The organism is Flavobacterium sp. (assembly GCF_044373165.1).
GTDB lineage: Bacteria > Bacteroidota > Bacteroidia > Flavobacteriales > Flavobacteriaceae > Flavobacterium.
The window spans coordinates 1-57671 of sequence record NZ_JBILQL010000004.1; the positions used below are offsets into that span (position 1 = coordinate 1).

The window sequence follows — 57671 nt, forward strand, 5'->3', positions numbered from 1 at the left end:
AGCAACTCCGGTTGAAGAGCATTTAAACGAATGTGCCTTTTACGCCTCGTCGAATTCGGTTTCACATTTGCATTTTACGGTTACAGAGCATCACGAAAATCTGTTCAAAGCCATTATTGACAAGGTTAAAGAGAAAGTCGAAAGCAAGTCGAATACCAAAGTACACATTACCTATTCTTATCAAGATCAAAGCACTGATACTATTGCAGTGGATATGAATAACCAACCTTTTCGCAATGAAAACAACGAGTTAGTTTTTCGTCCCGGTGGTCATGGTGCATTGATTAATAATCTAAACGAACTCGATGCAGATGTTATTTTCATCAAAAACATCGATAATGTAATTCAAAATCATATCAACGAAATTACGCTTTACAAAAAAGGGTTGGCCGGAATTTTATTGGAATTGCAAGAAAAAACATTCCAAATCTTGACGGCAATCGACCAAAATAACCTCAGTGCTGAAGACATACCTGTTGTCATCGATTTCATGCAACAGCAGCTCAATATTGATGTGTTAAAGGATTTCCAAAAATATACTTTGGAGCATAAAATTGATTTTATCAAAAACAAATTAAACCGACCGATACGCGTTTGCGGTATGGTAAAAAATGAAGGCGAACCCGGTGGCGGACCGTTTTGGGTGAGAAGTTCCAAAGGAAATGTTTCCCTCCAAATTGTAGAGAGCTCTCAAGTTGAAACCAATAATTTAGAGCAAGCGACTGTTTTAGCCAAAGCGACCCATTTCAATCCTGTTGACTTAGTTTGTGCCACTAAAAATTACCAAGGGCAAAAGTTCAATTTAACCCAATTTGTTGACCACAGCACAGGTTTTATAGTGCATAAAAACAATAAAGGGAAAGAACTCAAAGGCTACGAGTTACCCGGACTTTGGAACGGAGCTATGGCCAAATGGATTACGGTTTTTGTAGAAGTGCCGTTAGTGACATTTAATCCGGTAAAAACGGTAAACGACTTACTCAAACCGGCTCATCAACCGCAATATGAAAACTGAAATAATGTTAACCGAACTGCAGTTTAAAGCAGTTCGAAGCTCAGGTGCAGGCGGGCAAAATGTCAACAAAGTTTCTTCAAAAGTTATGCTCTCTTTTGATGTCAACAATTCTCACGCGTTAACCGATGAGGAAAAGGACTTGCTGACTTCTAAACTAGCGTCCAAACTAACTTCGGAACAGATACTTATCCTTAGTTGCGACGAAGACCGAAGCCAACTCAAGAACAAAACTATAGTTACCAAACGGTTTTTGGAACTTATTAAATCTTCTTTAATAGTTCCGAAAAAAAGAAAACCCACCAAGATTCCGCGCTCCGTTATCGAAAAACGAATCAAAACCAAACGCAATCTTTCGGAAATCAAACAAAACAGAAGAAAGCCGAAATTCTAAAATTCATAATTTGTAATTCATAATTTGTAATTATCTTTGCTCCGTCTCAAAGGGGTGCTCTAAATAACGAGCTGAGATCATACCCAACGAACTTAGAACAGGTAATGCTGTTTAAGGATTTGACGAAAAACTAAAGTGCACGTTAGTCGTACGTCAGGAGTATCAATTGAATATTAACCAAGAATAATTGCCCCTTTTATTCGTAAAAATTTACGAATGAAAACTTTATTCACCACAAAGAGTACGAAGTACAAAGTACGAAGTACAAAGGCAGTATTAATCACTGCATTATGTTGTTTGCCTTCTTTGGTCATTTCTCAGCAAACGGCTAAAGACACCACCAAAGTCAATGCACTCGACGAAGTTACAGTCTCCGCGGTACGAGCCAAAGGCAAAAATCCGGTCACGTTTACCAATCTTTCCAAAAAGGAAATCGCTCCCAGAAACCTCGGACAAGACATCCCGATTTTACTCAATTACCTGCCGTCGGTAGTTACTACCACCGATGCCGGCAATGGTGTTGGCTACACTTATATGCGGGTTCGCGGTGCCGATGGTTCCAGAATCAACGTTACCCTTAATGGGATTCCGTTTAACGACAGTGAAAGTCAGGGTACCTTTTTTGTCAATTTACCCGATTTTGCCTCTTCTTTGGAAAGCGTGCAGTTGCAACGCGGTGTCGGATTGTCTACCAACGGAGCAGGCGCTTTTGGAGCCAGTTTGAACATGCAAACCAAATCCTATCAGGAAAAGGCGTATGCCGAGATTGCCAATTCCGGTGGAAGTTTCGGAACACGCAAACACACTTTAGCGTTTGGAACCGGTTTGCACAACAACTTTGAACTCAACGCGCGGCTCTCCAATATTGCTTCTGATGGTTTTATTGACAGGGCTTCGTCTAATTTGTTCGGTTATTTTTTTAATGCCAATTATGTCACCGAAACGACTTTAATTAAAGCGATGGCATTCGGCGGAAAAGAAAAAACCTATCAGGCTTGGTACGGTATAGAAGATCCTGAGCAATTGGCCAACGACCGAACCTTTAATCCGGCAGGAATGTATTTTGATGAAAATGGAAATAGGCAATTCTACGATGATGAAACCGACAACTATGCTCAAAATCACTTCCAGTTGCATTGGTCGGAAAAATGGTCGGAAAAATGGATTTCCAACACGGCCTTGCATTATACTATCGGGAAAGGCTATTTTGAACAATACCGTGAAGACGAAACTTTAGCCGATTACAACTTGCCCAATTTTCAAGGCAATACCGTATCCGATTTGGTGCGAAAAAGATGGTTGGACAATGATTTCTTCGGGGCTGTTTTTTCATTAAACTACAAAACGCCTAAAACTGATGTAATGTTCGGCGGTGCAGCCAATCGCTATTTGGGAGATCATTTCGGGGAAGTGGTTTGGACGCAATATTACACCCCAAATGCCAATCGCTACTACAACAATATCGGAAATAAAGACGACGTTAATGTGTATGCCAAAGCATCGCAACAATTCGGTAAGTTCAATGTTTTTGCTGATTTGCAATACCGCATGGTGTTTTACGAAGCGACCAGTTTTCGTTTTAACGAGGTGAACGATACGTTCCGATTTTTCAATCCGAAATTAGGGTTGAATTTCGATTTTAATGAGAAAAATTCCTTTTACGGTTATTTCGGAGTAGCGAATAAAGAACCGCGTCGCGACGATTACGAAAACGGCAGTACCCAACCCGAGCGCTTGTTCGACTACGAATTGGGTTGGAAATACCAATCGAAAAAAGTAAATGTTTCGGCGAATGCCTTTTATATGAATTACCAAAATCAATTGGTGTTAACCGGTGCCTTAAACGACGTGGGTTCACCAATTTTCACGAATAGCGGGAAAAGCTATCGTGTAGGATTAGAAGTAGAATCGGTTATCGCTTTAACCGACAAATGGATCGTTAATCCGAATATGACTTTCAGTCAAAACAAAAATCGCGATTTTGTATTCCGAAGAGATGGCGTTTTGCAAAATTTAGGCAATACCAATATCGCTTTTTCCCCTGATTGGGTAATTGGCAATAGAATTACCTATTTGCCGGTTAAAGATTTTCAGATTTCACTACTTTCTAAATTCGTAAGCGACCAGTACATGGGCAACATCGATTCTGAGCAATCTAAACTCGACGCTTATTTTGTAAACGATTTGAATGTTTCTTATGAATGGAAAATCAACAAAGCAGTGAAGTCAATCGTATTTTCGGCTTTAGTCAATAACTTGTTTAATTTAGAGTACGAATCCAACGGGTATTTTTACACCTTTGATGACGATTGGAGCACACCCGGAAGTGTTACTACTATAGAAGGTGCAGGGTTTTATCCACAAGCGGGAATCAATTTCCTCGCAGGAGCAACCCTAAAATTATAAAACAAAAAGCCGAACATTTCGTTCGGCTTTTTTTAATTGGTTATGATTAATGTATTTCCGTTGATGCTTACCCGATAAGGTTTCATTGGATATTGTTGTCCTGATCCAATACCGGTATACAAACTGTAAAAACTGTCATCACAATTGCATTCGGCATTGGTATTCCCGGGCGAAACAGTCATTGGTTCAGTACAAATAGTAAAAGCCTGATTCGGACAGGCCAAATCAAAAGCATTGTACCCACTTCCGGTATTGAAAACGACTATACCTCTTGCACCTTGGCTGTAATCAAGTACTCGATTGCCGGGGAATTGTAAGTTGGTATAACCCGGTAAATTCATATTGATTTGTAAATTAACCTGATAATTCGGGATGTTAGGATTGTTATAATTCACTGAGCCACTGTCACAACTCAATATTAAGCCAATTAAAAACAACAGGAGTATCTTTTTCATATAAATTTTAGGTTTACTATAGCGAAACAAATTTAATTTAATTAACTTTGACAAACGTTATCCAACGTAAACAAATTTGAAATAAGTATCAAAATACTATCTTTGCAAAAAGAAATCCCGTTCCGATGGGATTTTTTCTATTTATATAAATGATGAAATTATGAGTACAGTATCGTATTACACCGCTGAAGGATTAAAAAAATTAAAAGACGAATTAGACCAACTTAAAAGTATAGAAAGACCGAAAGCTTCTCAAGCCATTGCCGAAGCCAGAGATAAAGGTGATTTATCTGAAAATGCAGAATATGACGCCGCCAAGGAAGCACAAGGCCTTTTGGAAATGCGCATAGCCAAAATGGAAGAACTTTATGCCAATGCTCGTTTAATCGATGAATCGCAATTGGATTTGTCAAAAGCCTTGGTTTTATCGAAAGTAAAAATTAAAAACCAAGCCAACGGCATGGAAATGAAGTACACTTTAGTAGCCGAAAGCGAAGCTGATTTGAAGTCGGGTAAAATATCTGTAACTTCTCCGATCGGTAAAGGTTTATTGGGAAAAAAAGTGGGTGAGGTTGCCGAAATCAGTGTGCCAAACGGAAAACTGAACTTCGAAATTTTAGAAATCAGCAGAGATTAAAATGAGTTCTATCTTCACTAAAATCGTTAACGGAGAAATTCCGGCCTACAAAATTGCCGAAGACGAACAATTTTTGGCTTTTTTAGATGTTAATCCTAATGCCAAAGGACACACGCTATGCATTCCGAAACAAGAAATCAATAAGATTTTTGACATGGAAGAAGACCATTATTTGGGCTTAATGCAGTTTGCCCGAAAAGTAGCCAAAGCCATTGAAAAAGCCGTTCCTTGTAAACGAATCGGTGTAGCTGTGGTTGGTTTAGAAGTGCCGCACGTTCACGTTCATCTGATTCCGTTACACGATATGGATGATATGCGATTTCAACGAAAAGAAACCTTAACCAAAGAAGAGTTTGAAGCTTTAGCAAATCAAATTCAACAACATTTGTAAGCAATTTTTAGGATAATATTACAACCCTGCAATTCAAATTTGGCAGGGTTTTTTATAGGTTTTTGCTATGAAGAATTCACTATTAATCATTTTGCTTTTTGGGATCCAATTGGGTTTGGGTCAAACGCCGAATGTTTATTCGGAAATTGATGCCAAAATGAACCAAATTCCAATCGATTTAACCGGAAGTACAGTTGGTATTGCTCGGTATATCGATACTAATTTCAAAACACCTTCGGATCGAATCAGAGCACTTTATTATTGGACAGCTTCTAACATCATTTACGATGTTCCGAATATGTTTGAACCCAACCAACTAGATTCTCCGGAAGAGAAGGCAGACAAGGCATTAAGAACTCGAAAAGGGGTTTGTATTCATTACGCGGAAGTTTTTAAAGCAGTAGCCAACTTACTCGATATTCCTACTGTAATAATTTCCGGGTATACCAAACAGGCCGGAAAAGTGGCGCCGATTTCTCATGCTTGGTGTGCCGCTAAAATTGAAGGGAAATGGTATCTCTTTGATCCAACATGGGGTGCGGGCTATATTGAAAAACAGCAGTTTGTCAAAAAGTTGAACAATGCATATTTCAAAGTGTCGCCACAAACGATGATTAAAACCCATATGCCGTTTGATTATTTGTGGCAGTTTTTGAATTCCCCATGGAATAATGAGGAGTTTTATGAAGGAAAAGAACAATCGAATAAACCCAAAATGAACTTTGATTTTGTAACCGAAATCGAACGTTATGAAAAGTTATCCGAAAATGAAAAGGCCTTTGAAGAAGCAGCAAGAGTGGAAGAAAGCGGTTTTAAAAATCCTTTAATTGTGGAGTATCACAAACTGTTGAAAGGTAATTTTACAGCACTGACAGCCAACAAAAACATCAATCGATTAAACGAATTGGTTAACAAGTACAACGAAGCCATCGGTTATTTTAACGACTATGTGATTTACCGACAACGACAGTTTAAACCGGCTATCCCTGATGAGGAATTAAAGGCCATGTTACAATCCGTAAAAGATAAATTTGTGTATTGTAATGATGAGGTTTACAAGATTGGCTCAGTTGGGAGTCAAAACAGTACAATGTTTTCAGAATTGAAAAGAAATATCAGTAACAATCTGAAAGAAGTTGGAAAGCACGAGAAGTTTTTAAACGAGTATTTGAACAAAACCAAAATAGGAAGAAAGTTGATGTTGTCCGGCAGAGGATAAATCTATCCAGTTGTTTTTCTAAACGAAACCAGCATCGTTGTTCCTTTCCCTACTTCGGAGTGCAACACCCTGATTTTTCCCTTGTGGTATTCTTCTACAATTCGTTTGGTTAGTGATAAACCCAATCCCCAACCTCTTTTTTTGGTGGTAAAACCCGGTTCAAATATACTTTTAAATTGGTTTTTGGGAATGCCTTTTCCGGTATCAGATACCATAATTTTTACCATTTGGTCATCGTTTTCTATCACGACCGAAAGTTTACCACGTCCTTTCATGGCGTCGATGGCGTTTTTGACCAAATTCTCAATCGTCCAACTGTGAAGAGCCGGATTCAATGAGACTACAATAGGTTTTTTTGGGGCTTTAAAACTAAATTCAACCTGACTCGAGAATCTCGATTTCAGGTAGTCGAAAGTTTGCTCGGTTTCGGCTATAATGTTGCGCTCTTCCAGTATTGGTTCGGAACCGATTTTAGAAAAACGATCAGTGATAGTTTGCAAACGGGTGATGTCTTTTTCAATTTCAGTCACCATAACCGGATCTATGTTATTGGCTTTCATAATTTCGAGCCAACCGATTAACGAAGATAAAGGCGTGCCGATTTGATGTGCTGTTTCTTTAGCCATTCCAGCCCAAAGCTTGTTTTGCGTGGCCATTTTGGTGCTGCGGTAAAAGTTGTACACCACAGCGGCAAAGAGAAAAATAATGAGCAATAAAGCAATTGGATAGTACTTGAGCTTGTTTAGCAACGATGAATTGCCGTAGTACAATTTCCAAAATTTACCCGGATTGTATTCGATCACAATAGGATTGTTTTCTTTTTTGAGTTTTTCGAGATAGTCTTTGAGTTTGACTTTATCACCGGCAATATCTTCTTCAATATTAACGTGATTGATGATCTGATTTTCTTCGGTCAAGATGAGCGGAATGGTTTTGTTATTGCTCATGATTAAACTGGGCAGTTCGATGTCGCCGGTTTCAGGGTCGGCATTGTTGAAGGCTTTTAAACTTTGTGCCCAAAGCTCCATTTTGATGCGCTCTTCATTTTTAAAGATTTGGAAGAAGGTGTAAGTATTCCACAGAATTAAGGTCACGATGATAAAAGACGTCACGATAATTATCCAACGGGTGATGTTTCTTCTTTCGGAAAACTGCATGCTAAATTTTTTATAAATATAGGCAAAAGCGCCAAAAGTGCAAGACGATTTTGGTTTAGCCCTGATTGCCGTGGAAATCCTTTTGGATTATCCTGAAGCGAAGCGGAAGGAAAATACAATAAGATTGCAACAGAAAGCAGGAATATGGACCGCAAGAATGCCCTCTCGTCCCAAAAGACGAGATCGCTCCTCAAATCAATTAAAATTGTATTTTTGGGAAAAATAAACATTATGCTCAGTTTTGAACCTCATACACTTTCTCCCGCTCAGTTACAGGGCTATTTGCAAAGTGCTGTGGCGCCTCGACCAATCGCTTTTGCCAGCACGGTTGATGCCAACGGGAAACCTAATTTATCGCCATTCAGTTTTTTTAATGTGTTTAGTTCGAATCCGCCAATTTTGGTTTTTTCGCCGGCGCGTCGGGTGAGAAATAATACGACCAAACACACCTTAGAGAATTGTGAAGCCACTAAGGAAGTAGTGATTAACGTGGTGAATTACGACATAGTGCAACAAATGTCATTGTCGAGTACGGAATATCCCGATGGCGTGAACGAGTTTATCAAATCGGGTTTGACGATGCTGCCTTCGGATATGGTGAAACCTTATCGGGTGGCCGAAAGTCCGGTGCAAATGGAGTGTAAAGTCAACGAAATTATCGCTTTAGGTAATCAAGGCGGTGCCGGGAATTTAATTATTTGTGAAGTGGTGAAGATCCACATCAACGAAAGTGTTTTAGACGATAAAGGCGCAATAGATCAAAGTAAAATTGACTTGGTTTCGAGACTGGGCGGCAATTGGTATTCGCGATCCAATCAAGGGTTGTTTGAAGTCGAGAAACCCTTGGTAACCCTGGGAATAGGCGTGGATGCGATACCCGATTTTATTAAAAAAAGCCCTGTTTTTAACGGGAATGATTTGGGGAAATTAGGAAATGTTGAAGCCTTGCCAACAGAAGAAGAAATTACTATATTTGTACAACAGAATTTTGCCGTTAAAGGCGTTTTAAGTTCAGACGACGAACAAAAAATCCACCAAAAAGCAAAAGAATATTTGAATAATAATGAAGTACTCTCCGCCTGGAAAGTGCTTTTAGCAAAACAATAATTATGGAAGTTACCGGAAAAATTAGAGTGATTAATCCTGAGCAACAAGTGAGTGCCAGTTTTAGAAAAAGAGAATTAGTTGTGGCTACAGAAGAGCAATATCCGCAATTTATCAGTATCAATTTTGTGCAAGATAAGTGCGATTTGTTGAACAACTATAATGTAGGAGAAGCGGTAAAAGTTTCCATCAACTTAAGAGGAAGAGAATGGGTAAATCCGCAAGGAGAAACCAAATATTTCAACGATATTCAAGGTTGGAGAATTGAAAAAATGCAAGCTGAAGCTCCCGCTGCATCCGGAATGGCACCAATGCCACCGGCGGAAGCGTTTGCACCGGCTACGAACTTCAACGAAGAAGAGCACGACGATTTACCATTCTAGAAAATAGAGCAAAGAGTAAAGAACAAAGACCATTCTAACAGTTTAAATGTGCGAATGGTTTTTTCGTTTTTACTTTTTCATGGCTTTTGCTTCTTTTCTCTATTTTTCTAAAGTTATGCATTTCCTTACCAAAGATTTATACTTTCCGCCGGTCGAAGAAGCTTCGTATGAAGGTATTTTGGCCGTAGGCGGCGATTTGTCGACGGAGCGATTATTATTGGCGTATCGCAATGGCATTTTTCCTTGGTTTAATGAAGACGAGCCAATACTTTGGTGGTCACCACCTGATCGTATGGTTGTGGTGCCTCAGTTGTACAAAGTCTCAAAAAGCATTCGGAATTTATTGAATCGAAAACAGTTTAAAGTTACCTTTAACCAAGATTTTGCGACGGTGATAAGGCATTGCCAACAGATAAAGCGCAAAGGGCAAGAAGGCACTTGGATCACTGAAGATATTATTGAATCCTATATCAAATTGCATGCAATGGGTTTTGCCCAATCGGTGGAAGTTTGGCAAAATGATGAGTTGGTTGGTGGCTTGTATGGCGTGGATTTAGGCCATGTATTTTGCGGCGAAAGCATGTTTTCTAAAGTGTCGAATGCGAGTAAGATTGCCTTTGTGACTTTAGTACAATACTTGAAAGAACAAAACTATAAATTACTCGATTGCCAAATACACAATGATTATTTAGAGCAATTGGGCGCATTCGAGATTTCGCGTGATACTTTTATTAAAGTTTTGAAGACTGCCAACTGACCACTATTTCCTCTTCCAGCATTCGGCTACGTGATCATTCACCATTCCTGTGGCTTGCATGTGAGCGTAAACGGTGGTGGAACCAATAAACTTAAAACCTCTTTTCTTTAAATCTTTACTAATAGTATCCGAAAGTGGCGAGGTTGCAGGAACATCAGCCAGAGTTTTAGGTTGGTTGTCGATGGGTTTTCCGTTAGTGAAATTCCAAATGTAGTTGGAGAAACTGCCAAACTCTTCCTGTACTTTCATAAAAGCAATCGCATTGGATATTGTGCCTTGAATTTTAAGACGATTGCGAATGATACCGGCATCTTTCATTAATTTTTCAACTTCGTAGTCATCAAAGACCGCTACAATCCTGTAATCAAAATCGGCGAAGGCTTTTTTGAAGTTATCCCTTTTCTTTAAAATCGTGTACCAACTCAAACCGGCTTGGAAAGTTTCCAAAACCAAGAACTCGAATAATTTATCATCTTCGTAAATTGGATTTCCCCATTCGTTGTCGTGGTAATCGCGGTATAAATCGTCTTTTTCGCACCAAGCGCAGCGTGTTTTAGTTTCCATCTTTGGCGAGGTATTTTTGGATTAAGTAATGGCCTAAATAGATAAAAGGAGTCATGCCTACCGCAATAATCAATTTAACGGTATAACCGGTTAAACCCGAAATAATATAGGTTTTGGTGTCCATAATACCCGGAAGCCAAAAGGCAATTCCTAACACGATAAAACTATCGAAAAATTGAGAGATAATAGTGGAACCTGTGCTTCGGAGCCAAATCATTTTGTTGCCGGTTCTTCTTTTGACGAAATGGAAAATCGTAACGTCAATTAATTGCGAGGCTAAGAAAGCGATGATACTGCCTACAATAATTAACTGGCTTTGCCCAAAAACCGCATTGAACTGTTCCGAAGAAACCGAACTGATTCCCGTAGCCGGAATTTTCATGGCGAAATACAATATAAAAAAGGTGTAAGCGATTAATCCGGCGGTGATGAAGGATAATTTTCTAACGCCTTTTTCTCCGAAATATTCATTGATTAAGTCGGTGGTCACAAATACGATTGGCCAGGGTAAAATACCGATGCTCATTACGGCTGATCCTACATCGATTAGTTTGCCACCTATGAGTTCGGCTACTATAGCATTGGTGATGAATATGCCGGCGAGTATGACATAGACGGTGTCTTTTTTGGATTGGAACATGAGTTTTGATTTACATACCTATGAACCAAATGTACAGTTTTTTGATAAAAAAAACCCCGATTCCTGAAGAACCGAGGTTTTAATATGGTGAATTAATAATTTTAATTCTAAGATTATCCCAAAGTTACTCTTTTGAAACCTGTAATTTCAACGTTGAAACCTTTAACATAATCACCTACTTTTTTACTGTCATCTTTGATGAAGTTTTGATCCAATAAAGCTTTTTCTTGGTCTAAAGTAGTATTGTCAGAGATGAAACGTTGCACTTTTCCAGGAACAATTTTATCCCAAATTTGCTCCGGTTTGCCTTCTGCTTTTAATTCCGCTTTGGCATCTTCTTCCGCTTGTTTTAAAACTTCTGGAGTTAATTGAGAGAAAGAGATGTATTTAGGAACATTTTTCAAAGTTTTTCCTAAACGTTTTGCTTCTTCATTTTCTTTTTCGATTACAGCAATACGCGCAGCCAATTCAGAAGCAACGAAAGCAGGATCAAAATCTTTGTAAGATAAGGTGTCAGCACCCATAGAAGCTACTTGCATAGAGATGTCTTTGGTTAAAACGTCAGCGTTAGCAATTGGTGCAGAAATAGCAGTTAAGGCTGCAATTTTGTTTACGTGAACATAAGAGCCAACGAAAGCGCCTTCTAAAATTTCAAAACCACCGATTTCGATTTTTTCACCGATCACACCGGTTTGCTCGATTAATTTTTCGGCAACTGTAATTCCGTTGAAATCAGAAGCTAAGAAATCTTCTTTAGAGGAGAAGTTAATCGCTCTTTCCACTAAATCTTTTGCTAAAGCTACGAAAGCCTCATTTTTACCCACGAAATCTGTTTCGCAGTTTAAAGTGATGATTGCTCCTTTAGTGTTGTCGGCATTAATAAAAGAAACAGCAGCTCCTTCAGAAGACTCACGGTCAGAACGGTTAGCAGCCACTTTTTGTCCTTTTTCTCTAAGGATTTGTATAGCTTTATCGAAATCTCCTTCCGCTTCAACTAGAGCTTTTTTACAGTCCATCATTCCGGCACCTGTAGTTTGTCTTAATTTATTTACGTCTGCAGCAGTAATTGTGATTGTTGACATAATATTTTTAATTTAAAAGTTTTTTAAAAGTAAATTACGAATTACGAATTTCAAATTACGAGTCAAAATAATCCGTAATTCTTAATTCCTAATTCGTAATTATTTTTTGTTTTATTCTTCAGTTTTAGTTTCTGTAGCTTCTACTTCAGGAGCTGCTTCAACAGCCGGTGCTTCAGCAACAGCTACTTCTACAGTTTCTTCAGCGTCAGTTTCAGGAGCAGCGTCAGCAGTTCTGTTGGCTAATCCGTCTTTTACAGCGTCAGTTACTAAAGATAAAATTTTATCAATTGATTTTGAAGCATCATCATTGGCCGGGATAACGTAATCTACTTCACGTGGATCAGAGTTAGTATCAACCATGGCGAAAACTGGAATGTTTAATTTTTGTGCTTCTTTTATTGCGATATGTTCAGCTTTGATATCTACTACGAACAAGGCAGCAGGTAATCTAGACATGTCAGCGATAGAACCTAAGTTCTTCTCTAACTTAGCACGTAAACGATCAACTTGTAATCTTTCTTTTTTAGACAAAGTCATGAAAGTACCGTCTTTTTTCATTTTATCAATAGAAGCCATTTTTTTAACGGCTTTACGGATAGTAACGAAATTGGTTAACATACCACCTGGCCATCTTTCAGTGATGTAAGGCATGTTGCAAGCTAGTGCTTTTTCAGATACGATATCTTTTGCTTGTTTTTTGGTAGCTACGAAAAGTATTTTTCTACCGGAAGCAGCGATTTTTTTCAAAGCTTCGTTAGCTTCTTCAATTTTTGCTGCAGTTTTATATAGGTTAATGATGTGAATACCATTACGCTCCATATAAATGTAAGGAGCCATGTTTGGATCCCATTTACGAGTCATGTGTCCAAAGTGAACACCGGCTTCTAGTAATTCTTTAACTTCAATTTTGTTTGCCATTGTGTAATAGTTTACGTTCCGTTGGTTAGCAATTTTCAAGTAGCTCTTTCGACGGTCTTGAAAATTTAGATGCTAAACTAATTCCTTTTTCAACAAAAAGAATATCGGCAACTTGTTTTTTAATTTCAATACTAAATGAACGAATAAAAGTTCTAATCGATTAACGTTTAGAGAACTGGAATCTCTTACGTGCTTTTTTCTGACCGAATTTTTTACGCTCAACCATTCTTGGATCTCTTGTTAGTAATCCTTCAGGTTTTAGGATAGCTCTGTTTTCAGCTTCTACTTCGCACATAGCGCGAGCAATTGCCATTCTAACAGCTTCAGCTTGTCCTGTTGAACCACCACCATATACATTTACTTTTACGTCAAAGTTGTCAGCGTTGTTTGTCATAGACATTGGCTGTAATACTTTGTACTGTAAAGTAGCTGTTGGGAAGTAGTTGTTGAATTCTCTTTTGTTAACGGTAATTTTTCCTGTTCCTTCTGAAACATACACACGTGCCACAGCACATTTTCTTCTACCGATTTTGTGAATAACTCCCATTACTTTAAGTCGTTAAGGTTTACGGTTTTCGGTTGTTGAGCAGCGTGTTTGTGCTCTGGACCAACATTTACATTTAAATTGCGGAATAATTCTGCTCCTAATTTGTTTTTAGGTAACATTCCTTTTACAGCTTTTTCCACCAATAATGCAGGGTTTTTTTGTTGCATTACTTTAGCAGTCAAGCTTCTTTGTCCTCCTGGATAACCTGTGTGTCTGATGTACGTTTTGTCATCTAACTTGTTACCAGTCAAGTTGATTTTTTCGGCGTTGATAACAATTACGTTATCTCCACAATCAACGTGCGGCGTATAACTTGGTTTGTATTTACCTCTCAAAAGCATCGCTACTTTTGAAGCTAAACGACCTAAGTTATGACCTTCAGCATCTACAACAATCCATTGCTTGTCGGCATTGGCCTTGTTTACTGAAACTGTCTTGTAGCTTAATGTGTTCACAATAATTTATTTTAATTAAACATTCCATCCCCAATAAAGGGGTTGCAAAAGTACAATTAAATATGATAAAAGCAAACACCCTTTTTTAAATATTTTGCTAATCTACTGCTTTTTACCTAAAAACATAGAGTTGAATGGACTTAACGACTGATGGTTTGAGCTTGAACTACTCTCAAACAGTTGAAATTTTGTATTCTTTTCAAGGAAGTTTCATCACTCAGTTGAGGGTTGCTGCCTAAATTTTACTATTTTTACACTTTAACCAGATAAAAATGAAGTCGAAAGCCACCTTAAAACAAATTGCCAAAGAATTAGGCGTTTCTGTTTCTACCGTTTCTAAAGCACTTAACGGAAGTCCTGAAATCAGTGAGCCTACTAAACAACGTGTTCAGGAATATGCCAAGTTAAAAAATTACAAGCCCAATGTGATTGGTTTAAATCTTAAAAACCGTCGTACTAAAACCATTGGTGTAATTATTCCCAATATTTTGAATTCTTTTTTTGCCAAAGTCTTTAGCGGTATTGAAAAAGTGGCTGACGAAAAAGGATACAAAGTGATTACTTGTATTTCTAATGAATCCTTGGAGAAAGAAATCAATGCGCTCGAAATGTTGAGCAACGGTACCATCGACGGTTTTATTCTTTCCATAGCGGAGGAATCACAAAAATTGCAACAATTTGGTCATTTTACGTCCATTATAAATGAAGGAACACCAATTGTAATGTTTGACCGTATAGTTGATGAAGTGAATTGCGACAAAGTAATTGTAGACGATTTTGAATCGGCGGTGAATGCTACAGAACATTTAATTAAAACCGGCTGTAAAAAAATCGCCTTGCTATCTGCTATTGACAATTTAAGCGTTGGGAAACTCAGAGCCAAAGGCTTCTATAAAGCCATGGAAAATAATGGCATGAAGGTCGATGAAAATATGGTTATCTTGACTAATAATAACGAGGAGTTCAATGCTAAAATTGGAGGCTTTTTTATCAAAAACAAACCCGATGGTGTTTTTGCTTTAGACGAACATGCCTCGGTTACTGCTATGAAACTCGGAATCCAAAACGGATATAAAATACCTCAAGATTTATCGATTATTGGTTTTGCCGATGGTGTTTGGTCGCGCCGAATGACACCGAGTTTGTCAACAGTCAGTCAGCACGGACCGGAAATTGGAGAAGTGGCTGCCCAATTATTAATTGACAAGTTAGAGAGCGAAGACGAAACCTATACTTATACTACTACCACTATTAAAACCGAGTTGCGCCAAAGAGATTCTACCAAGAAAGTTTAACAATTTTGATAGGTTTTGAAGAAGATTTCCGTAAATATTTTTTTGAAGTCGGCATGACTGAATTTTTTTTGTGATGCTAACTTCGTTTTAAGTCCATGCTCAAAACCTACGGCTAACCATGGTTTGATAAAATCAGTTTCTTTGCAGATAATGTGAATTGGCGTTTTGTAACTGTTTTTGGGATCCGTTATTAAGGGCGGTTGATGATCACCAAATACTATATAAATAGTGTCTGAAGAATTGTCATTCTTGATAAAATTTTCGAGATTATTAAGTTGATACGCTATGGCTTCGAAATAATTTTCCACCGGTTTTTCGGATAAATTTTCTAAGGGTTTATACTCATGTCGGTTTGCCGTTTGACAATCCGTCCATTGGGGAAGGACTCTTGTAGGAGAATCAAAATTGTAATGTGAATTGATGGTTTCCACAAAAAAGGCAAAAGGGTTATTCTTGCTTTTGGTTTTCATCAAATCCCTTGCTTTGTTGAGTAAAAATTGGTCGGGTGCCGATGGGCCAAAGTTGAACGTCTCGCCTTTGTATTCTAAATCACTGTATTTGATGGTATTCTTAGTTCCCAAGAACGACATGATTTTTTCCCATTCAATCGACAGGGTTTCGAAGCCGCCGATTCCTGCCACGAGATAAGTGTCGTAGTTTAATTTGTTTAAAATATCCAGAACAGATTGGGTTTTATGCTCTTTTTGATGATTGAGTAAGAACCGATAGATAAAGTCGTTTTTAATTTTTACCCCTTTTAGGAAAGAGCTGTAAGAAACCCATGAAGTTCCACCGGTTACAGTAGTTTCCGAGAGAATGCTGGCCGATTTACAATTTTCATTTTGCAGTTTTCTTTCCCAATTTTCCAATAGAGTTTGATATCGCTCACGGTAGACCTCATTTTCATTTAAGATGGCGCCATAAGATTCAATAGCAATAAAGCAAAGGTTAGGTTTTGATTTTAAAGACAAATCGTTAGGAATTTTTACCACACTTTGGGCTATCAGTTCCGGAATTTGCGCCAAATCTTCCTTAGTTTTTCGGGTAAAGAAAAGATTGGAAAGCAACAAACTCAAACTCCATTGTATAGTGGCAAAGTGATGAATTTCAAATCTTTCTTCCTTTGTAAATTGCAACGGATTGACTTTCTTATAACACCAATAAGCAATACCGATAAAAGTTATTACAGAACAGTAGAACAGAAGAATATTAGCAGCAAAGAGCATTTCTACTAAATAACAATTAGCCCAAAACACCAATCCACTCAAACCTAAAAACAAAAGAAAGCCAGTGAAAAGCGCTGTTTTGTATCCACTGAAACCAATTTGTATGCCTTGCCGTATTAATGCTATATCCGATTTAAAACTCGGATATGATTTGTAAATCCCATAAATGCTATGGTGGTAAAGAAAGAAAATCAAAGTTAACCAATAAAATACCGCTAAAATTACCTTAGCATAAACCATCGGAATTTCATTTTGTAACATCGATAAAACCACTACAAGAAGAGCATATTCCCAATTGAGCCGAAAAACATCTTCATTGAAACGGGTAAAAAAAGGCTGTATTCTGAAACGCCCTTTAGGAAAAAATTCTTTTAACGGAAAAAAAGCAGCAGTTTTGCTATTGAAAGCATAGCGTGGTGCAAACAATAAAAAGCTAAGCAACAAAAAAACTACTAGTCCGATCATGCGCTTAATTTAAGATTCAAATCCAGCCCAAGCATTTGGGTTTTCTTTAATAGAAACGCCAATCTTTCCTTTAAAAAAGGAAGCTGTTTTTGAAGTTACCTCGTCAAAAATAAACTTGGCTATAAATTCTGTTGTGGTTAAGTGTCCTTCAAATATTGTCAGGTCGTCTAAATTTTGATAGTCTAACGGTTTTAATACGTCTTTTACTATTTGATGCGCCAAGCCAATATCTATAACTACATTGTGTTCGTCAACAGCCTCCGATTTAAAAGTAACATCCACTACATAAGTAGCGCCGTGTACCTTTTGAGCAGGTCCGAAGAACGGATGCTTGAGTGAATGGGCAATCATGATACTTTCTCTAATTTTTACAAAATACATAAGGTGTGTTGTTAATATTTTACAATTGTAATAAAATCGTTATTAGGCTTGTCTTTTCTGATTTCCTCAAAGAAGCTCGGCAGTTCGGCAAAAGGAATAATTCGAGTAATGAATTTGGTATAATCTATTTCTAACATCAGCTTCTCTGCCAATTGTTTTCGAGACCGATAGGTTTGCTCTTCACGATAAGCCATCGGGATTTCAGCCACTTGAACGCTGATGATTTGTAAGCGCTTGTAGTGAAAATGAGCACCGAGTTTTAGTGACACAGCTTGATTTCCGTACCAACTGAGTTCCATTATTTTTCCTTCGGCAACGGTGTGTTCAATACAATATTGTAATCCGTCAGCATGCGCCGAAACGTTAAAGCAAATAGTGTATTCTTTTTGACCGTTGCAGGATTCAAATCCCCAGTTTTGCAAAGCTGCTTTTTTTGTCGGATTGGTTTCCAAAACACAAACTTTGGCTCCGACATACTCTTTGAGTGTTTGGGCTAAAAGAATACCAATACTGCCCAACCCACAAACTAAAACCGAATCTTCAGCAGTTACTTTAGACATCCATAACGCATTAATCACTGTTTCTAAATTTGAAAGTTGTGTGGCAACCATCGGATTGACTGTTTCTGAAAAAAAATAGGCATCAGCTGCCGAAATCGAAAAACAATCTTGATGCGGATGCATCGCATGAAGCCATTCGTTTTCTTTGGTTTTACCAACTATTGAGTAACCGTATTTTACCGGAAAAGCAAAATTTCCTGATTGATAAGGGACTCTCATAATTTGATGCATTTCGGTGGGAACTTTTCCGGTGGCGACCAATTTTTCGGTACCTAAACTGATAGCAGAATAAGCGCTTACAACTTCCAAACAGTACGGCGCAAGTCTAAAGGTTTCTGACAGAATTTCGGACTGTCTTTCATCGGTATGCCAGAGGGACTTTGCTTCCATAAATTATAAATTTGAGACCGTCATGATGGCATTGCCAAACTTATAATATTGCGGATTTTTAAGATAAAAAGCTTCCGATAATTCATTAATTTCTTCCAGCTCAATTCCGTTTTTCCCGGAACCAAAAAGCATTGGCGCGGTGTGAAATTCTATTCTGGAAAGCGTGCCTTCTTCAATAAATTTTCTAAGCGTTTTACAGCCGCCTTCGATTAAAATAGAGTGAATTCCTCGGTCTTTTAAAGCTTTCAACAAATCTTTGGAATGAATAAAGCCATTAGTAGACTGTAAGTTGATGACTTCCGTTTTCTCTGGCAAATGATCATACTCGAGTTCGTTTGTGCTACACAAATAGGTTTTGCCTTCGGATAGGTTTTGAAGTTCTAAAACAGAATTGGCTAAAATTATTTTAACAGGATTCTCGCCTTTTACCAATCGAACATCCAATCGTGGTTTGTCTATTCTGAAAGTATTACCACCAACCAAAATCGCATCTACCAAAGCCCTTACCCGATGAGCATGAATCAGGTTTTCCTCGTTGCCAATCCATTTTGATTTACCGCTGTTAGTAGCAATTTTACCATCGATGGTTTGGGCTAAATGGGCACAGGCAAAAGGCAATTCCGAGTCATGGTTCACCAAAATGTAATCCAAATACAAGGCTAATATTTTTTTGAGTTTTTTGGGCAATAAATCCGAGTAAATAATGTAGTAAAAAGGATAGGTAGTATCATGGTTCGGGTGAAAAAAGAGGAGCGCCAAACCATTTTCCGGCAGCTTAACATCTTGACTCTTTTCAACTTGGTAGTCAGTCGTGATGAGCAATTGCGCTGTTTTTGGGTCAAGGACTTTGTAGCTGTTTTTAATAGCCAACAACAATTCCCAATATTTTGTTTTTATCTTCATGACTCCGGAATGTTTTTTAAGTGGTTTCGGTAATAATTAATAAAGAGCCCACTCATCAGCAAAAACTGAAATACCGTTACCAAAGATAAAAAGTTTGTCTTCTCTATCAATACTATTACTGTATTTAAACCAATAAAAAGCAGTATAAAGCGTTTGATTTTTTGGGAAGGCAGTACTTTAAGGGGTGTTAATTTGAAGAACACCAAAGCATTTAAAATGTTCGAAATCCCAATGGTTATCAGAGCACCGTATATTTTGTAAATTGGAATCAGGACTAAAAACAGGAGGAATAAAAAGATAATTTTACCCAAAAGAAACCGGTTAATTTGTCCCACTTTTTTGTCGAATACCAATTGTAATGCCCAAAAGCGAATCCCGATAACGGGAAGAAAAGCCAACGTTATCCATGGGAAATATTCCGCTATTCCGTTGTATTTTTCGTGGTTTAAAAACCAATGAATGTGAGAGCCGAAAGCGAGTAAAAAGCTAAAAGCCATTAAACCAAACATCAAGTACAAATTGAGTTTTTCTCTTACAGAAGTTATCAAGGAAGGCTTTTTAGCCGACAAATCGTGATACAATTCAGGCCGAATGGCGTTGTCTATACTGTTGAAGAACGTCAGTATGGCCGCAGTTATACCCATTAAAACTGCATAGCCGGCCAATTCGTCTATACTTAAATACCGTTCCATAAAAAAACGATCCAGTTGGCTTTCTACATTGTATAAAATCAAGAATGGAATAAAAGGCAATGAAAACTTAACAGCTTCAATGAATAAAGGTTTGGAGAAGGCAAACAAAAACAGCGACCGATTTTGACTGTACATTACCAAAAAAGCACAACAATTAACCAATAATGCCGTTAATAAAAACCAGAAAAAGTCAAGTTGGAAGATGAAAATAACCAATAATTGAAAAATGTGCATAGCCATAGTCGGTACAATGATGTATAGGCTATAGGTTTTGACTTTTCCTGTATTTTGTAGATGAATGTAGAAAAGATTGCAGAGGTTATTAACTAAAAATGTAGCCAATATAATCCAAGCATTTGGAAAGAATGAAAAGTTATTTTCGAACAATAAGCTAAAAATCCAATCACCGGTAAGGTAAAAAACCAACAGCCAAATGAACAAACCTATGCAGTGAAATCCGAATAAGGTTTGGAACAGTTCTTTTTGTTTGGTCGTGTTCTCTGTATCGTGAAAGTAAAGTGTTCGGTAGGCCTGATCGGTTTTCAGATTAAAAAAAATGGAAAAAACAGCAATAAATGAGTTGGTCAAAGCCAAAACCACATAATCCGAGGTACTCAAATAATGCAAGTAAACCGGCAACAACATGAGCGTCATAGCCGGAGGAATAATGCCGGTAACAGTGTACAACAGCGTTTTTTTCATTTACCTTTTTTTTATTTGAACCATCAGATACTTCATTTGTTTTTGAGCGTAAAGTTTGTCTAACAATAAACCGCCTCGAAACAGTTTAGTGAAATTCGAATTCCTTTTAAAAATTTTAAAAAGCAACAATTTAAAGTTGATTTTCCACAACGATTTTGGATACATCCATTTGTTCAAATCGGTTATGGTCAGTTCAAATTTTTCTGTTCCCATTTTTAAATCCGAAAGTGAAATCAAATAATTCAAATGCCAATCTTTTTGAAAAGCCATACTAGTTTTGTTATGGTTTTCATCAAAAAAATCATCTACTATGCACAAAATCCCGTTAGGCTTTAATCCGGCTAAAAGTTGGTTAAAAGATTGTTCAATGTTCAAAGTATGTTTCAACGATTCTATGCAAATGATGAGATCGTATTGATTAGGTTGCGTGTCATCAAAAGTTGCCACTTCAAACGAAACATTATTGGTTTGAGATTGTTTACTCACTTCACTGGCTCGTTGGATTTCTTTGCTGCTGATACTGATGCCTTTAACGTGTTCGGCACCGCTCTTGGCCAATAAAAAACTCCCGAAGCCTACACCGCAACCGGCGTCTAAAATAGTTTTGTTTTGAACGTTAATCTTGGATAATAAAAAATCGTAAATGTCGTGATAAGCAGTGCCAAAGTTCATTCGCTTATGAATAGGATAGGAAGCATCTTTTTTGAATTGGGATTCCATTTCAAAAAGCGAATCGTATAAATCCACTATGTCATGATGCTTGGGCATAGGAGTCAGTTTTTTTGGAGAATGAAGATGAACTCGTTGGCAAACTTTAAAGGTGTGGCACTTTTTTGTTTGGTTTTAAACCCATTGAAACGACCTAAACTCAACAGTTTTAATCCTTTCATGATAGGCCATTGGTCGGGAATGCATTGCATAACTTTTAAGCCGTTTTGTTGGAACAGTAGCTCCCATTCTTCATAAGTCTTGGCCTCTTGATGGCCTTTACGGTTGATGGTAAACAGTAGTTTTTTGGTGAAAATCCAGCGCCACGAATTAGCATTTCGCACCATAAAACACAAGGTAGCCTCAGGTTTTGTGACTCTTTTGATTTCTTGCAATACTTTATCTTTGTCAATCATTCGCTCCAACGATCCTAAGCAAGTAACATAATCAAAATGGGTGTCATTAAAGGGAAGTGCTTCAGCATTGGCTTCCAGTAAAACTGCAGTCGGCAATTTTTTTTTGGCTTTGGCAATGGCAATTTCCGATAAATCAATTCCGTAATTGTTCACCCCGTATTCGTTGCTGATTTCCAGCATCCGACCTAAACCACAAGCCACATCTAGAAAGTTTTTTTCTGATTTCAGTTGAAGCAATTCGGCAAAAATATAATAGGCTTCTTTGGGTCGAAGGTAACTTTCGCCACGCTTGGCATAAGTGTTGTCAAACCAATTTTTGATTGTTTGTTGTTCGTTGTTTGTTGTCATTTAAAGAATAAAAATCGGTTGGTTTGTTTTTGGTAGTTTATAAATTCATCTTTGAAAATATCTTGTAGAAAAGCTTCTTCAATGCGCACTCTGAAAACCATATAATAAATATAGAAAATTAATCCAAACCACAGCCATATTGAAGGGAATAGCAATCCCAGTCCGCCGAAAAACAAAAACATACCATCTAAGCCCGGATTTCGGGTGTAGCGAAAAATGCCGCCGGTGTGTAAGGTAAAAGAATTATTGGTTTGCCGATTTTCTTTTCTCAGGTACAGCATCGAGCCAAAAGTTAAAAACCGACCGGAAAGCACACAAAGCAGCCCCAAAAAATCGGTTAAATTACTGGATTTAAAAACCAAGAAAAGTTCAGCATGACTACTTGGAAAAAAATAAAGAAAAGGCAATAAAAAGTAGAGTTGAACCATCGCGGCAGGAATGGCCAATAAAACGATTTTTTTCGGGAAAGACCAGTTTTGGATATTGGTAATAAACTTGTTCTGACCGGTTTTGAAGTTATCGTTTTTGCGGAAGAAGTTTTGGGTATTGGCCACGCTCGGCACATGGAAAAACAACAATTCCACTGCCAATGAGAGATATCCGATTATAAAAGCAACTTCTGTCATAATTTCAATGGTAAGCGTAACGGTTTAAAAGTTTCTTCCCAAGAAGCATATTTAAAATGGACTAAAGCATCAATATGTTCTTGATAATAGGACTCCGAAGAGATTATTTTTTGCAGTTGAGCGCAAGCTTCTTCAGTTTCAAAACCCGTCAAAATTCCTTTCACACCCAAAGCAGTATAGGTTTCAAAGTTTCCGGTTGGGGTAATCAATATAGGTAAACCCGAAGCTAAAGCTTCCATACAACTCATTCCGAAACTTTCGTATTCAGAAAAGTGCAATAGTAAATCGTATTCCAAAAGTAAGGCATTGATTTGTGTGTAATTGACAACACCTTTGTAGTGAATATTGTTGAGTTTGTGTTGTTGCCGAAAACGATTAAAGGCATCCCAATAAGTTTCCGAAAGTATTTCGCCGTAACAGTCAATGGTGATCTTTTCGTTTTTGAGTTTGGCCACTACTTCCAGCAATGTATCGTGTCCTTTGCCTTCAATGAAATTGGACAAATAAAGCATTTTCTCGGGCAGCTTGGGATAAGTTTTTTTTGACAACCAGTTATTCGGAATGCCCGGAGGAAGCAACATAGTGTTTTTTGTGGATTGCCCTAAAGTTTCGGTGAGGTAATCCAAAGAAGATTTACCTGTAACAATAACCTGAAAGTCTTGGCAAATTTCTTTTTCTATGGCTATTAGTGTTTCGCGAGTTGAAGCCGAAAGCGCCGGGTTTTTAGAAGGGCAAAGGTGAATCAGGAAAAAAACTTTTCCGTTTTTCAGCCGTTTTATATCGAATTCAGAGTCTATTAAAATGCCGTCTATGAGATAAGTGGTTTCCTGATGAAAGTCAACTGCATCCAAGGTTGTAGTGATTTCCAATGAGACCAAATAATCGTGCTTTTCCAAAACATCAAGCAATTGCGAATTGTAAATGGTTCCGCCTGAAATTTTTTGGTGTATGTTGGATGTTAACAACTTAATCATGCTTCTTTATACTTTAAAAATTCATAAAAAGAAGCAGTAAAAGACAAAATTACCAATGTTGTTCCTATGGAAAGGCAATACTTTCCGATGCTGTCAATGGTAAAAAAGTAAAGAATGAAAGAGATAAAATAGCAGCCTGCAACAAATCGCGCGTACTTTTTTTTGCGCTCAGTATATCCGTTTTTCGTGATTAAAGTGGTGGTGATTTTATACCAATAACGAAGTAAACCGCCTAGTAAAACCCATTGCAAATCGGGATTTTGTAGGGCTATCGTTAGGGAAAAAAGCAAACAGAAAAAAGCATCGGTTTCCATGTCCAAAATACCACCAAAATCAGTAGCTTGATTTAGTTTTCGTGCTGCAAATCCGTCTAAACCATCCAGGCAAACTACGGTCAAACACAACACCCCCAAGTCAAAGGCATGGTCTAAAAAAGGTACCGCAAACAACAGTGTCAATCGGCTAAGGGTAATTAAATTTGGCCATCCGCCCCAAACATTAATTTCGGTAAAATCTTTCCAATGTTTGTATAGCATTCCCAAAAACAAAAAAAGCCCAAACAATGGGCAGAAAAACAGTTTGGAGGTCATAAAATCCATAGCCGTGCCTATCAGTAAAATGACCGATTGAAAAAACATCCAATCATATTTTGCAGACACCCACATGCTTTTATAAATCTAAAAAGTGTTTGAAAAACGTTTTTTTGGTTTCGAGGTATTTTTTGCTTTCTTGAGAAGCTTTAATTTCAATGGGAATTCTGCCTTTAAGCACTATAGGCGAATTGTCGAAAACCGCTACTTTCTCCGGATTGTTGGTCAGCAAATAAACCGAGCGGACTTGTAAATCCATCAAAATTTCGAGAGCTTCTGCGAAAGAGCGGGAATCAGCCGGCAAGCCTAACTCTAAATTGGCTTCCACTGTATCTTTGCCTTCTTCTTGCAATTTATAGGCTTTGAGTTTATTGATAATACCGATATTTCGCCCTTCTTGACGCAAATAAATTAAGATGCCGCCATTTTCTTCAAAATAAGCCAAAGCGTTATGCAGTTGTTTGCCGCATTCACATTTTTTAGAATGAAAGATGTCACCCGTCAAACATTCAGAGTGAAAGCGAATTGGAATCGTAGTATTGAAATCAGTTTTTTCATGAATCAAAACGATGTGTGGCATCCAATCGTTTTCATCTTCAGAATAAGCGATGATTTTAAAGTTTCCCCAATCGGTGGGTAAAATGGTTTCAACTTGGTTTTTCAACATTGTATTTTCTTTTTCTAGCAAAACAAAAATAACCAAAAAGTTTTAAGGTTGACCGGTTTGCATAGGAAATGAAATCAAAGTGATTGCAATTTGGATGAAATATATAAAAAGCCGAAGTCAATTTTGATTTCGGCTTTTTGTTTTATCGTTTTAGACGTTATTAAATTAATGCGCTTCTAACCAATTTTGACCCACACCCATTTCTACTTCTAACGGAACAGCCATTGTAAAAGCATTTTCCATTTCGTGTTTGATCATGGGTTTGATTTTTTCCAATTCCGAATGGTGAACATCAAATACCAATTCGTCATGAACCTGTAAGAGCATTTTAGATTTCCAATTTTCGGAAGTCAGTTTTCGATGGATATTAATCATAGCCAGTTTGATGATGTCGGCGGCGCTTCCTTGGATAGGTGCATTCACAGCATTGCGTTCGGCAGCTCCGCGAACGATGGCATTGGCAGAATTGATGTCTTTTAGATAGCGACGTCGGCCTAAAACCGTTTGTACATAACCGTTCTGACGGGCAAATTCCACTTGCTCTGACATATAAGATTTTAGTTTTGGATAGGTTTTGTAGTAAGCCTCTATTAAGGCGGCACTTTCACTACGGGAAAGCGAAGTTTGGTTGCTTAATCCAAAAGCCGAAACCCCGTAAATGATACCGAAGTTGACTGTTTTGGCATTGCTTCGTTGTTCTTTGGTCACGTCTTCCAAAGCTACGTTGAATACTTTGGCAGCCGTGCTTCGGTGAATGTCTTCATTGTTTTGAAAAGCTTTAATCATATTTTCTTCTCCCGACAAAGCAGCAATGATGCGCAATTCTATCTGAGAGTAATCCGCCGAAAGCAAACGGTAGTTTTCATCTCGTGCAACAAAAGCTTTTCGAATTAATCTTCCTCTTTCGGTGCGAATCGGAATGTTTTGTAAGTTCGGATTGTTGGAACTCAAACGACCTGTAGCGGCTACGGTTTGCATGTAATCGGTGTGTACGCGCTGGGTTTTCGGGTCAACCTGATTTGGTAATGCTTCAATGTAGGTGCTTTGCAGTTTGACCATTTGTCGCCATTCCAAAATATCTTTTATAATTTGGTGTTCGTTGGCCAAATAACTCAGTACTTCTTCACCGGTGGCATATTGACCGGTTTTGGTTTTCTTTTGTTTGGCGCCGCCGATTTTGAGTTTATCAAATAGTATATCGCCCAATTGTTTAGGGGAAGCCAAATTGAATTTTTCACCGGCAGTTTCGTATATTTTTTGTTCAAAATCGAGGATTTCCTTTTGCATTTCGGTTGCCATTCCCTTTAGGAAGTTTACGTCCAAACGTATGCCTTCGGCTTCCATATCGGCCAAGACAGGAACCAGCGGAATTTCAATGTCATCGAAAAGTTTTTTGGTGCCGACTTTCTCCAAAATCGGTTGGAAATGCTCTTTGAGTTGTAAAGTGATATCGGCGTCTTCTGCGGCGTATTCTTTAATGTCTTCCAAAGGAACATCGCGCATAGACAATTGGTTTTTGCCTTTTTTACCGATAAGTGTTTCTATAGATTTAGGCGAATATTTCAAGTAGGTTTCGCTCAACACATCCATATTGTGGCGCATGTCAGGATTGATGAGGTAATGCGCAATCATGGTGTCGAAAAGTGGTCCTTTAATTTGAATGTTGTATTTGGCCAAAACTTTAAGGTCGTATTTCATGTTTTGCCCTATTTTTTCGATGGTTTCACTTTCGAAAAACGGCTTGAATTTGTGGGCTAAGATTTGTGCTTCTTCTTGATTTTCGGGAAAAGGAATGTAAAATGCTTCACCTTTGGACCAGGAAAAAGACATGCCGACCAATTCGGCATTCAACGCGTCAATTCCGGTAGTTTCGGTGTCAAAACACACCGAAGATTGGTTCATTACATTTTGCAAAAACAATTTCACGCCTAACTCACCTTGGATGATTATGTAATTGTGTTTGGTGTTTTCTAAAGTAGCATAATAGGAATGATGATTTGCCTCGCCATCTTCATCAGAAAAGCCAAACAAGTCAAATTGATCTTCATTGGATTTTTTGGCTGCGGGTTTTTTAACCGCTTTTGGTTCGTTGTCATTGTCATTCCCATTGGCTTCAATTTCGTCGTATTCTTTTCCGGTGCCGAAAAGTTTGTCGAATTGCGCTTTCATTTGACGGAACTCGAGTTCTTGGAATAAAGCATCGGTTTTTGCTACATCGGGTTTAGACAATTCGAAATCGGCAGCGTCAAAAGTTACCGGACAATCCAATAGTATTCGGGCTAATTTTTTCGATAGTATACCGAGTTCTTTATTGTTTTCTATTTTGTCTTTTAAAGCACCTTTGAGTTTGTCGGTGTTTTCCAAAAGATTTTCCATGGTGCCGAATTCCTTCAGCAATTTCTTGGCGGTTACTTCACCAACACCCGGGAATCCCGGAATATTATCGGCAGAATCGCCCATCATCCCCAAGAAATCAATCACTTGTTCGGGTCTTTCGATTTCAAATTTTTCCAAAACTTCGGGCACACCCCAAATTTCAATATCGTTGCCCATACGAGCCGGTTTGTACATGAAGATGTTTTCGGAAACCAATTGGGCAAAATCTTTATCGGGAGTAACCATGAACACTTGGTAGCCTTCTTTTTCAGCTTGTTTGGCTAAAGTTCCGATTAAGTCATCGGCTTCGTATCCTGCTTTTTCCATAATTGGAATGTGCATCGCTTTTAACAACTCTTGAATATAGGGAACGGCAATTTTAATCGCTTCCGGTGTTTCTTCGCGATGGGCTTTGTACTCTTGGTACATTTCGTTGCGGTAATCACTGCCGCCTTTGTCGAAAGCTACGGCCAAATGATCGGGTTTTTCGCGCTTGATGACATCCATCAAAGAGTTCATAAAACCCATAATGGCAGAAGTATCCATCCCTTTGGAATTAATTCTGGGGTTTTTGATAAAAGCGTAATATCCGCGGAAAATTAAGGCGTAAGCGTCTAAAAGGAAAAGGCGTTTTTGTGATGACATTGCTGGAAAAAATTATAAAGGGTAAAGGTAACGAAACTTTGAGTTCTGACCGACAGAAATATTTTAAGTTAAAATTAGTTAAATCGGGGATAACAATGCCTGCTTTCTTTGTTAATTTGCTTAAAATTTGTGAAACATGTCGCGTTGGATTTTCTTTTTCATTTTTGTCGCCATAGTAGAAGTTTATGCCTTCCAAGCGCTTAAAACCATCACCAAAACCCGATGGATTTTAGTGACTTACCAAGTGATTTCGTTGCTGGCTATTTTATATATTGTATACCAATTCACGCAGTTTGATCGGAAAGTTGGTCAAAACAGCAAAACGTTGATTACTTTCGGATTATTATTGTTGTTGTTTATTCCGAAGTTGATTTTAACGGCCATTATGTTGTTGGAAGATGTTTTTCGGGTTTTTTCGGGTACGATTACTCATTTTTTAGGAGACAACGACAGTGGTAGTTTTTTGCCCGACAGAAGAAGATTTGTAAGTCAGTTAGCTTTAGTAATGGCAGCGATTCCGTTTTCTTCCCTTTTGTACGGGATGACCAAAGGGAAATACAATTTCAGAGTGATCAAACAAACCCTTTTCTTTCCCGATTTACCGGAAGATTTCGACGGATTTACCATTACACAAATTTCAGATATTCACAGCGGCAGTTTTGACAATGAGGAGAAAATCAATTATGCTATCGATTTAATCAATGAGCAAAATGCCGATATGATTTTGTTTACCGGTGATATTGTCAATACACACGCTACTGAAATGCATCCTTGGATAGACAGTTTCAATCGCATTAAGCCACACGCATTTGGGAAATATTCGGTTTTAGGGAATCACGATTACGGCGAATATATACAATGGCCGAGTGAAGCGGCGAAAGTCCAGAATTTTCAAGACATCAAAGATTTGCATCGTCAAATAGGTTTTAATTTGTTGTTAAACCAGCATGCCAAAATTAAAAAAGGGAATAGCGAGATTGCTTTGGTTGGGGTTGAAAATTGGGGTAAGAATTTCAAGCAGGCCGGCGATTTGAATAAAGCTTCGGAAGGACTGACCCAAGAAGATTTTAAAATTTTGATGAGCCATGACCCGAGTCATTGGGAATATGAAGTGAAGCACGACGAGAAGCATTATCACTTAACGCTTTCAGGACATACGCATGGATTACAGTTTGGCATTGAAATTCCGGGCATCATCCAATGGAGTCCGGTGCAATACGTATACAAACAATGGGCGGGATTGTATGAAAATTTAGGACGGTATGTATATGTGAATCGTGGTTTTGGGTTTCATGCTTATCCCGGGCGAGTTGGAATTTGGCCGGAAATCACGGTTTTCGAACTAAAAAAAGGGGAAAGAGTAGCATAATTGGTTAAAAATGCTACATTTGTGGTTTAATAGTTCTTTTTCAAAGATAAAAGAAATAAAAATATTTTGGTTTTATGTCAAAATTTGGAGAATTAATCAACGCTCAAGTGCCTGTGTTAATTGATTTTTACACAGAGTGGAACGAATCTTCAGTGTCCATGCATCCTGTCATCAGAGATGTAGCCGCAGCGCTTGGTGATAAGGCAAAAGTGATCAAAATTGATGTAGATAAAAATCAGGAATTGGCCGATGCATTGCGTATTAAAGGCTTGCCAACCTTGATGATTTACAAAGAAGGTCAAATGGTTTGGAGACAATCCGGGGAATTAGATGCCAATACTATTATTGCTTTAGTTCAGGAGCAACTTTAATCTATCTTTTCGCAAACAAATTCATTTTTCTTTAGAAATTCTAAAGTTTTAGGCAAGGCGTATTGTAGGTTTTGCCAAGCTTTTATACTGTCGTGAAAAACGATAATGCTTCCGCTTTCTACATTTTTCAGTACATTTTCCAAGCACTTTTCGGGTGATGTGTTTGGGTTGAAGTCCATACTAATCACATCCCACATAATTATTGTATAGCCCGATTGGCGTAATGACTTGGCTTGTGAAGGTTTTATTTTTCCGTAGGGCGGGCGAAAAAGTTTGGGGCTTGGTGTTTGAAATTTAAAGTTGGCTATAGTCTCCGCACATTTATCGGTGTTTTTGATATAATCTTCCAAAGTAGTTTCCCAACCTTTTACGTGGTTGAAGGTATGATTGCCTATGGCGTGTTTTTCTTCGATTATCATTTGAAAAATCTCCGGATGTTTTTGGATGTTATCGCCTATGCAAAAAAAGGTAGCTTTGGCATTGTAGGCTTTCAGCTGTTGTAAAACCCATTCGGTTATTTCGGGAATCGGTCCGTCATCAAAAGTCAGGTATACTTTTTTTTCCGTGTTGGGAATTTCCCAAACATACTTCGGGAAAATAGTTTTGATGAACCGACTTGTTTTAACCCATACACTCATGGCATAAAAGTAAAAAAAAGTGCCGATAGCGAGCAGGTACTATCGGCACTTTTTATAATTTATAAACAGTTTATTCTAAATCTCTACCGAAACGGGTGAAGCGTTGTACGAATGAGTTGAATATTGGTTTGTTTTTATTGTAGTATTCCAAATCATTTCGGTTTTTCATTACCAACAATAAACTTCGGTATCTTTCAATATCGGTTACAATATCGGTTGCAATACCATTTTGTATTGAAGGTTGTATTCCGGCATAATAGGTTAAATTTTGTTTGTATTTAGTCATCAATTTATCAAGTAATTCTCTGGCTTTTGCTTTTTCACCAACTTCGTAATAAGCACCGGCAAAAGGCTCCAACATAGTATAGTAGCTGTAGTAATCCATAGGCATTTTAGTCAAAGCCAAGTTGATTATTTTTTTGGCCTTGTCTGTTTTTCCTTCATTGATAAGTTGCTCTGTCAAACGCGCCATGTTAGTACGATAAGAAATACTGTTTTTTCGTGTTTCAGGATCGTGATAAATGGTTGTTAATTCTCCGTTACCCCAATTCCATTTGGTCACTAAATCGTACATTTTATCGCTGTCAATCTGACCCATATCGTATGGGTTTTCTTTGTCGATTGGGGTTTTAATAGGGACTAATTTATAAACCAAGCCGTCTAGTTGAAGGTAATCTTTCATCCATAAATAATCATCGTCACCAAAACTTCCTCCTGTAAAATACACCGGTCTTTTCCAATTGTTATTGGCCAAAATATCTAACATCATCAAGCGGTTTTTGTACATAGCACTACCTTTAACATCCAAATCAATATAGGGAACGATAGAGTCATTCAAAGCAGGATTGACTATTTTATTTTGGATGATTACATTTTTATCAACCGGAATTCTGATTTTGTTGGTTGGATAGAAATGAATGGTTTGTCCGTTTTGTAAATCAATGGTTGATTGCGGGTTTTTGATGAAGTTGATGAAGTCCTTCACATCCCAACGAGCATCGGTTTTCGGAATGTGTGCAACATAATCTAATTTATCACCTACATACTCATTATGATCAAAAGAAATCGGCAAACCTTCAGCTTCATAGGTTTTGAATTTCATTTGGTCAATGTACCAATCTGTCATGAACAAACTGGTATTAACGATTTTAATATCGGTTCGAATACCTTCGATCTCTTGGGCATACCACAATGGGAAAGTATCATTATCACCAATGGTAAACAATATAGCATTAGGATCACATGATTCTAAATAATTTTTTGCCATGGCAATTGCCGTGTATTTATTTGAGCGATCATGGTCATCCCAGTTTTGACTGGCCATTAATACCGGTGCAGCTAAAAGTGAAGCGGCGATGACAATTGGCCCGGCTAACTTCGATTTGAAGTAATCGGTAACAATTTCATATATGGCATAAACCCCAAAGCCCAGCCAAATAGCAAAAACATAGAATGAGCCTACTAAGGCGTAGTCGCGTTCTCTCGGTTCGAAAGGTCTTTCGTTGAGAAAAATTTTCAAGGCAATGCTGGTGAATAAGAATAAAACCAATAAGACGTAAAAACTCTTCAAATCTCTTTGGGCATGATACATTAGTCCAATGAGCCCTAAAATGAAGGGCAAGAAATAATAAACGTTTCTACCTTTATTATTGGCAACATCATCCGGAAGGTTTTCTTGTGTGCCTTTTCCTAAATGGAGTTCGTCAACAAATTTAATACCGCTAATCCAATTGCCGTCTAAGTTGTCGTATTTGCCTTGGATATCATTTTGTCTTCCGACGAAATTCCACAATAAATAACGACCATACATATAGCCGAATTGGTATTCTCCCATAAACAAGAGATTGTCGGCTGTTGATGGCTTCTCAACAATCAGGTAATCGCTGTATTTTTTAAGGAAATCAACATAATCTTCATTGTCGATTTGTTTTTGGGCATATGCGTTTTTGAAATCGTTGATGTTCTTTTGCATTTCCTCTTTCAACTGTCCTACTGCTTGCATGACTTGGTCTTCACTCAAACTGTCTAAGTTAACCCCATATTGTGCCAAATCTTCCTCATAAGGATAATTGTGGTTCAAGGTAAATTTTGGTGGTCCGGTGAATTCGATATAATTTTCGATATGATCGGTGCTCCACATGCGCGGTAAAATAGCTTTGTGGTTATCGTTGGTGTTTTGTTCAGCGTTTTTATAATTGTTTACAATAACATATTTACCGGTTTTATAGTCTCTTTCGTAGTTAGGCGCTTTGTCCAGATAAGGTTGGTCCTCATCTAAACCGGCAAAAGTATCGGTGTATTGCGGTCCGTAAAATAACGGATTTACACCGTATTGCTCACGATTATAGTAAGCCAAGACTTCGGCTGCATCGGAAGGTTTGTTTTCGTTGATAACTACATTGGCATTGGCACGAATGGGTAACATCATCCATGTGGAAAACCCAATTAAAACAAATAGAATACAAAGTAGAGCGGTGTTGTAAAACGGATGTCCTTTTTCACGCGTATATTTTAAGCCGAAATAGAAGAAGGCAATCACAATTATAGCTGCAATTATAGTTCCCGAGTTAAAAGGCAATCCAATGTTGTTTACCATAAAGATCTCCATTTTACCAAAGAAAGCCAATGTGTAAGGCAGCAATAGCTTAAAGATGAATAGCAATACCGCTACAATAATAATGTTGGCGATGATGAAACTTTTGACGGTAATCTTTTTATAGTTTTTAAAGTAATATAAAAATCCGATAGACGGAATGGTCAACAAGGCCATAAAGTGCACCCCAAAGGAAAGTCCGATTAACAATGATATTAACAATAACCAACGATTGCCTCTTGGATTGTGCATGTCTTCTTCCCATCTCAAGCCTAACCAAAATAGAATGGCAATGAAGAGTGAAGCCATGGCGTATACTTCAGCTTCTACAGCGCTTGCCCAAAAGCTGTCGGAGAACGTAAAAGCCAGAGAACCAACTAATGAACTTCCCAAAACTACGATGGCTTTATTGTTGTCGAATTCGGTGTAGGAAGAAACAATCTTTCTCAACAAAATAGACGAAGACCAGAACATGAATAAAATCGTAAAAGCACTTGAAAACACAGAGGTCATATTAACCATTAAGGCTATATTTTCTTTGCTGAAAGCAAACATAGAGAAAAACGCTCCGATGATTTGAAACAACGGTGCGCCGGGTGGATGCCCAACTTCTAATTTGGCTGCTGTAGAGATGTATTCGCCACAATCCCAAAAGCTCATAGTGGGTTCAACAGTTAATGTGTAAGTGATTAAGGCAATGACAAAAGTTGTCCATCCTAAAATGGTATTCCACTTGTTGAAGTTAAAATTCATCATAGAAATAGGAAATGAGATAAGTTTATTTTTACGCTTACAAAGAAACTGTTTTTTTTAACGTAATTAAACCTGCATTAATAAAAATTTATAAATCAGGTAACGGATTAATTTCAAGTTTATTATAAGTAAGGCAAAGAAAGTAAAAGAAAAGTTGCCTAATTTTTTTAGCGAATTGTTTGTGTAGAATAAAATTTGTTCTAAATTTGCACTCGCAATAAGCTAATTGGTCTATGGTGTAATGGTAACACTACGGTTTTTGGTGCCGTCTTTCTAGGTTCGAGTCCTAGTAGACCAACGATAAATCCCGCACTTAGCGGGATTTTTTGTTTTATATTGATGTACAAAAAAAAGCCGCATAGAATTGCGGCTTTTTGTTTTTAATTAGAAGTGAGTGCTAAATTTTAAATGTTACCACCGGTCTTACGGCGTGGTTTACTAAATCTTCACTTATGCTACCGTTAAAGAAATGAGCAAGACCCTTTCTGCCGTGTGTACTCATTCCGATTAAATCAGCGTCTACACTATTGGTAAAGTTTAACACGCCACTTTCAACATTAACATCGTTGTAAATATGGGTTGAATATTTGTTTATGGTAAAACCCGCAATGAAATTGTCCATAATTTCTTTGGCAATATGAGTAGGCTTAAAGCTACTTGGAGTATTAATCATTACTAAATGCAATTCTGAGCCGAATTTATTTGCAAACTCAACCACTTTCGCAAAAGGTTTTTTGATTTCATCTGAAAAATCAGAAGCAAAAACAAACTTGTTTACTTCAAAATCACCCGCTTCTTTTTTGATAATTAATACAGGGATTTCAGAATTTCTAACTACTTTTTCGGCATTAGATCCGATAAACATTTCTTTGAAACCACTGGCTCCGTGAGAACCCATAACAATCAAATCCACATTATTTTTTTTGCTGATATTCATAATACCGTCGAAGGCCAGTTCAAATTGTATGATTTCAGAAACTTTGAGACCTTCTAAACTAGGGTCGTCCATTAAATCTTCCAAGCGATTGATAGCGGCGTTTTTGAAAAGCATAATTTCAGGTAATTCATGCCCGCTACCAATAGCGTCACCGGCTTCATGTGGTAATTCCAACATGTGAAGCAAAAAGATTTCACCGTCATTTTTTTTGGCAATTTGCGCAGCAACTTTCAAGGCGTATTTGGCGTGTTCAGAGAAGTCAGTTGGGACTAAGATTTTTTTCATAATATAAAAACGTAATTTTTGGATAGGATATTTTAACACAATAAAGGTATTATTTTTTTTTGATTCGGCAATGATTTTTGATTTATAAAAAAATAACTATATTTGCACCGTTATTTACCATACAAATTAAATAATGAGGGAAGCAATGCTTCCCTCTTTTTATACAACAATGACATTTAAAGAAAAAGTTTTTAGTTTAATAACGGAAGAATTACAAAATAATTCCTCTTTGTTTTTGGTAGATTTAAGTATTTCAGAGAGTTATAAAATTACCGTAACTTTGGACGGGGATAACGGCATAACTTTACAGGATTGTATTGATGTTAGTCGTGCCCTTGAAAACAAACTCGACAGAGAAGAGCAGGATTTTTCGTTGGAAGTAGCCTCTGCCGGAGTGTCTTCGCCTTTAAAATTAGTCAGACAGTACAAAAAAAATATTGGCCGTACGCTAAAAGTAAAAACAGCTTCTGAAACCATTGAGGCGAAATTAGAAACGGCTAATGAAGAAAATATAACCCTTGTTTGGACAGCAAGAGAACCAAAAAAAATAGGGAAAGGAAAAGAAACGGTTGAACACAAACGGGACATTCCTTACTCAGAGATAAAAGAAGCAATTGTTACAATAATATTTAATTAAAACAGGCATGGAAAATATTGCATTAATCGAATCATTTTCAGAGTTTAAAGACGATAAACTTATTGATCGAGTAACGCTTATGGCGATTTTGGAAGATGTATTTAGAAACGCATTAAAAAAGAAATACGGTTCTGACGATAATTTTGACATCATCATTAATCCTGACAAAGGAGATATGGAGATTTGGAGAAATCGTATAGTTGTAGCTGATGATGAAGTAGAAGATGAGAACCAAGAAATTGCTTTGTCAGAAGCGCGTAAAATTGAGCCTGATTTTGAAGTTGGTGAGGATGTTTCTGAAGAAGTAAAATTAATTGACTTAGGGAGAAGAGCTATTTTGGCTTTACGTCAAAATCTGATTTCAAAAATTCACGAGCATGACAATACCAATCTTTACAAGCAATTTAAAGATTTGATAGGTGAAATTTATACTGCCGAAGTGCACCATGTTCGCCCAAGAGTTGTAATTTTGGTAGATGACGAAGGAAACGAGATTGTTTTGCCAAAAGAAAAACAAATCCCGTCTGACTTTTTCCGTAAAGGAGATAACGTTCGCGGTATTATTGAAAGCGTTGAATTAAAAGGAAATAAACCACAAATTATCATGTCTAGAACGGCAGATAAGTTTTTGGAAAAATTATTTGAACAAGAAATTCCGGAAGTTTTTGACGGTTTAATCATGATCAAAAAGGTGGTGAGAATTCCGGGAGAAAAAGCAAAAGTTGCCGTAGATTCTTATGACGATAGAATTGATCCAGTAGGGGCTTGTGTGGGAATGAAAGGATCTCGTATTCACGGTATTGTTCGTGAATTAGGTAATGAAAACATTGATGTTATCAATTACACTAGTAACTTACAATTGTACATTACCAGAGCGTTAAGTCCGGCTAAAGTATCTTCTGTAAAAATTGATGAAGAGAAAAAAAGAGCGGAAGTATTCTTGAAATTAGAAGAAGTTTCGAAAGCCATCGGTCGTGGTGGTCATAACATCAAATTAGCAGGATTGTTAACCGGTTATGAGTTAGATGTTATCAGAGAAGGCAGCGCTATCGAAGAAGATGACGTTGAATTAACCGAGTTCTCAGACGAAATCGACGGATGGGTTATTGATGAGTTTGCTAAAATCGGTCTAGACACCGCTCGCAGCATCCTAAACCAAGATGTTGCCGATTTAGTGAGAAGAACCGATTTAGAAGAAGAAACTATTTTAGAAGTAATAAAAATTTTGAAAGAAGAGTTTGAAGACTAAACTTTCACCAACACAACAATAGATAACATTAATTAGATTTTATGTCTGAAGGAAATATTAGAATTAATAAAGTTTTAAGGGAATTAAATATTTCTTTGGAAAGAGCTGTGGATTATCTTAAGGATAAAGGCATTGCTATTGAAGCAAGTCCAAACACAAAAATTTCCGATGATGTATACAATATTCTTTGTGGTCAATTTGCCGGTGACAAAGGCAACAAAGAAGCTTCTAAAGGTGTGAGTGAAGAAATCAGAAAAGAAAAAGAAGCCCTTCGACTGGAAAGAGAAAAAGAAATTGAAGACAAGCGCAAAGCGGATGAAGAGCGCCAACGTTTAGAGTTAATCAAGGCGAAAGCTGTAATTACTGCTCCTAAACAAGTTGGTAAAATTGATTTAGAAATCAAGCCAACTGCACCCGCCGCAACGGAAACTCCTAAAATCACAGCAGAAAAATCAGAAAGTGTTATTCAAAAAAGTGAAGTTACTCCGGTCGCCGAACCTGCGAAAGCAACACCAAAATCAAATGATGCCCCGGCTGACGAAACCATTACCACACAATACCAAAAATTATCCGGCGCTACTTTAACCGGTCAGGTGATTGATTTGTCTCAATTCAACAAACCGAAAAAGAAGAAAGAGGATTTCAAGAAAGACAACAATAAACCTGCAGCTGCTAATGCTCAAAATGCCAATGCTGCTCAAAATGCCAATAAAAATAAACGCAAAAGAATTGCGCCAAAACCAGGAGATAAGCCCGCAATAACCAGCGGTGGCAACGCTCAAGGCGGTGGTAATAAGTTTGGCAATAAACTGGGAGGATTCCAAAAAGGCAATCGTCCTGCTATTGTTCAAAAAGTTGAGCCTACAGAAGAAGAAGTTAAAAACCAAATCAAAGAAACCTTAGAGCGTTTACAAGGTAAAGGAAATAAATCTAAGGCAGCCAAATACAGAAGAGACAAGCGTGATTCTCACCGTCAACGTTCGGAAGATGAAATGCAAGCCATTGAAGAAGGAAGCAAAGTTCTCAAAGTAACCGAGTTTGTTACGGTAGGTGAAATTGCCACCATGATGGATGTGCCGATTACCAAAGTGATCGGAACCTGTATGACCTTAGGTATCATGGTAACCATGAACCAAAGATTGGATGCAGAAACGCTTTCAATTGTTGCCGATGAGTTTGGCTTTCAAGTAGAATTCATCACTACAGATATTGAAGAAAACCTAGAAGTTGTTGAAGACAGTCCGGAAGATTTAGTATTCCGAGCTCCTATTGTTACAGTGATGGGACACGTGGATCACGGTAAAACTTCCTTGTTGGATTACATTCGTAAAACAAATGTAATTGCCGGAGAATCCGGTGGAATCACCCAACATATTGGTGCTTACGGAGTGGAATTAGACAATGGTCAAAAAATTGCCTTTTTAGATACACCGGGTCACGAAGCTTTTACCGCTATGCGTGCTCGTGGTGCTCAAGTAACCGACATCGCCATCATCGTAATTGCTGCGGATGACGATATCATGCCACAAACCAAAGAAGCCATCAGTCATGCTCAAGCAGCTGGTGTTCCTATGATTTTTGCCATCAACAAAGTCGATAAACCGGCAGCTAATCCAGAAAAGATTAAAGAGCAATTGGCCGGAATGAACCTATTGGTAGAAGACTGGGGTGGAAAATACCAATCCCAAGACATCTCTGCCAAAGCCGGAACAGGTGTAAAAGAATTATTGGAAAAAGTATTGCTAGAAGCCGAAATCTTAGAATTAAAAGCTAATCCTAATAAACCAGCTCTTGGAACTGTGGTAGAAGCTTTCTTAGATAAAGGTAGAGGTTATGTGTCTACCGTTTTGGTACAAGCCGGAACTTTACGTGTTGGGGATTATGTTTTGGCCGGGAAAAACCACGGTAAAGTAAAAGCCATGCACGATGAAAGAGGTCATAATATTTTAGTGGCCGGTCCGTCAACACCAATTTCAATTTTAGGATTGGACGGTGCACCAACAGCCGGAGATAAATTCAATGTTTTTGAAGATGAAAGAGAGGCTAAACAAATTGCGGCCAAACGTACCCAATTATTGCGTGAGCAATCGGTTCGTACGCAAAAGCACATCACTTTGGCAGAAATTGGTCGTCGTATTGCTTTAGGACAATTTAAAGAATTAAACATTATCTTGAAAGGAGACGTTGACGGTTCGGTAGAAGCGTTGTCTGATTCCTTCTCGAAATTGTCAACCGAAGAAATTCAAATCCGAATCATTCACAAAGGGGTTGGTGCCATTACCGAATCCGACGTGTTGTTGGCTTCAGCTTCAGATGCGATTATTATCGGATTTAATGTTAGACCTTCCGGTAATGCTAAGCAATTGGCAGACAAAGAAGAAATCGATATCCGAAACTATTCGATCATCTACGATGCTATCGACGACTTGAAAGACGCGATGGAAGGTATGTTGTCACCTGAGATGAAAGAAGAAATTACCGGTACGGCTGAGATTCGTGAAATCTTTAAAGTATCTAAAGTGGGAACCATTGCAGGATGTATGGTTACTGATGGTAAAATCTTCAGAAACTCTAAAATCCGTTTAATTCGTGAAGGAGTAGTTATTTACACAGGAGAGTTGGCCACGTTAAAACGTTTCAAAGACGATGTGAAAGAAGTAGCTAAAGGATACGATTGCGGTATGCAAATTAAGAATTATAACGACATCCATGAATATGATGTAGTCGAAGCTTTCCAAGAAGTGGAAGTGAAGAAAAAGTTGAAATAGTATATAAAAAAGCCCCGAATTTCGGGGCTTTTTTTATTTATTAGGTTTGATTAAAAAGGCAGCGGGATATCTTTTCTTTAATAATTGTAAATTTTTTTCAGCTTCAATCCGGGTCTTGAAATTACCAACCCACACCTTATACATAGGTGTGCTGAACACGATAGTAGCATCTAAAATTTTATATTCTTTTTTAAATTCAATCAAAGTTTTTTTTGAGTTTTCACTATCACCATTAAAAATCTGAATTTTGTACCGATCATTAATAGTAATTGAGCTGTTAATTTTTCTTTTCTCATTTAGCAATTGTTCAAATTTAGGATCTTGATCAACGGTCACTTTTCCATCTTGTGAGTAGGTTTTTTGGTAAATTAAGAAAACTATTGTACTTAAAAATATAGCTTTTGATTTCATGAAAAATTTCATAATGATTTGATTTTTATACAAATGTAAAACTTATTAAATTAAACAAAACACGATTCGTTATTTAGAATTAATATAAATTGGTAATTATGATATATTTAAGGTTTTGAGAATAGTTCATAAGTCGTATTTTTGTGCAAGTTTTTAATAAAGCGTCGATTTTTAGCTGAAAAATCATCAGTAATAATCATGCCAACATTAGTCGATAATCATTTTATTATATGAAAAAAATGGGTAACCATAATTCGATTTCAAGGAAAATAGTCTTCAGTTTAGCTTTGATGCTAACAGTCTCCTTCACTTCATTTTCACAAGAAACTCCGCCAACAACTGATGCTGCAGCTCCTGCAACAACTGCTGCTGCGCCGGCGTCAACTTCTGGAGGTGATCCGGTAGCCGGTAAGGCTTTGTTTAATACCAATTGTGCAGCTTGTCATAACCTTGACAAAAAGATGACGGGTCCTGCTTTGAGAGGTGTTTCTGCAAAGTATGATAAGGAATGGCTTTACAAATGGATAAACAACAGTTCTGCCTTAATTAAATCCGGTGATGCCAAAGCGATTAAGATTTTTGAAGAATACAATAAGTCAGTAATGACAGCGTTTCCTCAATTGTCAACGGCCGACATCGACAACATTATTGCTTACACAGATCAGCCTAAAGCTGAACCAGCTGCTGCGGTAGCTGCGGTTCCTGGTACTGGTGGTGATGCAAACCAAGGCGGAATCTCTAATGATGTGATTCTTGGTGCTTTGGCATTGGTAATGCTAATGTTGGTTGTTATGTTGTTTTTTGTGAACAATGTTTTGACCAAAGTAGCTAAGTCTAATGGTGTGGAATTGCCGGCTAAGCAACAAGGAATGTCGTTGTGGAATGCATTTGCCAAAAATCAATTCTTAGTGTTGGTGGCTTCAATTTTTCTATTGCTTTCAAGTGGTTACTTTGTATATGGTTGGATGATGCAAGTTGGAGTAGATCAGGATTATGCGCCAATTCAACCTATTCATTATTCACACAGAATTCACGCCGGAAGCAACGGTATCGATTGTAAATACTGTCACTCTGCAGCCAGAGTTAGTAAGAACGCCGGTATTCCATCGTTGAATGTTTGTATGAACTGTCACAAAAATATCGCGGAAGTAGCGGATACTACCGCAACAGCAGAATACAGCAAAGCTTTCTATGATGGAGAAATCCAAAAATTATATGATGCTGTAGGTTGGGATAAAGCCACCCAAAAATACACTGGTAAAACCAAGCCTGTAAAATGGGTTCGCATACACAACTTACCTGATTTTGCTTATTTTAACCACTCACAGCACGTAACTGTAGCGGGTATTGAATGTCAAAAGTGTCACGGTCCTGTTCAAGAGTATGAAATCCAAAAACAGTTTGCGCCTTTAACCATGGGTTGGTGTATCAAATGTCACCGTGAAACCGATGTGAAGATGGAAGGCAATGCCTACTATACTAAAATTCACGAAGAACTTTCTAAAAAGTATGGTGTAGACAAGTTGACTGCAGCACAAATGGGAGGTTTAGAATGTGGTAAGTGCCACTATTAATCAAATTATTAAGAAGCTAATATTTATATACGATGTCATCGAACAAAAAATACTGGAAAAGTGTTGAGGAACTAAACGAAAATAGTTCTATTGTTGAGACGCTTAGAAATAATGAATTCTCAGAACCAATCCCAACGGATGAGTTTTTGTCTGATAAAGATTCTTTATCTTCTTCTTCAACAACTCGTCGTGATTTCTTGAAATACGTTGGATTCAGTACAGCAGCTGCTACTTTAGCTGCTTGTGAAGGTCCTGTGCACAAATCAATTCCTTACGTTTTACAGCCGGAGCAAATTATTCCGGGAGTGGCAGATTATTTTGCTACTTCGATGTTTGATGGGTTTGATTTTGCCAATCTATTGGTAAAGTCACGTGAAGGACGTCCGATTAAAATTGAAAACAATACCATAGCCGGTGCTAAGTTCACTGCCAATGCCAGAGTTCACGCTTCGGTATTGTCATTGTACGATAACACCCGTCTTAAAGTAACCAAAATTGGTCAAAAAGACGCTTCTTGGGCAGCCGCTGATATGAAAATCAAAGCCAGCTTAGCTGATGCTAAAGCAAAAGGTGGTCAAGTGGTTTTATTAACCAATACGTTAGCGAGTCCTTCAACAGAAAAGTTGATTGCCGATTTCATAGCTCAAAATCCTACTGCTAAACATGTGGTGTATGATTCGGTTTCTGAATCAGCAGCGCTTGATGCATTCGAAGCGGTTTACGGAGAAAGAGCTTTGGCTGATTTCGATTTTTCCAAAGCCAATACCATTGTTTCTGTTGGAGCTGATTTCTTAGGAGACTGGCAAGGTGGAGGATACGATTCAGGATATGCTCATGGCAGAATTCCGCAAAAAGGCAAAATGTCTAAGCACTACCAGTTTGAAGCCAATATGACCTTATCAGGTGCGGCTGCAGATAAGAGAGTGCCAATGAAAGTGGCCGATCAAAAGTTAGCTTTAGTTAAAATTTACAATATCGTTACCGGTGCTGCTGTTAGTGTTGGTAAAATTGCCAATGAAGAAGTAGTAACTAAAGCTGCTCAACAATTAAAAGCCGCCGGTGCTAAAGGTCTTTTGGTTTCCGGAATTCAAGATAAAAATGCACAGTTATTAGTGTTGGGCATCAACCAAGCTTTAGCTAGTGAAGCTTTATCTACTGTTGGAACTCGTCAGATCAGAAAAGGGTCTGATGCAAAAGTAGCTCAATTATTAGCCGATATCAATGCAGGGAATGTACACACTTTAATTATGAGTGGTGTCAACCCGGTTTATACTTTGGCCAATGGAAAAGCTTTTGCCGAAGGATTGAAAAAAGTAAAACTATCAGTAGCCTTCTCTTTGAAAGAAGATGAAACAGCTTCTGTAACCAATATTGCGGTTCCTGCTCCTCATTACTTAGAGTCTTGGAACGACTTAATGTTGACTAAAGGAACTTATTCCTTAGTACAACCTACCATTCGCCCGTTGTTTAGTTCAAAACAATTCCAAGAAGGATTGTTGTCATGGACTGGTAACAGTGCTTCTTACTATGATTATATCAAAGCCAATTCAGCCGCATACTTAAATGGTTTGACTTGGAATAAAGCTGTACACGATGGTGTAGTAGCGGGTGTAGCTTCGGCTGCATCAGCAGGGTCTGCGGATTATGCTGCAGCTGCTAATGCATTGTCACAATCTAAGTCATTAGCCAATTTCGAGTTAGTATTGTATACGAAAACCGGTATGGGAGATGGTCAACAAGCCAATAACCCATGGTTGCAAGAGTTCCCGGATCCCATCACAAGAGTGTCTTGGGATAACTACTTAACCGTTGCTAAAGCCGATGCCGAGAAACTTGGTTTGACTAACGAAATTGTAGCCAATGGTGGTCTTGACGGAAGTTATGCTACTGTAAAAGTTGGGGCCACGTCGATTACTGCTCCGGTAATTGTTCAGCCGGGTCAAGCGGTAGGTACTATTGGTTTGGCTTTAGGTTATGGAAAAACGGCCGCATTAAAAGAAGAAATGCAAGTAGGTGTTAACGCTTACAGCTTATACAATAATTTTGATAACGTACAATCAGCCACAGTAACTAAAGCTGACGGTACCCATGAGTTTGCTTGTGTTCAATCGCAAAAAACATTAATGGGTAGAGGTGATATTATTAAAGAAACAACCTTAACCGTTTTCACAGCCAAATTTGATGAGCCTGAAGTATGGAACCCAACTCCAATGGTTTCTTTAGATCACAAAGAAGTTCCTGCAACTTCAGTAGATTTATGGGAGTCTTTTGATCGCTCGGTCGGACATCACTTTAACTTGTCAATCGATTTGAATGCTTGTACGGGTTGTGGTGCTTGTGTGATTGCTTGTCATGCAGAAAACAATGTGCCGGTTGTTGGAAAATCTGAAGTTAGAAGAAGTCGTGATATGCACTGGTTGCGTATCGACAGATACTATTCATCTGAAGAAACATTCGAAGGGGATAACAAGAAAAAAGACGAATTCGACGGATTATTTGGAGACAAAGGTTCATTGGGCGGATTCGGTCAAATGGAAAACCCAAGTGATAATCCACAAGTGGTATTCCAACCGGTAATGTGTCAACATTGTAACCATGCACCATGTGAAACAGTTTGCCCTGTAGCGGCTACTTCTCACGGTCGTCAAGGTCAAAACCAAATGGCTTATAACCGTTGTGTAGGTACCCGTTATTGTGCTAATAACTGTCCATACAAAGTACGTCGTTTCAACTGGTTCTTATACAGCAACAACGAAGAATTTGATTTCCACATGAATGATGATTTAGGACGTATGGTGGTGAATCCGGATGTTAACGTACGTTCTCGTGGGGTTATGGAAAAATGTTCAATGTGTATTCAAAAAACGCAATTGACTATACTAACTGCAAAACGTGAAGGCAGAGAAGTGGCTGTGGATGAATTCCAAACAGCTTGTTCATCAGCTTGTACTACCGGTGCAATGGTTTTCGGAGATGTAAACAACAAAGAAAGTAAAGTTGCAAAATTGGCCGAAGATAACAGAATGTACCATTTATTAGAAAGTGTTGGAACAAAACCAAATGTTTTCTACCACGTTAAAGTTAGAAATACCTAGTATCAAAAAGTAATTAATTAAGAAACAATATAAAGGATTATGTCGTCTCATTACGAAGCACCCATTAGAAAACCTTTAGTTATCGGTGATAAATCTTATCACGATGTAACTGTAGATGTAGCCGCTCCGGTGGAAGGAAGAGCCAATAAACAGTGGTGGACTGTATTTTCTATCGCCTTAGCCGCTTTCCTTTGGGGAATAGGTTGTATCGTCTACACCATTTCTACAGGAATTGGAACATGGGGATTAAATAAAACTGTTGGTTGGGCTTGGGATATCACTAACTTCGTTTGGTGGGTAGGTATCGGTCACGCCGGAACACTTATCTCAGCGGTATTATTATTATTCCGTCAAAGATGGAGAATGGCGATTAACCGTTCTGCGGAAGCGATGACCATTTTCTCGGTAATCCAAGCCGGTTTGTTCCCAATCATCCACATGGGTCGTCCTTGGTTAGCTTACTGGGTAGTGCCAATTCCAAACCAATTCGGGTCGTTATGGGTTAACTTTAACTCACCGTTATTGTGGGACGTATTCGCGATTTCAACCTATCTTTCAGTGTCATTAGTATTCTGGTGGACAGGTTTATTACCGGATTTTGCTATGTTAAGAGACAGAGCAGTAACTCCTTTTGCCAAAAAAATCTACTCAATTCTTTCTTTTGGTTGGAGTGGTAGAGCCAAAGATTGGCAACGTTTTGAAGAAGTATCTTTAGTATTAGCCGGTTTGGCTACTCCGTTGGTACTTTCTGTACATACCATTGTATCCTTTGACTTTGCTACTTCCGTTATTCCGGGATGGCATACCACGATTTTCCCTCCTTACTTCGTTGCTGGAGCAGTATTTTCAGGATTCGCGATGGTAAATACTTTGCTTATCATCATGAGAAAAGTATCCAATCTTGAAGCATACATTACGATCCAACACATAGAGTTAATGAATATTGTAATCATGATTACAGGTTCTATTGTAGGTGTTGCTTACATCACTGAGCTGTTCGTTGCTTGGTATTCCGGAGTAGAGTATGAACAATACGCTTTCTTGAACAGAGCTACAGGACCTTACTGGTGGGCTTATTGGTCGATGATGACTTGTAACGTATTCTCTCCACAGTTCATGTGGTTCAAGAAATTAAGAACCAGTATAATGTTCTCTTTTATCATCTCAATTGTGGTAAATATTGGAATGTGGTTTGAGCGTTTCGTAATCATCGTAACTTCATTACACAGAGATTACCTTCCGTCATCATGGACAATGTTCCAACCAACATTTGTGGATATCGGTATTTTCATCGGTACTATTGGTTTCTTCTTTGTGTTATTTTTATTGTATGCGAGAACTTTCCCTGTAATCGCTCAGGCAGAGGTTAAAACAATCTTGAAATCATCGGGAGAGAATTACAAAAGACAAAGAGAATTAGAAGGTCATAATCATTCAGATAAACATTAATAATTGCTATGAGTAGTAATAAAGTTATACACGCAATATACAATGATGATGATGTATTAATGCACGCGGTTCACCAAACCAGAGCAGCTCACCATCATATTGAGGAAGTTTATACTCCTTTTCCGGTACACGGTTTAGACAAAGCTATGGGATTGGCACCAACAAGATTGGCAATCTGTGCTTTTATCTACGGATGTATTGGATTATCGGTAGCCACCACCATGATGAATTACATTATGATTTCTGATTGGCCTCAAGACATCGGAGGAAAACCAAGTTTTAGTTACATCCAAAACATGCCTGCTTTTGTACCGGTAATGTTTGAGATGACAGTTTTCTTCGCGGCGCACTTAATGGTAATTACTTTTTATATGAGAAGTAAGTTATGGCCATTCAAGCAAGCAGAAAATCCGGATGTAAGAACAACCGATGACCACTTTTTAATGGAAGTGGCTGTTCATGATAACGAAGCAGAATTGGTTAAATTCTTTGAAGGCACCGGAGCAGTTGAAGTGAAAGTAATTGATAAGCATTAATAATTACCTATGAAAAGTTTATTTAGAACAGCATTTGTGTTAGGAATCATGGTTTCAGTATCTTCTTGTAAAGACGATTTGAAGCCTAACTATCAATACATGCCCAATATGTACGAATCAGTAGCTTATGAAACCTACTCAGAGTCTGATGCTTTCAATTCTCCAACCGGTGAAAAAGGAAAAGAAGGGCAATTACCTGCTGAAGGTTCAATCAAAAGAGGTTTTGTTCCTTATGAAGTTCCAAACACTCCTGAAGCTTTAGCTATGTTAAAGGCTACTAATCCTAAATCACCACTGGATTCAACACAAGTTGATATGAAAAAAGGTGAAGAACTCTACGGGATTTACTGTGCTATTTGTCACGGAACTGAAGGTAACGGAAAAGGTAAATTGGTAACACAAGAAAAATTCTTAGGTGTTCCTAGTTATGCAGACCGAGTAGTTAACGAGGCCAGCGTTTTTCATGTAGTTACTTATGGATTAAATTCTATGGGTTCACATGCAAATCAGTTGAGCCAAGAAGAGCGTTGGTTGGTTGCCGCTTATGTAATGCAACTTAAAAGCAAATTATAATTGTAGAACAAACAGATTGTTATAGATATGTATACATTTTCAAGTAAATTAAAAACCTTTTCTTTTGTCCTAATGATCGTTGGTGTTCTTGGGATTGGTTATGGTTTTTTAACTGCACCAAAAACTATTCAAGATGTTGAGACTATTTTGGCATCTGATAGTCACGGACATTCTAACGCTCACGACACTGCTGCTACTCATGATGCGCATGGTTCGAAAGCAAGCCACGATGCTAAAGCAGATGCCGAGCATAACGAGCATTTAGAGCATGTTCTACACCAATTACAAAATAAACCTTGGGCAGCCTTGTATGTAGCTTGTCTGTTCTTTATGTTAATCGCATTAGGAGCTCTAGCTTTTTATGCTATTCAGCAAGTAGCTCAAGCAGGTTGGTCTCCGGTGTTATTTCGTGTAATGCAAGGAGTAACAGCTTATTTACTTCCCGGTTCAATTATTTTCTTTGTCCTTTTACTTTTGTCTGGCTTTCATATCAATCATTTATTCATTTGGATGGATGAAGAAGTAAGAGCAACAGATGAATTAATCCAAGGAAAATCAGGATATTTAAATTTCCCATTCTGGATTATCAGAGCAGCAATTTTCATTTTCGGATGGAACCTTTACAGACACTTGTCTAGAAAGAACTGTTTGGCACAAGACGAATCAAATGACAATTCTTATTACAAAAAGAACTTTAAAATGTCAGCTGCCTTTTTAGTGTTCTTTATTGTATCTGAATCTATCATGTCTTGGGATTGGATTATGTCGGTTGATCCACACTGGTTCAGTACATTGTTTGGATGGTATGTTTTTGCCAGCTTCTTTGTAAGTGGTATTACTACCATTTCAATGGTTACCTTATACTTAAAGTCTAAAGGGTATTTAGAGAATGTAAACTCCAGTCATATTCACGATTTGTCTAAATTTATGTTTGGAATCAGTGTGTTTTGGACATACTTATGGTTCTCACAATTCATGTTGATTTGGTATTCAAATATACCGGAAGAGGTTACTTATTTCAAAACCCGTATCGAGCACTTTAACTTACCGTTCTTTGGGGCAGTAGTGATGAATTTTATCTTCCCGTTCTTAGTTTTAATCAACACCGATTTCAAACGCATTACGTGGATAATTGTTATGGCCGGTATTGTAATTTTGTTAGGACACTATGTTGACTTCTTCAATATGATTATGCCATCAACAGTAGGTGATCAATGGTTCATAGGTATACCTGAGATTTCATCAATTCTATTCTTCTTAGGACTTTTCATTTTTGTTGTTTTCAATGCCTTAACAAAAGCTCCATTGACTCCAAAACGCAATCCGTTTATTGAAGAAAGTAAACATTTTCATTATTAATATTTTAAAGTAAATTACAAATGACAACTTTTTTGATACTTACAGTTGTAGTCTTATTGGCGGTTGCCCTATGGCAGTTAACTAAAATATTCGACTTAACTCAAGTTGGTGGTGGAAATGTTAACGACACTCAAATTGCAGATGATAATGACAATAAAGTAAACGGATATTTAATGTTCGCCTTTTTAGGGTTCATTTATATAACCACTATCTTTTGTTTGTTAAACTACAGTGATTTTCCACTTATTGGTGATTCAGCTTCTGAACACGGTCCGCAAATTGATAACCTAATGGTGATTTCATTAGTGCTGATTTTTATTGTACAAACAATAACCCAAGCCTTATTACACTATTTTGCTTTCAAGTACAGAGGTAGACAAGGTCAAAAAGCGCTTTACTTTGCCGATAACAATAAATTAGAGTTCATTTGGAGTATCATTCCTGCTATTGTTTTAGCCGGTTTAATTCTTTACGGTTTGTATGCTTGGACTAATATCATGTTTGTAGATGAAAAAGACGAACAAGATGCAATTGTAATAGAATTATATGCACAACAATTCAAATGGGAAGCACGATATGCCGGTGCAGATAATGTATTGGGTAAAGCTAACGTAAGGTATATTGAAGGAGTAAACAATTTAGGCGTTGATTTGTCTGATCCTAACGCACAAGATGATTTTACTTCTCAAGAATTGCACATCCCTAAAGGAAAAAGAGTAATTTTTAAAATGCGTTCCCAAGATGTATTACACTCAGCCTATATGCCTCATTTCAGAGCTCAAATGAACTGTGTACCGGGTATGGTTACTAATTTCTCATTTATACCGACTTTAACCACTGCCGAAATGAGAGACAAACCGGCTATGATTGAAAAGGTTGCAAACATCAACGCCATTAGAGCAAAGAAAAGTGAAAAGTTAGTGGCCGAAGGACAAACTGCATTAGACCCTTACACTTTCGATTTCTTGTTATTGTGTAACAAAATTTGTGGATCTTCTCACTACAACATGCAAATGAAAATTGTTGTTGATACACCTGAAGAATATGCTGCATGGGTTAAAGAAAATGGAGCCAAAACTATTGTTCAAGCTGTAAAAACAGCAGCAGCCGAGGCTAAAGCTTCAGAATCACCTGCAAACCCTGTTAAAGACACTTCTTCAATTGCAAGCAAAGACACCACTGTAGTTGCTCAAGCAGAACCAAAACATTAATAAAATTTAAAAGTTTATAATATGTCAGCAGAAGCTCACAACCACGATCACGGTCACGACGCACACGAACATCACCATAAAGACACTTTCATTACTAAATACATTTTTAGTATTGATCATAAAATGATATCAAAACAGTATTTGATTACTGGTATCATTATGGGTGTTATTGGTGTTGGTATGTCAATGCTTTTTAGAATGCAATTGGCTTGGCCTGAAGAATCTTTTAAAATTTTTAGCTTTTTCCTGGGTGAACGTATGGCTCCGGGAGGCGTTATGAATAATGAAACTTACTTAGCTTTGGTAACCATACACGGAACCATCATGGTTTTCTTTGTGTTAACTGCCGGATTAAGCGGAACTTTCAGTAACTTATTAATTCCATTGCAAATTGGTGCACGAGATATGGCTTCAGGATTCCTGAATATGATTTCATATTGGTTATTCTTCCTATCCAGTGTAGTTATGGTTATATCTCTATTCGTTGAATCCGGACCGGCTTCTGCGGGATGGACTATCTATCCGCCTTTAAGTGCCTTGCCACAAGCCATGTCAGGTTCCGGAGCAGGTATGACTTTATGGTTGGTTTCAATGGCTATTTTCATTGCATCATCTTTATTAGGATCATTAAATTACATCGTAACCGTAATTAATTTGAGAACTAAAGGAATGTCAATGACAAGACTACCGCTTACTATCTGGGCTTTCTTTATCACTGCTATTATCGGAGTTATCTCATTCCCGGTATTGTTATCAGCTGCTTTGATGCTAATCATGGACAGAAGTTTCGGAACATCATTCTTCTTGTCTGATATTTATATCGCTGGAGAAGTTTTACACTACCAAGGTGGTTCACCGGTATTGTTCGAGCACTTATTCTGGTTCTTAGGTCACCCTGAGGTTTACATCGTATTGTTACCGGCATTAGGAATTACTTCAGAAGTTATAGCCACGAACTCTCGTAAACCAATCTTTGGTTACAGAGCGATGATTATGTCAATTATTGCTATTGCCTTCTTATCAACTATTGTTTGGGGACACCATATGTTTATTTCGGGGATGAATCCTTTCTTGGGTTCAGTATTTACCTTCACCACTTTATTGATTGCTATCCCATCTGCTGTAAAAGCATTTAATTACATTACAACTTTATGGAAAGGTAACTTACAGTTGAATCCTGCCATGCTGTTCTCTATCGGATTGGTTTCAACCTTCATCACCGGAGGTTTAACCGGAATCATTTTGGGTGACAGTACTTTGGATATCAATGTACACGATACTTATTTTGTGGTAGCTCACTTCCACTTGGTAATGGGTATTTCTGCTCTATACGGAATGTTCGCCGGAATCTACCATTGGTTCCCAAGAATGTTCGGAAGAATGTTAAACAAAAACTTAGGATACGTTCACTTCTGGGTTACTGCCGTTTGTGCTTACGGAGTTTTCTTCCCAATGCATTTTATCGGAATGGCCGGATTACCAAGAAGATATTATACCAATACCAACTTCCCATTGTTCGACGATTTGCAAAATGTAAATGTTATCATTACAACTTTTGCTTTGGTTGGAGGTGCTTTCCAGTTGGTTTTCTTGTGGAACTTCTTCCACAGTATTTTCTACGGAAAGAAATCAATTCAAAATCCATGGAAATCAAATACTTTAGAGTGGACTGCTCCGGTAGAACACATGCATGGAAACTGGCCGGGTGAAATTCCACACGTACACAGATGGCCGTATGATTACAGCAAACCGGGTCACGATGAGGATTTTGTACCGCAAAATGTACCCATGAAACCGGGAGAAGAAGTGTTACACCACTAATTCTTATCGATATACTATAAAAAAGCCTTTCCTACCCGAAAGGCTTTTTTATTAGCAACCAACTTTGTTATATATTTGTGAGATGAATGAAAATCTAGACCCAACCAACAATCATTTTAATCCCGAAGAACTCGATCTTGAAAAAAAGTTAAGACCACTGAGTTTTAATGATTTTACAGGTCAAGAACAAGTTTTGGAAAATCTTAAAGTATTTGTTGAAGCTGCTAATCTTCGTGAAGAAGCACTCGACCATACTTTATTTCACGGACCTCCGGGATTAGGAAAAACCACATTGGCGAATATTTTAGCCAATGAGTTAGGGGTTGGCATCAAAATTACTTCAGGACCCGTTTTAGATAAGCCTGGAGATTTAGCCGGTCTCTTAACCAATCTCGAAGATAGAGACGTATTGTTCATAGACGAAATCCATCGTTTGAGTCCGGTTGTCGAAGAGTATTTATATTCTGCCATGGAGGATTTCAAAATTGACATCATGATTGAATCCGGACCCAACGCACGTTCCGTACAAATTAATTTGAATCCGTTTACTTTAGTTGGTGCCACAACCCGATCCGGTTTATTAACTGCCCCTATGCGTGCCCGTTTCGGTATACAAAGCCGACTCCAATATTACAATACTGAACTGTTAACCACTATTGTCCAACGCAGTTCAAGTATTCTCAAAATGCCCATAACCATGGAGGCTGCTATTGAAATTGCAGGACGTAGCCGAGGAACTCCTCGTATCGCTAACGCATTATTACGTCGTGTTCGAGATTTCGCCCAAATCAAAGGCAATGGCAAAATCGATATCGAAATAGCCCGTTTTTCATTAAGAGCATTGCATGTAGATGCCCACGGTTTAGACGAAATGGACAATAAAATTCTAACCACCATTATCGAAAAATTCAAAGGTGGACCAGTGGGATTGTCCACTTTAGCCACCGCTGTTTCTGAAAGCGGAGAAACCATCGAAGAAGTATACGAGCCATTCTTAATTCAGGAAGGATTCATCATCAGAACACCACGCGGCAGAGAAGTCACCGAGAAAGCCTATAAACACTTGGGAAAAATCAACACCAATAATCAAGGCGGACTTTTTTAGGGCATTCCCTCGTCTTGCAGAACGAGGTCGGGTTTTCCGCACTCGCTTTTTTTGCTGCACAAAAAAGAGCTCAAACAATCGCTCCAACCCCTAATGCAACATGATGGCTAACAAAGAAAAATATACCCAATTCATCAAGACCGAAGCCAAACGCCTCGGTTTTATGTCTTGCGGGATTTCAAAAGCCGGTTTCTTGGAAGAAGAAGCGCCAAGATTGGAACAGTGGTTAAAGCAAAACTTGCATGGGCAAATGGGGTATATGGAAGAGTATTTCGATAAGCGTTTAGACCCAACATTATTAGTACCCGATTCCAAAAGCGTCATTTCTCTTTTGGTCAATTATTATCCTTCCGAATTTCAAAACCCCGAAAGCTATAAAATTTCAAAGTACGCTTACGGAAAAGATTACCACAACGTCATCAAAAAGAAAGTGGTCAAACTGTTAAAATCCATCAAAAGAGAAATAGGCGATGTGCCCGGAAGAGCTTTTGTTGATATGGCACCTATCATGGATAAAGCCTGGGCCGCTAAAAGCGGTTTGGGTTGGATGGGTAAAAACAGCAATTTAATTACTCAAAAAGTAGGCTCGTTTTATTTTATAGCTCAGTTGGTAATCGATTTAGAACTGGAATACGACAATCCTACAACCGATCATTGTGGCACTTGCACAGCTTGTATAGACGCTTGTCCAACCCAAGCCATCATCGCACCATACCTTGTTGACGGCAGCAAATGCATCTCTTACTATACTATTGAACTAAAAGACAATATTCCTGTCGAAGTCAAAGGAAAATTTGATGATTGGATGTTCGGCTGCGATGTGTGCCAAGATGTTTGCCCTTGGAATAAATTCTCCAAGCCACATCAAGAACCTGCATTTAAGGCTTATCCTGAGTTGTTGTCTTATTCTAAAAAAGACTGGGAAGAAATCACCGAAGAAACTTTTACCAAAGTCTTTCCCAATTCACCCTTAAAAAGAGCCCAATGGGATGGTGTCAAAAGGAATATTAACTTTTTGAAGTAGAGTCTCTCTCAATGATGTCCGTTTCTAATGCTATAGTTCTTGGTTGAAACGGGTTCAGCTCCTTTTTAGTGTTTATCTCTTCCAATAATAATTTGAAGGATTGTACACCCATTTCAAAACTCGGTTGGTCTACCGTACTCAATTTCGGGGTAATTACTTGCGACATAAACCAATTGCTGAATCCGATAACTTTTACTTGCTCGGGAATTTTAATACCTACTTCATTGAAATGTGCCAAAACGCCAACCGCAACCAAGTCAGTAATTACAAAAATACCGTCCACATCCGGATGCTCATCAGCGATTTGTTTAGCAAATTCTACACCTTCTTCAAAGGTGACATTTTTACAAGTATAAACCAATTTCGAATCAAATGGAATATTGTTTTTCTCCAAAGCTTTTTTATATCCTAAAAATCGATCAATGGCATTTTGAGGATTGACCGGCCCGCGAATGTGTGCAATTTTTCTACATCCTTTTTGTATCAAATGTTCCACCGCATCAAAAGCCGCTTTTTGGTCGTTGATGATGACTTTAGAACAAGGAATGAGTTTCGAAATTTTGTCAAACATTACAAAAGGCACTTCTTTGCGAAGGATTTCCTTGATATGTTCATCATCGTTGGATTCATTCGACAACGACATGATAATGCCGTCAACTCTTTTTTGCATCAGCAACTCAACTTGCTTTTTTTCCAGCTCTAATGACTCATTCGATTGGAGGATAATCACCAAATAACCATTTTTCTCCGCTTCATCTATAATGCCGTTAATCACATTGGAAAAAAAGTGATGCACCACTTCCGGAATAATCAACCCTATAGTGCGAGATTCTTTGGTTCTCAAATTAACCGCAAAACTGTTAGGAGTGTAACTGAGAGACTGTGCCAAATCCAACACTGCTTTTCTCGTTTTCGGACTGACATCAGGATAGTTCTTCAACGCTTTGGACACCGTAGTAATAGATATTCCTAAGGTTTCAGCAATTTGTTTTAAAGTTATGTCTCTCATTTAACAAATATCATAAAAAAAACTTAATTGTTAATCGAAAACGTTTTCGGTAATTTCGAAAACGTTTTCGGTGACGATTTCATAATTAATTGTTTATTAAAAATATAATTTCGAAAAATAAACCAACAATAATTACTAATCAAACAAATTACAAATGATGAAAAAAAGTACTTTATTTTTGAAAAAGATGTTGTTTTTAGTGGCTTTGCTGCTATGCAATCTCTCTTTTTCACAAAGCAGTAGCTTGTCAGGAAAAGTTACCGATGCCAAAGGAGAAGCCGTAGTAGGCGCGAATGTGGTATTGAGTAGCGGCTCCAAATCAGCCTCAACTAATGCAGAAGGAATGTATTCTTTCTCCGGATTGGCTGATGGCTCAGTAACAGTAACCGTTTCTTACATTGGTTTTGCTACCGAAAAGAAGACAGTTGATGTTAAAGGAAGCACCACTTTGGATTTCCAACTACAAGACGATTCTAAAGTATTAGATGAAGTAGTGGTAACCGGAGTTGTAAATCCAAGAGCCAAAATCAAATCCAGTGTTTCAGTAACTACTTTAGACGTGAAACAAGTGGAACAATCAGCACCAAGATCAACCGCTGAAATCTTCAGAACTATTCCGGGGATTCGCTCTGAGTCTTCAGGAGGTGAAGGAAATGCCAATATCTCTGTTCGTGGGGTACCGATTTCCTCAGGAGGTTCAAAATATTTGCAAATCCAAGAAGATGGTTTGCCGGTATTATTATACGGTGATATCGCTTTTGCTACTGCTGATATCTTCACGAGATTCGATAGAAATATTGCTAAAATTGAAGCCATTCGAGGTGGTTCAGCTTCTACTTTGTCTTCAAACTCTCCGGGTGGTATCATCAACTTTATCAGCAAAACCGGTAAAACAGAAGGCGGAAGTATGGTGACCAGTTTTGGTTTGGATTACAGCGACTTCAGAACAGATATTGAGTACGGTGCTCGTATTGGTGACGGATTGTATTTTCACGCTGGTGGTTTCTACAGAACTGGTGAAGGAGTGAGAAGTCCGGGCTTTACAGCTAATAACGGTGGTCAATTCAAAATGAATATCACTAAAGAATTTGATAACGGATCTGTAACCGTATATGCTAAATTCTTAAACGACAGAGCTGCAGCTTACATGCCAATGCCTATTCAAGTAACCGGAAGCAATTCTAATCCAAATTGGGAAAGCATCAGCGGTTATGACGCTACCTCGGGAACACAACAATCACCATACTTAATGCACAACGTAGGTTTGGATGGAAACGGAAATGTTAGAAGAGGAAATGTAGCCGATGGTATGAACCCGGTTTCAAAAACCATTGGAGCTTCTGTTAATTTTGAATTGGCTGAAGGATGGAAAGTAACCAACAACGGTCGCTTCTCTTCAAACAGCGGACAATTCATTACGCCTTTCCCTGCTGAAGTAGCTTCAGCAGCTACTATTGCCAACTCTTTCGGAGCCGGTTCAACTTTAACTTATGCTAACGATGGTACCGCTTTCAACAACCCTAACGGTCTAGTATCAAGAATTCACATGTTTGATGTAGAATTGAACAATTTCAACAACTTCATGAACGACTTAAGAATCACCAAAAAATTTGATAAAGTTGGCTTAACTGCCGGTTATTTCAAATCAATTCAAAATATCTCTATGTCGTGGTTGTGGAATTCTTATTTGCAAGAAGTGTCGGATAATAATCCACGATTAATTAATGTTACTGATGCTGGTGGAAATGCACTTTCTACTAACGGATTGTACGCTTATGGTGTACCGTTTTGGGGGAACTGTTGTACCAGAAACTATGATACACAATACAATGTTTCTGCTCCATATGCTAACGTGTCTTTCGAAGCTAATGATAAGTTGTCTTTAGAAGGAGGAATCCGTTTTGATATGGGTCAAGTAAACGGTTCTTTCGCAGGCTCTTCTCAAACCACCTATGATATCAACAATGATAATGTGATTTCTACTCCGGAAACCAGTGTTTCTGCAGTCAATACTGCCAACACAACGGCAGTTGATTACGATTACGATTATGTTTCTTATACTTTAGGAGCCAATTACTTAATCGATACCAATCAGTCCGTTTTTGCCCGTTACAGTAAAGGTGCTTCTGCTAAAGCAGATCGTATTTTATTCTCAGGGTTAAATTACCTTGACGGAGACAGAATCAACTCTTTGGATTTTTTGGCTCAAGCTGAGTTAGGATACAAAAGAAAATTCGATAAAGGGTATGTTTATGCTACATTCTTCAGTTCTACAACTACTGAGGAAGGCGGATTTGAAGCTACATCGAACACTATTATCGAAAATGATTACCGTTCAATGGGTCTTGAGTTAGAGTCTTCATACAACGTAAACAGCGATTTGAATTTGCGTGGAGGTTTTACCTATACTAAAGCTGAAGTTACTTCGGGAGCTAATGACGGTAACGAACCAAGAAGACAACCTAAAATGATGTATAACTTTATTCCGACATACAAATTCGGAAAAGCTAATAATACTTTAGGATTAAGCTTCATCGGACAAACCAAAGCGTATGCACAAGACAGCAACGAATTGGTAATGAACGGATTTGTAATTGTAAACGGATTTGTTGAAGTGGGCATTACTAAAGGTTTATCTTTAAACATAGCCGGTAATAACTTATTCAACACTTTGGCCATCACAGAAGCTGAAGAAGGAAGCATTACTGCCAATACCACCAACATCGTTAGAGCAAGACCTTTACCGGGAAGATCACTTTCTATGGCATTGTCTTACAAGTTCTAAACAACCTATTTCATGTTTAATTTGAGTAATTCCT

General features: G+C 38.0%; 51 protein-coding genes, 1 tRNA gene and 1 riboswitch. Of the genes, 27 read left to right on the plus strand and 25 right to left on the minus strand.

Annotation, left to right across the window (positions count from 1 at the left end):
• The 3 genes from ACIQ32_RS01150 to ACIQ32_RS01160 all read left to right on the plus strand — a co-directional run.
• Nucleotides 1–1015, plus strand: a 1015-nt coding sequence (locus ACIQ32_RS01150) for a DUF4301 family protein (RefSeq protein WP_396193814.1), incomplete at its 5' end; no start/stop codon positions are given.
• Complete coding sequence (gene arfB / locus ACIQ32_RS01155) at nucleotides 1005–1406, plus strand: alternative ribosome rescue aminoacyl-tRNA hydrolase ArfB (protein ID WP_396193815.1); 402 nt, start codon at nucleotides 1005–1007, stop codon at nucleotides 1404–1406. The genes ACIQ32_RS01150 and arfB, both read left to right, overlap by 11 nt.
• A 41-nt stretch (nucleotides 1407–1447) precedes the next feature.
• Nucleotides 1448–1541, plus strand: a riboswitch (TPP riboswitch).
• Between the two features lie 81 nt (nucleotides 1542–1622).
• Nucleotides 1623–3812, plus strand: a complete 2190-nt coding sequence (locus ACIQ32_RS01160) for a TonB-dependent receptor (protein ID WP_396193816.1) — start codon at nucleotides 1623–1625, stop codon at nucleotides 3810–3812.
• Between the two features lie 32 nt (nucleotides 3813–3844).
• Here the strand turns inward: ACIQ32_RS01160 and ACIQ32_RS01165 are convergent, their stop codons facing one another.
• On the minus strand, nucleotides 3845–4267 hold the full coding sequence (locus ACIQ32_RS01165; RefSeq protein ID WP_396193817.1) for a hypothetical protein: 423 nt from the start codon (nucleotides 4265–4267) through the stop codon (nucleotides 3845–3847).
• 160 nt (nucleotides 4268–4427) lie between these two features.
• Between ACIQ32_RS01165 and greA the strand changes: the two genes are divergently transcribed.
• From greA to ACIQ32_RS01180, 3 genes are all read left to right on the plus strand, one after another.
• Nucleotides 4428–4904 carry a transcription elongation factor GreA gene (gene greA, locus ACIQ32_RS01170; protein WP_396193818.1) on the plus strand — a complete coding sequence of 159 codons (477 nt, stop codon included), beginning with the start codon at nucleotides 4428–4430 and terminating at the stop codon, nucleotides 4902–4904.
• Between the two features lies 1 nt (nucleotide 4905).
• Entirely contained in the window at nucleotides 4906–5295 is a 390-nt protein-coding gene (locus tag ACIQ32_RS01175; protein ID WP_396193819.1) for an HIT family protein, read from the plus strand.
• 67 nt (nucleotides 5296–5362) lie between these two features.
• Nucleotides 5363–6514 (plus strand): transglutaminase domain-containing protein, encoded by a 1152-nt coding sequence (locus ACIQ32_RS01180; protein WP_396193820.1) that lies wholly within the window; start codon nucleotides 5363–5365, stop codon nucleotides 6512–6514.
• Nucleotides 6515–6516: 2 nt separating this feature from the next.
• Here ACIQ32_RS01180 and ACIQ32_RS01185 read toward each other — a convergent pair whose 3' ends face one another.
• Complete coding sequence (locus ACIQ32_RS01185; RefSeq protein WP_396193821.1) at nucleotides 6517–7671, minus strand: sensor histidine kinase; 1155 nt, start codon at nucleotides 7669–7671, stop codon at nucleotides 6517–6519.
• 231 nt (nucleotides 7672–7902) lie between these two features.
• On the opposite strand from ACIQ32_RS01185, the gene ACIQ32_RS01190 reads away from it, so the two are divergent.
• From ACIQ32_RS01190 to aat, 3 genes are all read left to right on the plus strand, one after another.
• On the plus strand, nucleotides 7903–8778 hold the full coding sequence (locus ACIQ32_RS01190; RefSeq protein ID WP_396193822.1) for a flavin reductase family protein: 876 nt from the start codon (nucleotides 7903–7905) through the stop codon (nucleotides 8776–8778).
• Nucleotides 8779–8780: 2 nt separating this feature from the next.
• On the plus strand, nucleotides 8781–9158 hold the full coding sequence (locus ACIQ32_RS01195) for a DUF3127 domain-containing protein (protein WP_396193823.1): 378 nt from the start codon (nucleotides 8781–8783) through the stop codon (nucleotides 9156–9158).
• A gap of 115 nt (nucleotides 9159–9273) precedes the next feature.
• On the plus strand, nucleotides 9274–9915 hold the full coding sequence (gene aat, locus ACIQ32_RS01200; RefSeq protein ID WP_396193873.1) for a leucyl/phenylalanyl-tRNA--protein transferase: 642 nt from the start codon (nucleotides 9274–9276) through the stop codon (nucleotides 9913–9915).
• 3 nt (nucleotides 9916–9918) lie between these two features.
• Here the strand turns inward: aat and ACIQ32_RS01205 are convergent, their stop codons facing one another.
• The 6 genes from ACIQ32_RS01205 to rplM all read right to left on the minus strand — a co-directional run bounded on the left by ACIQ32_RS01205 (nucleotide 9919) and on the right by rplM (nucleotide 14121).
• Nucleotides 9919–10479: a DNA-3-methyladenine glycosylase I gene (locus ACIQ32_RS01205; RefSeq protein ID WP_396193824.1), complete on the minus strand. Its 561-nt coding sequence runs from the start codon at nucleotides 10477–10479 to the stop codon at nucleotides 9919–9921.
• Entirely contained in the window at nucleotides 10469–11119 is a 651-nt protein-coding gene (locus tag ACIQ32_RS01210; protein ID WP_396193825.1) for a queuosine precursor transporter, read from the minus strand. Before ACIQ32_RS01210 ends, ACIQ32_RS01205 begins: the two co-directional genes overlap by 11 nt.
• Nucleotides 11120–11232: 113 nt before the next feature.
• On the minus strand, nucleotides 11233–12201 hold the full coding sequence (tsf, locus tag ACIQ32_RS01215) for a translation elongation factor Ts (RefSeq protein WP_396193826.1): 969 nt from the start codon (nucleotides 12199–12201) through the stop codon (nucleotides 11233–11235).
• Nucleotides 12202–12312: 111 nt separating this feature from the next.
• The gene (rpsB, locus tag ACIQ32_RS01220) at nucleotides 12313–13119 is read right to left on the minus strand and encodes a 30S ribosomal protein S2 (protein WP_396193827.1); all 807 of its coding nucleotides are present in this window, start codon (nucleotides 13117–13119) and stop codon (nucleotides 12313–12315) included.
• A 160-nt stretch (nucleotides 13120–13279) separates the two neighbouring features.
• Entirely contained in the window at nucleotides 13280–13666 is a 387-nt protein-coding gene (gene rpsI, locus ACIQ32_RS01225; RefSeq protein ID WP_176306470.1) for a 30S ribosomal protein S9, read from the minus strand.
• The gene (gene rplM / locus ACIQ32_RS01230) at nucleotides 13666–14121 is read right to left on the minus strand and encodes a 50S ribosomal protein L13 (RefSeq protein ID WP_290875465.1); all 456 of its coding nucleotides are present in this window, start codon (nucleotides 14119–14121) and stop codon (nucleotides 13666–13668) included. The genes rpsI and rplM overlap by 1 nt, the downstream gene beginning before the upstream one ends.
• Nucleotides 14122–14393: 272 nt before the next feature.
• On the opposite strand from rplM, the gene ACIQ32_RS01235 reads away from it, so the two are divergent.
• Nucleotides 14394–15416, plus strand: coding sequence for a LacI family DNA-binding transcriptional regulator (locus tag ACIQ32_RS01235; protein WP_396193828.1), 1023 nt, complete (start codon nucleotides 14394–14396; stop codon nucleotides 15414–15416).
• Here the strand turns inward: ACIQ32_RS01235 and ACIQ32_RS01240 are convergent.
• From ACIQ32_RS01240 to polA, 12 genes are all read right to left on the minus strand, one after another.
• Complete coding sequence (locus tag ACIQ32_RS01240; RefSeq protein ID WP_396193829.1) at nucleotides 15413–17107, minus strand: sulfatase-like hydrolase/transferase; 1695 nt, start codon at nucleotides 17105–17107, stop codon at nucleotides 15413–15415. The genes ACIQ32_RS01235 and ACIQ32_RS01240 overlap by 4 nt on opposite strands.
• Before the next feature lie 9 nt (nucleotides 17108–17116).
• The gene (locus ACIQ32_RS01245; RefSeq protein ID WP_396193830.1) at nucleotides 17117–17488 is read right to left on the minus strand and encodes a 6-pyruvoyl trahydropterin synthase family protein; all 372 of its coding nucleotides are present in this window, start codon (nucleotides 17486–17488) and stop codon (nucleotides 17117–17119) included.
• A gap of 11 nt (nucleotides 17489–17499) precedes the next feature.
• Nucleotides 17500–18438 carry a hypothetical protein gene (locus ACIQ32_RS01250; protein ID WP_396193831.1) on the minus strand — a complete coding sequence of 313 codons (939 nt, stop codon included), beginning with the start codon at nucleotides 18436–18438 and terminating at the stop codon, nucleotides 17500–17502.
• A 3-nt stretch (nucleotides 18439–18441) separates the two neighbouring features.
• A complete protein-coding gene (locus ACIQ32_RS01255) occupies nucleotides 18442–19341 on the minus strand; it encodes a RibD family protein (protein WP_396193832.1) in 900 nt (299 codons plus the stop codon).
• Complete coding sequence (locus ACIQ32_RS01260) at nucleotides 19338–20735, minus strand: lipopolysaccharide biosynthesis protein (protein WP_396193833.1); 1398 nt, start codon at nucleotides 20733–20735, stop codon at nucleotides 19338–19340. The genes ACIQ32_RS01255 and ACIQ32_RS01260 overlap by 4 nt, the downstream gene beginning before the upstream one ends.
• Complete coding sequence (locus ACIQ32_RS01265) at nucleotides 20736–21503, minus strand: class I SAM-dependent methyltransferase (RefSeq protein ID WP_396193834.1); 768 nt, start codon at nucleotides 21501–21503, stop codon at nucleotides 20736–20738.
• Nucleotides 21504–21508: 5 nt separating this feature from the next.
• Entirely contained in the window at nucleotides 21509–22207 is a 699-nt protein-coding gene (locus tag ACIQ32_RS01270; RefSeq protein ID WP_396193835.1) for a class I SAM-dependent methyltransferase, read from the minus strand.
• Entirely contained in the window at nucleotides 22204–22833 is a 630-nt protein-coding gene (locus tag ACIQ32_RS01275) for a methyltransferase family protein (protein ID WP_396193836.1), read from the minus strand. Before ACIQ32_RS01275 ends, ACIQ32_RS01270 begins: the two co-directional genes overlap by 4 nt.
• Nucleotides 22830–23807, minus strand: coding sequence for a glycosyltransferase (locus ACIQ32_RS01280; RefSeq protein WP_396193837.1), 978 nt, complete (start codon nucleotides 23805–23807; stop codon nucleotides 22830–22832). Before ACIQ32_RS01280 ends, ACIQ32_RS01275 begins: the two co-directional genes overlap by 4 nt.
• Nucleotides 23804–24445 (minus strand): CDP-alcohol phosphatidyltransferase family protein, encoded by a 642-nt coding sequence (locus ACIQ32_RS01285; RefSeq protein WP_396193838.1) that lies wholly within the window; start codon nucleotides 24443–24445, stop codon nucleotides 23804–23806. The genes ACIQ32_RS01280 and ACIQ32_RS01285 overlap by 4 nt, the downstream gene beginning before the upstream one ends.
• A 31-nt stretch (nucleotides 24446–24476) precedes the next feature.
• Entirely contained in the window at nucleotides 24477–25064 is a 588-nt protein-coding gene (gene ribA / locus ACIQ32_RS01290) for a GTP cyclohydrolase II (RefSeq protein ID WP_396193839.1), read from the minus strand.
• 165 nt (nucleotides 25065–25229) lie between these two features.
• Nucleotides 25230–28085: a DNA polymerase I gene (gene polA / locus ACIQ32_RS01295; RefSeq protein ID WP_396193840.1), complete on the minus strand. Its 2856-nt coding sequence runs from the start codon at nucleotides 28083–28085 to the stop codon at nucleotides 25230–25232.
• 136 nt (nucleotides 28086–28221) lie between these two features.
• Between polA and ACIQ32_RS01300 the strand changes: the two genes are divergently transcribed.
• Together ACIQ32_RS01300 and ACIQ32_RS01305 are read left to right on the plus strand one after the other, a co-directional pair.
• Nucleotides 28222–29454, plus strand: coding sequence for a metallophosphoesterase (locus tag ACIQ32_RS01300; RefSeq protein WP_396193841.1), 1233 nt, complete (start codon nucleotides 28222–28224; stop codon nucleotides 29452–29454).
• A gap of 74 nt (nucleotides 29455–29528) precedes the next feature.
• Complete coding sequence (locus tag ACIQ32_RS01305) at nucleotides 29529–29825, plus strand: thioredoxin family protein (protein WP_396193842.1); 297 nt, start codon at nucleotides 29529–29531, stop codon at nucleotides 29823–29825.
• Here the strand turns inward: ACIQ32_RS01305 and ACIQ32_RS01310 are convergent.
• Nucleotides 29822–30463, minus strand: a complete 642-nt coding sequence (locus ACIQ32_RS01310; RefSeq protein WP_396193843.1) for a polysaccharide deacetylase family protein — start codon at nucleotides 30461–30463, stop codon at nucleotides 29822–29824. The two genes, ACIQ32_RS01305 and ACIQ32_RS01310, sit on opposite strands and share 4 nt — an antisense overlap.
• Nucleotides 30464–30533: 70 nt before the next feature.
• Entirely contained in the window at nucleotides 30534–33812 is a 3279-nt protein-coding gene (locus tag ACIQ32_RS01315) for a protein O-mannosyl-transferase family (RefSeq protein WP_396193844.1), read from the minus strand.
• Between the two features lie 224 nt (nucleotides 33813–34036).
• Between ACIQ32_RS01315 and ACIQ32_RS01320 the strand changes: the two genes are divergently transcribed.
• Nucleotides 34037–34107: transfer RNA gene (locus ACIQ32_RS01320), tRNA-Gln, on the plus strand.
• Nucleotides 34108–34206: 99 nt separating this feature from the next.
• Here ACIQ32_RS01320 and ACIQ32_RS01325 read toward each other — a convergent pair.
• Nucleotides 34207–35031 (minus strand): universal stress protein, encoded by an 825-nt coding sequence (locus ACIQ32_RS01325; RefSeq protein ID WP_396193845.1) that lies wholly within the window; start codon nucleotides 35029–35031, stop codon nucleotides 34207–34209.
• 169 nt (nucleotides 35032–35200) lie between these two features.
• Between ACIQ32_RS01325 and rimP the strand changes: the two genes are divergently transcribed.
• From rimP to infB, 3 genes are read left to right on the plus strand one after another with little or no spacing between them, the layout of a single operon-like run.
• A complete protein-coding gene (rimP, locus tag ACIQ32_RS01330) occupies nucleotides 35201–35668 on the plus strand; it encodes a ribosome assembly cofactor RimP (RefSeq protein ID WP_396193846.1) in 468 nt (155 codons plus the stop codon).
• 7 nt (nucleotides 35669–35675) lie between these two features.
• Nucleotides 35676–36917, plus strand: a complete 1242-nt coding sequence (gene nusA, locus ACIQ32_RS01335) for a transcription termination factor NusA (protein ID WP_396193847.1) — start codon at nucleotides 35676–35678, stop codon at nucleotides 36915–36917.
• A 41-nt stretch (nucleotides 36918–36958) separates the two neighbouring features.
• A complete protein-coding gene (infB, locus tag ACIQ32_RS01340) occupies nucleotides 36959–39685 on the plus strand; it encodes a translation initiation factor IF-2 (RefSeq protein ID WP_396193848.1) in 2727 nt (908 codons plus the stop codon).
• 33 nt (nucleotides 39686–39718) lie between these two features.
• Here infB and ACIQ32_RS01345 read toward each other — a convergent pair whose 3' ends face one another.
• Nucleotides 39719–40108: an SPOR domain-containing protein gene (locus ACIQ32_RS01345; RefSeq protein ID WP_396193849.1), complete on the minus strand. Its 390-nt coding sequence runs from the start codon at nucleotides 40106–40108 to the stop codon at nucleotides 39719–39721.
• Nucleotides 40109–40326: 218 nt separating this feature from the next.
• On the opposite strand from ACIQ32_RS01345, the gene ACIQ32_RS01350 reads away from it, so the two are divergent.
• The 10 genes from ACIQ32_RS01350 to queG all read left to right on the plus strand — a co-directional run bounded on the left by ACIQ32_RS01350 (nucleotide 40327) and on the right by queG (nucleotide 53843).
• Nucleotides 40327–41670 (plus strand): c-type cytochrome, encoded by a 1344-nt coding sequence (locus ACIQ32_RS01350; RefSeq protein WP_396193850.1) that lies wholly within the window; start codon nucleotides 40327–40329, stop codon nucleotides 41668–41670.
• Between the two features lie 32 nt (nucleotides 41671–41702).
• The gene (locus ACIQ32_RS01355) at nucleotides 41703–44765 is read left to right on the plus strand and encodes a TAT-variant-translocated molybdopterin oxidoreductase (protein WP_396193851.1); all 3063 of its coding nucleotides are present in this window, start codon (nucleotides 41703–41705) and stop codon (nucleotides 44763–44765) included.
• A 39-nt stretch (nucleotides 44766–44804) separates the two neighbouring features.
• Nucleotides 44805–46214, plus strand: coding sequence for an NrfD/PsrC family molybdoenzyme membrane anchor subunit (gene nrfD, locus ACIQ32_RS01360; protein WP_396193852.1), 1410 nt, complete (start codon nucleotides 44805–44807; stop codon nucleotides 46212–46214).
• Between the two features lie 8 nt (nucleotides 46215–46222).
• A complete protein-coding gene (locus tag ACIQ32_RS01365; RefSeq protein WP_396193853.1) occupies nucleotides 46223–46750 on the plus strand; it encodes a DUF3341 domain-containing protein in 528 nt (175 codons plus the stop codon).
• A gap of 9 nt (nucleotides 46751–46759) precedes the next feature.
• The gene (locus ACIQ32_RS01370; protein ID WP_396193854.1) at nucleotides 46760–47323 is read left to right on the plus strand and encodes a c-type cytochrome; all 564 of its coding nucleotides are present in this window, start codon (nucleotides 46760–46762) and stop codon (nucleotides 47321–47323) included.
• Between the two features lie 27 nt (nucleotides 47324–47350).
• A complete protein-coding gene (locus ACIQ32_RS01375) occupies nucleotides 47351–48682 on the plus strand; it encodes a quinol:cytochrome C oxidoreductase (RefSeq protein ID WP_396193855.1) in 1332 nt (443 codons plus the stop codon).
• 20 nt (nucleotides 48683–48702) lie between these two features.
• Complete coding sequence (locus ACIQ32_RS01380; RefSeq protein WP_396193856.1) at nucleotides 48703–49893, plus strand: cytochrome c oxidase subunit II; 1191 nt, start codon at nucleotides 48703–48705, stop codon at nucleotides 49891–49893.
• A 21-nt stretch (nucleotides 49894–49914) separates the two neighbouring features.
• The gene (locus tag ACIQ32_RS01385) at nucleotides 49915–51714 is read left to right on the plus strand and encodes a cbb3-type cytochrome c oxidase subunit I (protein ID WP_396193857.1); all 1800 of its coding nucleotides are present in this window, start codon (nucleotides 49915–49917) and stop codon (nucleotides 51712–51714) included.
• An 82-nt stretch (nucleotides 51715–51796) separates the two neighbouring features.
• Nucleotides 51797–52819, plus strand: a complete 1023-nt coding sequence (gene ruvB, locus ACIQ32_RS01390; protein WP_396193858.1) for a Holliday junction branch migration DNA helicase RuvB — start codon at nucleotides 51797–51799, stop codon at nucleotides 52817–52819.
• 100 nt (nucleotides 52820–52919) lie between these two features.
• Nucleotides 52920–53843, plus strand: coding sequence for a tRNA epoxyqueuosine(34) reductase QueG (gene queG, locus ACIQ32_RS01395; RefSeq protein ID WP_396193859.1), 924 nt, complete (start codon nucleotides 52920–52922; stop codon nucleotides 53841–53843).
• Here queG and ACIQ32_RS01400 read toward each other — a convergent pair.
• Nucleotides 53827–54852 carry a LacI family DNA-binding transcriptional regulator gene (locus ACIQ32_RS01400; protein WP_396193860.1) on the minus strand — a complete coding sequence of 342 codons (1026 nt, stop codon included), beginning with the start codon at nucleotides 54850–54852 and terminating at the stop codon, nucleotides 53827–53829. The genes queG and ACIQ32_RS01400 overlap by 17 nt on opposite strands.
• A 154-nt stretch (nucleotides 54853–55006) precedes the next feature.
• Between ACIQ32_RS01400 and ACIQ32_RS01405 the strand changes: the two genes are divergently transcribed.
• Nucleotides 55007–57637, plus strand: coding sequence for a TonB-dependent receptor domain-containing protein (locus tag ACIQ32_RS01405; RefSeq protein ID WP_396193861.1), 2631 nt, complete (start codon nucleotides 55007–55009; stop codon nucleotides 57635–57637).
• Nucleotides 57638–57671: the final 34 nt, after the last annotated feature.

What these genes read in the sequence shown, in the direction of transcription:
- arfB (WP_396193815.1), top strand. Translation starts at nt 1,005, where the DNA reads ATGAAAACTGAAATAATGTTAACCGAACTGCAGTTTAAAGCAGTTCGA.
- ACIQ32_RS01160 (WP_396193816.1), top strand. Translation starts at nt 1,623, where the DNA reads ATGAAAACTTTATTCACCACAAAGAGTACGAAGTACAAAGTACGAAGT.
- ACIQ32_RS01165 (WP_396193817.1), bottom strand. Translation starts at nt 4,267, where the DNA reads ATGAAAAAGATACTCCTGTTGTTTTTAATTGGCTTAATATTGAGTTGT.
- greA (WP_396193818.1), top strand. Translation starts at nt 4,428, where the DNA reads ATGAGTACAGTATCGTATTACACCGCTGAAGGATTAAAAAAATTAAAA.
- ACIQ32_RS01175 (WP_396193819.1), top strand. Translation starts at nt 4,906, where the DNA reads ATGAGTTCTATCTTCACTAAAATCGTTAACGGAGAAATTCCGGCCTAC.
- ACIQ32_RS01180 (WP_396193820.1), top strand. Translation starts at nt 5,363, where the DNA reads ATGAAGAATTCACTATTAATCATTTTGCTTTTTGGGATCCAATTGGGT.
- ACIQ32_RS01185 (WP_396193821.1), bottom strand. Translation starts at nt 7,671, where the DNA reads ATGCAGTTTTCCGAAAGAAGAAACATCACCCGTTGGATAATTATCGTG.
- ACIQ32_RS01190 (WP_396193822.1), top strand. Translation starts at nt 7,903, where the DNA reads ATGCTCAGTTTTGAACCTCATACACTTTCTCCCGCTCAGTTACAGGGC.
- ACIQ32_RS01195 (WP_396193823.1), top strand. Translation starts at nt 8,781, where the DNA reads ATGGAAGTTACCGGAAAAATTAGAGTGATTAATCCTGAGCAACAAGTG.
- aat (WP_396193873.1), top strand. Translation starts at nt 9,274, where the DNA reads ATGCATTTCCTTACCAAAGATTTATACTTTCCGCCGGTCGAAGAAGCT.
- ACIQ32_RS01205 (WP_396193824.1), bottom strand. Translation starts at nt 10,479, where the DNA reads ATGGAAACTAAAACACGCTGCGCTTGGTGCGAAAAAGACGATTTATAC.
- ACIQ32_RS01210 (WP_396193825.1), bottom strand. Translation starts at nt 11,119, where the DNA reads ATGTTCCAATCCAAAAAAGACACCGTCTATGTCATACTCGCCGGCATA.
- tsf (WP_396193826.1), bottom strand. Translation starts at nt 12,201, where the DNA reads ATGTCAACAATCACAATTACTGCTGCAGACGTAAATAAATTAAGACAA.
- rpsB (WP_396193827.1), bottom strand. Translation starts at nt 13,119, where the DNA reads ATGGCAAACAAAATTGAAGTTAAAGAATTACTAGAAGCCGGTGTTCAC.
- rpsI (WP_176306470.1), bottom strand. Translation starts at nt 13,666, where the DNA reads ATGGGAGTTATTCACAAAATCGGTAGAAGAAAATGTGCTGTGGCACGT.
- ACIQ32_RS01235 (WP_396193828.1), top strand. Translation starts at nt 14,394, where the DNA reads ATGAAGTCGAAAGCCACCTTAAAACAAATTGCCAAAGAATTAGGCGTT.
- ACIQ32_RS01240 (WP_396193829.1), bottom strand. Translation starts at nt 17,107, where the DNA reads ATGATCGGACTAGTAGTTTTTTTGTTGCTTAGCTTTTTATTGTTTGCA.
- ACIQ32_RS01245 (WP_396193830.1), bottom strand. Translation starts at nt 17,488, where the DNA reads ATGTATTTTGTAAAAATTAGAGAAAGTATCATGATTGCCCATTCACTC.
- ACIQ32_RS01250 (WP_396193831.1), bottom strand. Translation starts at nt 18,438, where the DNA reads ATGGAAGCAAAGTCCCTCTGGCATACCGATGAAAGACAGTCCGAAATT.
- ACIQ32_RS01255 (WP_396193832.1), bottom strand. Translation starts at nt 19,341, where the DNA reads ATGAAGATAAAAACAAAATATTGGGAATTGTTGTTGGCTATTAAAAAC.
- ACIQ32_RS01260 (WP_396193833.1), bottom strand. Translation starts at nt 20,735, where the DNA reads ATGAAAAAAACGCTGTTGTACACTGTTACCGGCATTATTCCTCCGGCT.
- ACIQ32_RS01265 (WP_396193834.1), bottom strand. Translation starts at nt 21,503, where the DNA reads ATGCCCAAGCATCATGACATAGTGGATTTATACGATTCGCTTTTTGAA.
- ACIQ32_RS01270 (WP_396193835.1), bottom strand. Translation starts at nt 22,207, where the DNA reads ATGACAACAAACAACGAACAACAAACAATCAAAAATTGGTTTGACAAC.
- ACIQ32_RS01275 (WP_396193836.1), bottom strand. Translation starts at nt 22,833, where the DNA reads ATGACAGAAGTTGCTTTTATAATCGGATATCTCTCATTGGCAGTGGAA.
- ACIQ32_RS01280 (WP_396193837.1), bottom strand. Translation starts at nt 23,807, where the DNA reads ATGATTAAGTTGTTAACATCCAACATACACCAAAAAATTTCAGGCGGA.
- ACIQ32_RS01285 (WP_396193838.1), bottom strand. Translation starts at nt 24,445, where the DNA reads ATGTTTTTTCAATCGGTCATTTTACTGATAGGCACGGCTATGGATTTT.
- ribA (WP_396193839.1), bottom strand. Translation starts at nt 25,064, where the DNA reads ATGTTGAAAAACCAAGTTGAAACCATTTTACCCACCGATTGGGGAAAC.
- polA (WP_396193840.1), bottom strand. Translation starts at nt 28,085, where the DNA reads ATGTCATCACAAAAACGCCTTTTCCTTTTAGACGCTTACGCCTTAATT.
- ACIQ32_RS01300 (WP_396193841.1), top strand. Translation starts at nt 28,222, where the DNA reads ATGTCGCGTTGGATTTTCTTTTTCATTTTTGTCGCCATAGTAGAAGTT.
- ACIQ32_RS01305 (WP_396193842.1), top strand. Translation starts at nt 29,529, where the DNA reads ATGTCAAAATTTGGAGAATTAATCAACGCTCAAGTGCCTGTGTTAATT.
- ACIQ32_RS01310 (WP_396193843.1), bottom strand. Translation starts at nt 30,463, where the DNA reads ATGAGTGTATGGGTTAAAACAAGTCGGTTCATCAAAACTATTTTCCCG.
- ACIQ32_RS01315 (WP_396193844.1), bottom strand. Translation starts at nt 33,812, where the DNA reads ATGATGAATTTTAACTTCAACAAGTGGAATACCATTTTAGGATGGACA.
- ACIQ32_RS01325 (WP_396193845.1), bottom strand. Translation starts at nt 35,031, where the DNA reads ATGAAAAAAATCTTAGTCCCAACTGACTTCTCTGAACACGCCAAATAC.
- rimP (WP_396193846.1), top strand. Translation starts at nt 35,201, where the DNA reads ATGACATTTAAAGAAAAAGTTTTTAGTTTAATAACGGAAGAATTACAA.
- nusA (WP_396193847.1), top strand. Translation starts at nt 35,676, where the DNA reads ATGGAAAATATTGCATTAATCGAATCATTTTCAGAGTTTAAAGACGAT.
- infB (WP_396193848.1), top strand. Translation starts at nt 36,959, where the DNA reads ATGTCTGAAGGAAATATTAGAATTAATAAAGTTTTAAGGGAATTAAAT.
- ACIQ32_RS01345 (WP_396193849.1), bottom strand. Translation starts at nt 40,108, where the DNA reads ATGAAATTTTTCATGAAATCAAAAGCTATATTTTTAAGTACAATAGTT.
- ACIQ32_RS01350 (WP_396193850.1), top strand. Translation starts at nt 40,327, where the DNA reads ATGAAAAAAATGGGTAACCATAATTCGATTTCAAGGAAAATAGTCTTC.
- ACIQ32_RS01355 (WP_396193851.1), top strand. Translation starts at nt 41,703, where the DNA reads ATGTCATCGAACAAAAAATACTGGAAAAGTGTTGAGGAACTAAACGAA.
- nrfD (WP_396193852.1), top strand. Translation starts at nt 44,805, where the DNA reads ATGTCGTCTCATTACGAAGCACCCATTAGAAAACCTTTAGTTATCGGT.
- ACIQ32_RS01365 (WP_396193853.1), top strand. Translation starts at nt 46,223, where the DNA reads ATGAGTAGTAATAAAGTTATACACGCAATATACAATGATGATGATGTA.
- ACIQ32_RS01370 (WP_396193854.1), top strand. Translation starts at nt 46,760, where the DNA reads ATGAAAAGTTTATTTAGAACAGCATTTGTGTTAGGAATCATGGTTTCA.
- ACIQ32_RS01375 (WP_396193855.1), top strand. Translation starts at nt 47,351, where the DNA reads ATGTATACATTTTCAAGTAAATTAAAAACCTTTTCTTTTGTCCTAATG.
- ACIQ32_RS01380 (WP_396193856.1), top strand. Translation starts at nt 48,703, where the DNA reads ATGACAACTTTTTTGATACTTACAGTTGTAGTCTTATTGGCGGTTGCC.
- ACIQ32_RS01385 (WP_396193857.1), top strand. Translation starts at nt 49,915, where the DNA reads ATGTCAGCAGAAGCTCACAACCACGATCACGGTCACGACGCACACGAA.
- ruvB (WP_396193858.1), top strand. Translation starts at nt 51,797, where the DNA reads ATGAATGAAAATCTAGACCCAACCAACAATCATTTTAATCCCGAAGAA.
- queG (WP_396193859.1), top strand. Translation starts at nt 52,920, where the DNA reads ATGATGGCTAACAAAGAAAAATATACCCAATTCATCAAGACCGAAGCC.
- ACIQ32_RS01400 (WP_396193860.1), bottom strand. Translation starts at nt 54,852, where the DNA reads ATGAGAGACATAACTTTAAAACAAATTGCTGAAACCTTAGGAATATCT.
- ACIQ32_RS01405 (WP_396193861.1), top strand. Translation starts at nt 55,007, where the DNA reads ATGATGAAAAAAAGTACTTTATTTTTGAAAAAGATGTTGTTTTTAGTG.